Source organism: Chloroflexota bacterium, assembly GCA_018829775.1.
Taxonomy (GTDB): Bacteria; Chloroflexota; Dehalococcoidia; order Dehalococcoidales; family RBG-16-60-22; genus E44-bin89.
Genome location: JAHJTL010000026.1, coordinates 1 through 51,332, shown reverse-complemented (window position 1 = coordinate 51,332; position 51,332 = coordinate 1). Strand labels below are relative to the sequence as shown.

51 protein-coding genes are annotated in these 51,332 nt (G+C 50.9%); 24 read left to right on the top strand and 27 right to left on the bottom strand.

The features are described 5' to 3' along the window. Positions 1-44: 44 nt before the first annotated feature. Together KKD83_03170 and KKD83_03165 are read right to left on the bottom strand one after the other, a co-directional pair. Complete coding sequence (locus KKD83_03170; GenBank protein MBU2535153.1) at positions 45-1,124, bottom strand: 2-dehydropantoate 2-reductase; 1,080 nt, start codon at positions 1,122-1,124, stop codon at positions 45-47. 104 nt (positions 1,125-1,228) lie between these two features. After that, the gene (locus tag KKD83_03165) at positions 1,229-1,873 is read right to left on the bottom strand and encodes a flavodoxin family protein (GenBank protein ID MBU2535152.1); all 645 of its coding nucleotides are present in this window, start codon (positions 1,871-1,873) and stop codon (positions 1,229-1,231) included. A gap of 304 nt (positions 1,874-2,177) precedes the next feature. On the opposite strand from KKD83_03165, the gene KKD83_03160 reads away from it, so the two are divergent. From KKD83_03160 to KKD83_03135, 6 genes are all read left to right on the top strand, one after another. After that, positions 2,178-3,887 carry a thiamine pyrophosphate-binding protein gene (locus KKD83_03160; protein ID MBU2535151.1) on the top strand — a complete coding sequence of 570 codons (1,710 nt, stop codon included), beginning with the start codon at positions 2,178-2,180 and terminating at the stop codon, positions 3,885-3,887. Positions 3,888-3,971: 84 nt separating this feature from the next. Further along, positions 3,972-5,174 carry a CoA transferase gene (locus KKD83_03155; protein ID MBU2535150.1) on the top strand — a complete coding sequence of 401 codons (1,203 nt, stop codon included), beginning with the start codon at positions 3,972-3,974 and terminating at the stop codon, positions 5,172-5,174. A 277-nt stretch (positions 5,175-5,451) separates the two neighbouring features. Then, positions 5,452-5,874: a RidA family protein gene (locus tag KKD83_03150; GenBank protein MBU2535149.1), complete on the top strand. Its 423-nt coding sequence runs from the start codon at positions 5,452-5,454 to the stop codon at positions 5,872-5,874. Positions 5,875-5,931: 57 nt separating this feature from the next. After that, positions 5,932-6,696, top strand: coding sequence for an SDR family NAD(P)-dependent oxidoreductase (locus tag KKD83_03145; protein ID MBU2535148.1), 765 nt, complete (start codon positions 5,932-5,934; stop codon positions 6,694-6,696). 166 nt (positions 6,697-6,862) lie between these two features. Continuing rightward, a complete protein-coding gene (locus tag KKD83_03140; GenBank protein ID MBU2535147.1) occupies positions 6,863-7,831 on the top strand; it encodes a phosphoglycerate dehydrogenase in 969 nt (322 codons plus the stop codon). A gap of 139 nt (positions 7,832-7,970) precedes the next feature. Further along, positions 7,971-9,605: a thiamine pyrophosphate-requiring protein gene (locus tag KKD83_03135; protein ID MBU2535146.1), complete on the top strand. Its 1,635-nt coding sequence runs from the start codon at positions 7,971-7,973 to the stop codon at positions 9,603-9,605. A 20-nt stretch (positions 9,606-9,625) separates the two neighbouring features. Here KKD83_03135 and KKD83_03130 read toward each other — a convergent pair whose 3' ends face one another. From KKD83_03130 to KKD83_03105, 6 genes are all read right to left on the bottom strand, one after another. After that, positions 9,626-10,555: a hypothetical protein gene (locus tag KKD83_03130; GenBank protein MBU2535145.1), complete on the bottom strand. Its 930-nt coding sequence runs from the start codon at positions 10,553-10,555 to the stop codon at positions 9,626-9,628. Positions 10,556-10,574: 19 nt separating this feature from the next. After that, positions 10,575-10,982 (bottom strand): methylated-DNA--[protein]-cysteine S-methyltransferase, encoded by a 408-nt coding sequence (locus KKD83_03125; protein ID MBU2535144.1) that lies wholly within the window; start codon positions 10,980-10,982, stop codon positions 10,575-10,577. A gap of 164 nt (positions 10,983-11,146) precedes the next feature. Continuing rightward, positions 11,147-12,352, bottom strand: a complete 1,206-nt coding sequence (locus tag KKD83_03120; GenBank protein ID MBU2535143.1) for a hypothetical protein — start codon at positions 12,350-12,352, stop codon at positions 11,147-11,149. 17 nt (positions 12,353-12,369) lie between these two features. Further along, positions 12,370-13,017 (bottom strand): thymidylate synthase, encoded by a 648-nt coding sequence (locus KKD83_03115; GenBank protein ID MBU2535142.1) that lies wholly within the window; start codon positions 13,015-13,017, stop codon positions 12,370-12,372. A gap of 31 nt (positions 13,018-13,048) precedes the next feature. Next, on the bottom strand, positions 13,049-13,750 hold the full coding sequence (locus KKD83_03110; GenBank protein ID MBU2535141.1) for a hypothetical protein: 702 nt from the start codon (positions 13,748-13,750) through the stop codon (positions 13,049-13,051). Between the two features lie 9 nt (positions 13,751-13,759). Further along, on the bottom strand, positions 13,760-14,353 hold the full coding sequence (locus KKD83_03105) for a hypothetical protein (GenBank protein MBU2535140.1): 594 nt from the start codon (positions 14,351-14,353) through the stop codon (positions 13,760-13,762). A 160-nt stretch (positions 14,354-14,513) separates the two neighbouring features. Here KKD83_03105 and KKD83_03100 point away from each other — a divergent pair, with 160 nt between their 5' ends. Next, complete coding sequence (locus tag KKD83_03100; protein MBU2535139.1) at positions 14,514-14,963, top strand: VOC family protein; 450 nt, start codon at positions 14,514-14,516, stop codon at positions 14,961-14,963. A 12-nt stretch (positions 14,964-14,975) separates the two neighbouring features. Here the strand turns inward: KKD83_03100 and leuB are convergent, their stop codons facing one another. From leuB to tsaE, 17 genes are all read right to left on the bottom strand, one after another. Then, a complete protein-coding gene (gene leuB / locus KKD83_03095; protein MBU2535138.1) occupies positions 14,976-16,064 on the bottom strand; it encodes a 3-isopropylmalate dehydrogenase in 1,089 nt (362 codons plus the stop codon). Between the two features lies 1 nt (position 16,065). Further along, a complete protein-coding gene (gene leuD, locus KKD83_03090; GenBank protein MBU2535137.1) occupies positions 16,066-16,569 on the bottom strand; it encodes a 3-isopropylmalate dehydratase small subunit in 504 nt (167 codons plus the stop codon). Positions 16,570-16,597: 28 nt separating this feature from the next. Then, positions 16,598-17,377: a ParB/RepB/Spo0J family partition protein gene (locus tag KKD83_03085; protein MBU2535136.1), complete on the bottom strand. Its 780-nt coding sequence runs from the start codon at positions 17,375-17,377 to the stop codon at positions 16,598-16,600. A gap of 78 nt (positions 17,378-17,455) precedes the next feature. Then, positions 17,456-17,935 carry an MGMT family protein gene (locus KKD83_03080; protein ID MBU2535135.1) on the bottom strand — a complete coding sequence of 160 codons (480 nt, stop codon included), beginning with the start codon at positions 17,933-17,935 and terminating at the stop codon, positions 17,456-17,458. A 12-nt stretch (positions 17,936-17,947) separates the two neighbouring features. After that, the gene (locus KKD83_03075; GenBank protein MBU2535134.1) at positions 17,948-18,418 is read right to left on the bottom strand and encodes a pyridoxamine 5'-phosphate oxidase family protein; all 471 of its coding nucleotides are present in this window, start codon (positions 18,416-18,418) and stop codon (positions 17,948-17,950) included. Further along, a complete protein-coding gene (gene leuC / locus KKD83_03070; GenBank protein MBU2535133.1) occupies positions 18,415-19,671 on the bottom strand; it encodes a 3-isopropylmalate dehydratase large subunit in 1,257 nt (418 codons plus the stop codon). The genes KKD83_03075 and leuC overlap by 4 nt, the downstream gene beginning before the upstream one ends. A 53-nt stretch (positions 19,672-19,724) precedes the next feature. Further along, positions 19,725-20,126 (bottom strand): MgtC/SapB family protein, encoded by a 402-nt coding sequence (locus KKD83_03065; GenBank protein MBU2535132.1) that lies wholly within the window; start codon positions 20,124-20,126, stop codon positions 19,725-19,727. Positions 20,127-20,134: 8 nt separating this feature from the next. Next, positions 20,135-21,655: a 2-isopropylmalate synthase gene (locus KKD83_03060; protein ID MBU2535131.1), complete on the bottom strand. Its 1,521-nt coding sequence runs from the start codon at positions 21,653-21,655 to the stop codon at positions 20,135-20,137. A 51-nt stretch (positions 21,656-21,706) separates the two neighbouring features. Next, positions 21,707-22,699: a ketol-acid reductoisomerase gene (gene ilvC / locus KKD83_03055; protein ID MBU2535130.1), complete on the bottom strand. Its 993-nt coding sequence runs from the start codon at positions 22,697-22,699 to the stop codon at positions 21,707-21,709. 75 nt (positions 22,700-22,774) lie between these two features. Then, positions 22,775-23,314 carry an acetolactate synthase small subunit gene (gene ilvN, locus KKD83_03050; protein ID MBU2535129.1) on the bottom strand — a complete coding sequence of 180 codons (540 nt, stop codon included), beginning with the start codon at positions 23,312-23,314 and terminating at the stop codon, positions 22,775-22,777. A gap of 54 nt (positions 23,315-23,368) precedes the next feature. Beyond that, on the bottom strand, positions 23,369-23,644 hold the full coding sequence (gene ilvN / locus KKD83_03045) for an acetolactate synthase small subunit (protein ID MBU2535128.1): 276 nt from the start codon (positions 23,642-23,644) through the stop codon (positions 23,369-23,371). A gap of 19 nt (positions 23,645-23,663) precedes the next feature. Further along, complete coding sequence (ilvB, locus tag KKD83_03040) at positions 23,664-25,388, bottom strand: biosynthetic-type acetolactate synthase large subunit (protein ID MBU2535127.1); 1,725 nt, start codon at positions 25,386-25,388, stop codon at positions 23,664-23,666. A 13-nt stretch (positions 25,389-25,401) separates the two neighbouring features. Continuing rightward, on the bottom strand, positions 25,402-27,078 hold the full coding sequence (ilvD, locus tag KKD83_03035; GenBank protein ID MBU2535126.1) for a dihydroxy-acid dehydratase: 1,677 nt from the start codon (positions 27,076-27,078) through the stop codon (positions 25,402-25,404). Positions 27,079-27,220: 142 nt separating this feature from the next. Then, positions 27,221-27,892 carry a threonylcarbamoyl-AMP synthase gene (locus KKD83_03030; protein MBU2535125.1) on the bottom strand — a complete coding sequence of 224 codons (672 nt, stop codon included), beginning with the start codon at positions 27,890-27,892 and terminating at the stop codon, positions 27,221-27,223. Next, positions 27,882-28,901 carry a tRNA (adenosine(37)-N6)-threonylcarbamoyltransferase complex transferase subunit TsaD gene (gene tsaD / locus KKD83_03025; GenBank protein ID MBU2535124.1) on the bottom strand — a complete coding sequence of 340 codons (1,020 nt, stop codon included), beginning with the start codon at positions 28,899-28,901 and terminating at the stop codon, positions 27,882-27,884. Before tsaD ends, KKD83_03030 begins: the two co-directional genes overlap by 11 nt. Positions 28,902-28,912: 11 nt before the next feature. Further along, entirely contained in the window at positions 28,913-29,620 is a 708-nt protein-coding gene (gene tsaB / locus KKD83_03020; GenBank protein ID MBU2535123.1) for a tRNA (adenosine(37)-N6)-threonylcarbamoyltransferase complex dimerization subunit type 1 TsaB, read from the bottom strand. Beyond that, positions 29,620-30,072 (bottom strand): tRNA (adenosine(37)-N6)-threonylcarbamoyltransferase complex ATPase subunit type 1 TsaE, encoded by a 453-nt coding sequence (gene tsaE / locus KKD83_03015; GenBank protein MBU2535122.1) that lies wholly within the window; start codon positions 30,070-30,072, stop codon positions 29,620-29,622. The genes tsaB and tsaE overlap by 1 nt, the downstream gene beginning before the upstream one ends. A gap of 418 nt (positions 30,073-30,490) precedes the next feature. Here tsaE and KKD83_03010 point away from each other — a divergent pair, with 418 nt between their 5' ends. From KKD83_03010 to KKD83_02945, 14 genes are all read left to right on the top strand, one after another. Continuing rightward, the gene (locus KKD83_03010) at positions 30,491-31,648 is read left to right on the top strand and encodes an MFS transporter (protein MBU2535121.1); all 1,158 of its coding nucleotides are present in this window, start codon (positions 30,491-30,493) and stop codon (positions 31,646-31,648) included. A 170-nt stretch (positions 31,649-31,818) separates the two neighbouring features. Continuing rightward, positions 31,819-32,802 (top strand): MBL fold metallo-hydrolase, encoded by a 984-nt coding sequence (locus KKD83_03005; protein ID MBU2535120.1) that lies wholly within the window; start codon positions 31,819-31,821, stop codon positions 32,800-32,802. A gap of 122 nt (positions 32,803-32,924) precedes the next feature. Continuing rightward, positions 32,925-33,686, top strand: coding sequence for an SDR family oxidoreductase (locus KKD83_03000; GenBank protein MBU2535119.1), 762 nt, complete (start codon positions 32,925-32,927; stop codon positions 33,684-33,686). Between the two features lie 246 nt (positions 33,687-33,932). Next, a complete protein-coding gene (guaA, locus tag KKD83_02995) occupies positions 33,933-35,618 on the top strand; it encodes a glutamine-hydrolyzing GMP synthase (protein ID MBU2535118.1) in 1,686 nt (561 codons plus the stop codon). A gap of 29 nt (positions 35,619-35,647) precedes the next feature. Further along, entirely contained in the window at positions 35,648-36,922 is a 1,275-nt protein-coding gene (purD, locus tag KKD83_02990) for a phosphoribosylamine--glycine ligase (GenBank protein MBU2535117.1), read from the top strand. Position 36,923: 1 nt separating this feature from the next. Further along, positions 36,924-37,388, top strand: a complete 465-nt coding sequence (gene purE, locus KKD83_02985; protein MBU2535116.1) for a 5-(carboxyamino)imidazole ribonucleotide mutase — start codon at positions 36,924-36,926, stop codon at positions 37,386-37,388. After that, positions 37,385-38,704 carry an adenylosuccinate lyase gene (locus tag KKD83_02980; protein MBU2535115.1) on the top strand — a complete coding sequence of 440 codons (1,320 nt, stop codon included), beginning with the start codon at positions 37,385-37,387 and terminating at the stop codon, positions 38,702-38,704. Before purE ends, KKD83_02980 begins: the two co-directional genes overlap by 4 nt. Positions 38,705-38,760: 56 nt before the next feature. Next, positions 38,761-39,213, top strand: a complete 453-nt coding sequence (locus KKD83_02975) for a nuclear transport factor 2 family protein (protein ID MBU2535114.1) — start codon at positions 38,761-38,763, stop codon at positions 39,211-39,213. Between the two features lie 26 nt (positions 39,214-39,239). Continuing rightward, entirely contained in the window at positions 39,240-40,157 is a 918-nt protein-coding gene (locus KKD83_02970; protein MBU2535113.1) for a phosphoribosylaminoimidazolesuccinocarboxamide synthase, read from the top strand. A gap of 70 nt (positions 40,158-40,227) precedes the next feature. Next, on the top strand, positions 40,228-40,440 hold the full coding sequence (locus KKD83_02965; GenBank protein ID MBU2535112.1) for a twin-arginine translocase TatA/TatE family subunit: 213 nt from the start codon (positions 40,228-40,230) through the stop codon (positions 40,438-40,440). Between the two features lie 158 nt (positions 40,441-40,598). Further along, a complete protein-coding gene (gene fdnG, locus KKD83_02960) occupies positions 40,599-43,628 on the top strand; it encodes a formate dehydrogenase-N subunit alpha (protein ID MBU2535111.1) in 3,030 nt (1,009 codons plus the stop codon). Positions 43,629-43,658: 30 nt separating this feature from the next. Further along, positions 43,659-44,504 (top strand): 4Fe-4S dicluster domain-containing protein, encoded by an 846-nt coding sequence (locus KKD83_02955; protein MBU2535110.1) that lies wholly within the window; start codon positions 43,659-43,661, stop codon positions 44,502-44,504. Beyond that, positions 44,488-45,138, top strand: coding sequence for a formate dehydrogenase subunit gamma (locus tag KKD83_02950; protein ID MBU2535109.1), 651 nt, complete (start codon positions 44,488-44,490; stop codon positions 45,136-45,138). Before KKD83_02955 ends, KKD83_02950 begins: the two co-directional genes overlap by 17 nt. After that, complete coding sequence (locus KKD83_02945) at positions 45,139-46,038, top strand: formate dehydrogenase accessory protein FdhE (protein ID MBU2535108.1); 900 nt, start codon at positions 45,139-45,141, stop codon at positions 46,036-46,038. A gap of 108 nt (positions 46,039-46,146) precedes the next feature. Here KKD83_02945 and KKD83_02940 read toward each other — a convergent pair whose 3' ends face one another. Both KKD83_02940 and KKD83_02935 read right to left on the bottom strand, forming a co-directional pair. Beyond that, positions 46,147-46,458: a hypothetical protein gene (locus KKD83_02940; protein ID MBU2535107.1), complete on the bottom strand. Its 312-nt coding sequence runs from the start codon at positions 46,456-46,458 to the stop codon at positions 46,147-46,149. Between the two features lie 683 nt (positions 46,459-47,141). Continuing rightward, positions 47,142-48,014 (bottom strand): class I SAM-dependent methyltransferase, encoded by an 873-nt coding sequence (locus KKD83_02935; protein MBU2535106.1) that lies wholly within the window; start codon positions 48,012-48,014, stop codon positions 47,142-47,144. A 434-nt stretch (positions 48,015-48,448) separates the two neighbouring features. Here KKD83_02935 and hypF point away from each other — a divergent pair, with 434 nt between their 5' ends. From hypF to KKD83_02920, 3 genes are all read left to right on the top strand, one after another. Then, positions 48,449-50,752, top strand: a complete 2,304-nt coding sequence (gene hypF / locus KKD83_02930; GenBank protein MBU2535105.1) for a carbamoyltransferase HypF — start codon at positions 48,449-48,451, stop codon at positions 50,750-50,752. Positions 50,753-50,757: 5 nt separating this feature from the next. Further along, complete coding sequence (locus KKD83_02925; GenBank protein ID MBU2535104.1) at positions 50,758-50,985, top strand: HypC/HybG/HupF family hydrogenase formation chaperone; 228 nt, start codon at positions 50,758-50,760, stop codon at positions 50,983-50,985. Next, a partial coding sequence (locus KKD83_02920) for a hydrogenase formation protein HypD (GenBank protein ID MBU2535103.1) occupies positions 50,982-51,332 on the top strand: 351 nt, incomplete at its 3' end. The genes KKD83_02925 and KKD83_02920, both read left to right, overlap by 4 nt.

The window sequence follows — 51,332 nt, the reverse complement described above, 5'->3', positions numbered from 1 at the left end:
CTGGAAGCGGTGAAAACGGACTTGAGATAACCTGTGAGCCTGTCTTAAGTCAACAGGTAAGCCTTAAGTTGGTCAAGTGCAGATGGGTCTGGATTGGCTTCCCCGTTCTCCACTTTTTTCATTAAGTCCACGATAGCCTCGTTCATAGGAGTGGGAACTCCCACCTCTTTTCCCTTCTTAACGGCATAACCATTGAGAAAGTCCACCTCGGTTTGTCTTCCCTTTATCACATCCTGGAGAAGCGACGGACGAGCCGGTACACCTACCCTCCTAGTCTGTTCGGGGGTAAGAGATGTCTTCTGCAATGCTGCTGCTAATTTATCTTTCAATTTACTTATGGCATTCGTGTTGGTCGCTTCCGCAAATTCGTGCCCAGAAATTTCCCAAATTGGCTCTACGTCTACGCCGAGGGCATAGGCAACTCGCATTACTTCACAACCGGCAGTTACTCTGATTAAGTTGAGTGTGTTTCGCTGTTCATCATTCAATGAGGATATAGACGGGCCTACTAGTCCAGCGGTTGTATTCATCATGCAGTTAATAATCAATTTAGACCAGCGTGCACCCCATATATTGTTAGTTGCTTCGCTGGGACCGATGATTTTTAAGGAATCCGCAATTTCGGTGACCCTGGGAGTTATGATTCCTGACAGCTCGCCAACGATGAAGCAATGTGTGTTCAGTGGGGTAGTACGGACGATATGACCTGGTTCATATACGGCTGCGCCGATGATGGCTGGTACGCAGCCAACGGTTCGGTTGAAGCCTACAATACTTGCTACCAGTTCGTCATTCAATGAATTTTGAGCTGGCAGGATAAAACCGGTGGGTTTCAGGTACGGTTCTATCATGTAAGTTGACCACCGCGTGTCGTACGATTTAACCGATAGATATACTATATCGAACTGCTCTCGGACGCCGCTGATATCGCTCAGGTGAAGAGCCTTGGCTGGCACGGTGAACTCACCTTCAGTGTCCGTGAGTTTCAAGCCATCACTTCGAATCTTTTCTATGTGTGCCGCCCACTGGTCTATTAGTATGATATCGTGGCCCGCTCTTATTAAGTAAGCTCCTATAGTTCCCCCAATAGCCCCAACCCCCAATACTGCTATCTTTTTTTTCATAGCCCATCTCCTAAAAATAAATTTGTTCGACGAAAATCTTGCATTTGAATCGGTAGGAATATTATACCGCGAGAGATAAAATTGCAAATTGATAATATATCAAATCAATCGCTGTCACCGAGGTCTCTTAGTTTCCCGGCGGCAGCTGTCACTGCCTCCCTAGTGGCTGGGTCATCCTCCCATCTGCGGAAGAGCTCCGGCTCAATAACCAGGGAGTGGGCAGCCTCGCCTCTGACCTGGTACAGCCCCCCGATGCGGCACTCCTGATGTCGCCCGCAGCTAAGACAGGGAGGCGACTGCGAAATGTAGCGCACGATGTCCAGTATCTTGACGCCGAAACGTTGCAGGAACCATTGAAGATAGTCCACGCCGGCTTCTATATTATCATGCCCACAGACGACCAAGACGAAAGGCTTACTCTGGATGGCGCTATTGACATGACGATATCCGAAAAAGCGTTCCAGGAAGCTGAAACAATTGGCGTTGATGTTCCGGAAATAGACCGGACTGCCGATGACAACGGCATCAGCCTCCTTGATTTTCTGATAGTATGGCAGGAGGTCATCTTCAAAAAGACACACCTGGGGTTTGGCACAGAGCGGTACGCATCCTTTGCAACCTGAGTAGTTCAACTCGGAGAGCTTAACGAATTCATATTCGTGTCCGCTTCCGGCCATAATTGCCTCGACCATGCGGTCGGTATTACCCTCATGCCCGATGCCACCGGAGCTGAAGCCGATAACTTTCACGTTTCACCTCAAAAAAAATATAATCAAAACCAATTGTAGCAATATGAGCGCGACATGTACAATCCACAGGTAACAATCTATCTAAAGGGTCAACAAGGTGCTTGGATTAAAATGGCGAAGTGTTCTATACTAACTTCAAGACATTTGTTGACAATATTTCCGTAATAGATTATATTTTAGTGCCAAAATGTGAAAATAACCCAAAATATCACATTGGTTGAAGTGGTTGAAAGCCCCTAAGTTTGACATCAGTAATGGGGTTTTTTAAGATATTCAACGGCAGCAAATAATCAAGGAGGTAAAAATGGCAGAGATTAAGGTCGTGGGCACAGTAGCAAAGATTTTAAAAGAGGAGGGTGTAGACTGGTACGCCGGTGTTCACGGTGGACACGTCTGGCAGCTTCAGGTGGCCCTGGACAGGGCCGGCATAAAGTGCTATCACATGCGGCATGAGCAGTCAGGTGTCTACATGGCTGACGGATGGGCCAGAGCCAGTGGTAAAGTTGGAGTAGCCATAGGTACGGCTGGACCTGGCTTTGGCAATATGATATCGGCTATGTACCAAGCCTATCTAGCCCGGAGCCCGGTCATTTGTCTTCTCGGGCAGCATGCCACAGAAGAAGATGGTTGGGGCCCTTTCCAAGAGGCATATGCCGAGCCGTTATCCGGTCATTTCACCAAGTGGACCAGGCGGATAATTGACCCTTCTATGGCAGCTTACTTCACGCAGAAGGCCATCCGGGATGCTACAACCTATCCCTGTGGACCGGTGGGTCTTGAATTCCCAATAAACATCCAGGGACTGGTAGCCGGGGAGGAAGGTTCCTTACGAGGCTACTTGCCACATGGCCTCTGTGCCACTCCATCCCGACCAGCGGGCGACCCCCAAATGGTAGAAAAAGCAACGCGCATGTTACTTGAAGCAAAAAAACCGGTGATTATCGGTGGCGATGGTATTTACTGGTCTGATGCATCAGAGGAACTCAGGGAATTCGTTGAACTGCTTGATATTCCGGTACTGACGCGGAGAATGGGCAGGGGGGCCGTGCCTGAGGACCACCCCTTAGCCTTCGGCGCCGGCTTCCGAAGACCAATTCAGATGCAAGCGGATGTGATCGCCATCTTCGGCTTAAAAATGAATATGCTTGAGGGCTTTGGTATGCCACCACGTTTTCCAGTTGAGAATGTCAGGTATATCCAGGTATCTGAAGACCCTGAGGAACTTACAACCAGACTGTCCAGTGAGTTATCAATTTTTGGCAGTCCCAAGCCGGTCTTGCGGCAGATGATAGACTGCGCTAAAGACATGATGAAAAGTAAGCCGGACAGAAGCGAGTGGTTGAGCATAGTAAACAAGGTGAGAGAGGAAGACGAAGCTAAGGGAAAAGCGCTTATAGATGAGGTGCGCGATAACAAGCCTATTAATCCTCACTTCGTGGCGGCTGAGCTTTTCGATTTCCTGGATAAAGATGCCACTGTTATTCTAGACTCTTTTTGCATGGCCGGATTCGCCACTGACAAGATAAAGGCTTCCTTTGCCGGACAGATACTGGATGGCGCCACCTGGAGCGGTGTTGGCCACGGCGTGGGTATCGCCATGGGCGCTCAACTGGCCAGACCGGGGAAGCAGGTCGTCGACCTCCTAGGCGACGGCGGTATGGGTATTGCCGGCTTTGATATTGAGACTGCGGCTCGCTACAATATCCCGGCGTGTTACTTGCTTCTCAACAACAGCAGCTGGATGGGCTCCACAGCACAAAAGGAGATTCTGCCTGAGGACGTGAAGAATTGTGACTGGGGGATACTGCCCGATATCAGGTATGACAAAATATTCGCTGAGATGGGATGCCACGGTGAACTAGTTACCGAGCCACAGCATCTTAAGCCGGCACTGGAGAGAGCTTTTAATTCAGGGAAGACTTCTGTGATTAATGTCATTCCTGATAATACTGTTCTGGCACCTCAGCTTCAAGGCAGAATGGAGTACTACAGGAAACTTTTCGCTGGAGAATAGATGCCAGATTAGGCGTCTTTTGTGGAGCATGGGAGATTTGTTTGCCCATTAAGAGAAGAAACTGCATAAGGAGGTAACAGCAATATGGCGCGTCCATTAGAAGGAGTAAAGTGTGTATGTGTTATCATGTTTCAGCAGACACCAGTCGCGTTTAGCATGATGGCCGACCTGGGGGCCGAGGTAATTAAGATAGAACCACCGGAAGGTGAACTGGGTAGACAGCTTGGAGTGACACCCAAGTTCCCAATCAGCCCCTACTTTGAGACGAACAACCGCGGCTTCAAGTGTATAACACTGGACCTTAAGACAGAGAAGGCCAGAGAGATACTCTATAAGCTGGTGAAGGATGCCGATGTCTTCGCCCAAAACTTCCGTCCCGGCGTAGCCGAGCGTCTCGGCTGTGGCTACGAGGACCTGGTTAAGATAAACCCCGGTATCGTTTACCTCAGCGCCTCAGCCTACGGTCCAGACGGGCCCAATGCCAAGTTACCGGGAACTGACGGCATAGCCCAGGCGATGGGCGGCATTTGCTTTAGTTATGGCGAGGAAGGCAACCGCGTGACGACCGGGCAGATCGCTGTGGGGGACGAAACCGCAGCCTTTCATAATTTTCAAGCGGTAATGGTGGGCCTGTACCACAAGCTGAAGACCGGTGAGGGGCAGTTGATTGAGACTTCATTGCTTGGTAGCCAGATTCGCCTGATGGGCTTTTCTATGTCACGAGTTCTCATGACTGGTGAACAGATGCCACGTAGTCGAATGCGTTTCTTCACTGGCCAGGCACCGAACATGACTTGTACCTTCACTGACAAGAATGGCAAGCCCTTTATAATTCAGGTGCTTGGTGAAGAGCGCTGGCGGAAAGGCCTGGAGGCTACCGGTTTTGACAAGGAGCTGGACAGAATCGGTTGTGCCAGGTTAGGAGATATCGCGGCTTCTGCGGAGACCAAGAAGGCCTTCACAGATACTATGGATCGACTGTTTGCTACTGATACTAGGGAGCACTGGCTGAAGTTACTTCGTGGAGCCGATGTCATAAGCGCTCCGATTAACGATGTGGGTGAAGCCGCGGTCGACCCTGATGTCATCGCCAATCAATATATAATCGAGGTTGACCACCCCAGGGTTGGAAAAATAAAAGAGGTCGGTTTCCCCTGGAAGTTCCATAAGACCCCGGCCAAAGCCGGAATCGCACCCGAACTGGGTGAACACAACAATGAAGTGCTAAAGGGATTAGGCTATTCTGATGCGGATATAAAGCAGCTTAAAGAAGGGGGGATAATCTAAAACCTCGGGGCAATATCCGGAGAAACTCCGGTCTGCTCATATCATCTATTACCAGGACACCAAGGAACCCATCCGTAGAACAAGCATGGAGGAGCAGGAAACATGCCCCTCCTCCATGCTTTTCTTTGCTTTCTGTCATATTCACTGCAGCTAGCATATACTCTAAAGACGCAGGCCCTGAATGACATCGAATCTAAAATAGAGAGGGATTTGACAAATAAATATAACCAAGTAAAATCGTAATTACTCATTAATATATAAAGGAGGTCCTTGGTAAGTGGCAAAGAGAGAACAAATCGGTTGGGATGTATTTCCGGAAGAACACAAAGACGAATTAATGAAGAAGCATCTTTACTATGTTCCGGGAGTAGTCGTCAGCAACATAACAAAGCAAATATATGTTGCCGGGCAAAATGGACTTAGAAAAGATTCCGAAGGGCGGGTATTGAATGAAGGTGACCTTGAGGACCAGACGAGAGTAGCTTTGGAGAAAATGAAAACCATACTGGCTAATGCCGGAGCAACATTGGATGACGTTGTCCAGGTTACCGTTTTCCTCCGGGACGCGAGCCAACGTGATAAACATGCCGAAATCCGTGCCAAATACTTTAAAGAAAGACCGCCGGCAAGTACTCTCGTAGGCACAGACTTCATTTTTAAAGAAATGCTGGTAGAAATAAACGCCATAGCCGTTATTTAAGCCCATTACCAGACCTGAAGACAAAAGTTGATAAAAAAGGGAGGAGTAGAAATGAGCATTCTAGAGCAATTTAAACTGGATGGGAAGGTCGCACTGGTCACGGGCTGCAAGCATGGCCTTGGCAGAGCCATGACATTAGGGTTAGCTGAGGCTGGAGCCGATATCATTGGCGTAAGTGCCACCCTGGAAGAGTCCGGTAGCGATTTAGAGCAGGAGATAAGAGCTCTGGGGAAAAATTTTAAGGGCTATCGGTGCGACTTCTCAGACCGCAAGGCCCTGTATGACTTTATTGCGCGGGTAAAGTCGGAAAACAGTGTTATCGACATCCTGGTAAACAATGCCGGCACCATCATGCGCAAGCCGGCAGTCGAGCACCCTGACGAATACTGGGACAAAGTTATGGAGGTTAACCTTAACTCCCACTTCGTCCTGACCCGCGAGATAGGCAAGGACATGGTAGCCAGAGGCTCTGGCAAAGTAATCTTTACAGCATCAGCATTGACTTTCCAGGGAGGAATTCTGGTTCCCAGCTATGCCGCCAGCAAAGGTGGTATTGGTCAGCTAACCAAGGCGCTGGCTAATGAGTGGGCAGCGCATGGTGTCAACGTAAATGCCATTGCTCCGGGTTACATGGTAACCAGGATGGGAGAAGCACTTCACAAGGACCCCGTGCGCAGCAAGGCAATCCTCGACCGGATACCCGCGGGGTGCTGGGGAGAACCGGATGACCTAAAGGGAGTGGTCGTCTTTTTGGCGTCAGCAGCCAGTGGTTACGTGCACGGTGCCATTGTGAATGTGGACGGCGGTTGGCTCTCCAGATAGGGATTAAGGGAAAACAGTCACCGGTCGCGCCATGGCGGGAAACGGGGCTGGCCGGGCCTCAATGGCACCAGCTAAGCTGGTTCAAATCCGGCCCACGCTACCAGCCTAAGAGGTTGAAGCTATTGTAGCAGCTTTAATTTCGATATATTGAACAGGAGGTTTTCCTTTGATAAAAATCGTTGTGCCTGATGATGAGCCGCCAGTATTTGCCGGGACAGCCGAAGAAAACCGCCTCAAACAGCTGGGTGAAGTGTGTATCTATGACTCGCGGGCCTTAAGCGATGAAGAATTGTTAAATCGAATTGCCGATGCCGATATTGTAGTTAATATCCGCGCAACCAGCGTCTTCAGTCGAGATGTAATGAAGAATTGCCCGAAGTTAAAGTTAATATCCATATATGGGGTTGGGTTCGATAACGTAGATATACGCGCAGCATCGGACTTCAAGATAACCGTTACCAATACACCGGGTTACTCAGCCGTGGCAGTCAGTGAGATGTCATTAGCGTTAATGTTAGCTGTAGGTCGCAAAATAGCTCAGAATGACCGTACCCTTCGAGCCGGTGGATGGGCACGCGGCTATGCTTTGCAGCTTTCCGGCAAGACACTGGGAGTGATTGGTACCGGAAGTATTGGACAACGGATGATACAACTGGGGAAGTCCATCGGTATGAAGGTTATTGCCTGGACCTTTAACCCTTCACCAGAACGGTCTGCACAGCACGATGTTGAGTTTGTTGCCCTTGACGAGTTGATGCGTCAGTCGGATGTAGTATCAATTCATGTACTGGGCTCGCCGCAGACCAATAATCTTATCAGCAAACGCGAACTGATGCTGATGAAACCAGCAGCAATATTGATTAACACGGCACGTGGTTCCATAGTCAATGAACAGGACCTGGTAGAGGCGCTGACAAACGGTGTGATTGCCGGTGCCGGCCTGGATGTTTTCGCGCAGGAACCCCTGCCACCGGACCACCCACTGCGTAACCTGGATAATGCGGTCCTGTCACCGCACACCGCGGCTATGGTCCCGGAAGCCACACTGGCTGGCTTGGCCATGGCGGTTGACAATGTAATTCACTTTCTTCAGGGAAATGCCACCAATGTGGTCCAGCCTGCTCCCCAGCAATAACCGCCAGTATCGGCGGCGGTAATTCATCATTTTAGTAGCCGGGGTAGGATTCGACCCAACGACTGTGTGTGGCTGCAAATGCAATCTCTAATTCACTTGTGGTAAAATCGATAGAATATAAATCTGGAGGTGTTTTATCGTGAAAGTTAGTGATGCCATCGCGGAGATTCTCAAACTTGAGGGAGCTGAGTTTCTCAGTTGCTTCCCAACCACAGGCATCATAGATTCTTCGGCTAAAGCCGGGCTGCGACCTGTCGTTTGCCGACAGGAGCGTGTTGGCGTGGGCATCGCTGACGGTTACAGTCGCGTTACGAATGGGAAACGTCTCGGCGTCTTTGCCATGCAGTACGGCCCTGGAACAGAGAACGCCTTTTCAGGAGTGGCCACGGCTTATTCCGATTCAGTACCGGTGCTTATCCTCCCCTTGGGTCATCACCGGGAGCGGGCCTGGATAAAGCCTTATTTCAGTTCCATCCGTAGTTATGAGGCTATAACCAAGTGGATAGAGCAGGTTAACATAGCGGAACGAATACCTGAAGTCATGCGACGTGCCATCTCTCAACTGCGCACCGGCAAGCTAGGTCCGGTAATGCTGGAAATACCTGCCGATGTTGCCAATCAAGAAATAGAGCCCTTTGATTATCACCCGGTAAAGTCCTCACGGGCTGCTGGTGATCCAAATGATATAGATAAAGTTGCCCAAGTACTGGTGGATGCACGCTGTCCGGTTATCCATGCCGGTCAGGGGGTGCTCTACGCTGAAGCATGGAATGAGCTGGTAGAGCTGGCCGAGCTACTGCAGGCGCCAGTGATGACCACCCTGTTGGGCAAGAGTGCCTTCCCGGAAAACCATCCCCTCTCCCTGGGGACAGGTGCCCGTGTTATGACCAAACCGGTGCATCATTTTCTTGATAAGGCTGATGTAATCTTCGGCGTTGGTTGCAGTTTTTCCACTCATACTATGTCTACGAAAATACCTTCGGGAAAGGTAATTATTCAAGCCATCGCCGATGCTGGAGACATTAACAAATATTATTATACGGACTACCCCATCATCGGCGACGCCAAACTGGTGCTACAGCAGTTCATTGAGGTAATAAAAGAGCGACTTGGCAAACAAGGGCGCAAAGGTGATGGCAATGTCGCTCACGAAATAAAGAAGATAAAAGATGACTGGATGAAAGAATGGCTTGGCAAACTCACCTCAGACGAGGTGCCAATCAATCCCTACCGGGTCATATGGGAACTCATGCACACCATCGACCCGAAGGATGCCATCGTTACCCACGACGCCGGGAGTCCGCGCGACCAGTTGGTGCCATTTTATACAGCGACTGCTCCCCGCAGTTATCTCGGCTGGGGTAAATCACACGGACTGGGCACTGGTCTTGGACTTGCCATGGGTGCCAAGTTGGCCAAACCTGATAAAGTGGCCATCAACTTCATGGGCGATGCTGCCTTCGGTATGGTGGGACTCGATTTTGAAACTGCGGCGCGGAGTAGTATTCCGATTATCACCATCGTGCTGAACAACTCTACTATGGCGATTGAGACAGATCACATGCCCATCTCACACGAACGCTACCAGAGCCGGGACCTCGGCGGCAACTATGCTGATATGGGACGTGCCATGGGCGGTTATGGCGAAAGGGTGGAAAAGCCTGCCGATGTCGCACCGGCCATCCAGCGTGCCATCCGTGCCAATCAAGAGGAGAACCGCCCGGCACTGCTTGAGTTCATTACCGGCGAGGAGATAACTTTCCCCAGTTTTTAATTCGTATACTCACCTTCAAGCTACACCGACGGGAAAGCATACCCTGACCGCATGGCAGCGAACAGGTAAGCAGTAACATAGCTGCGATAGGGCGACCAGCGTGATGAATACTCCAGAGCCTCTTCCGGCTTCAATGGCTCACCTTTATTCAGTAACTGCCCGAGGACGCGGCAGAGAGCCAGGTCATCGTGGGGGAAGCCATCATCACGCCCCAGGGCACGGATAAGCAGCCACTGCGCCGTCCACAAGCCAACGCCACGAAGGCCGGTCAGCATTCGGATTACGTCTTCGTCAGAAAACGCGTGCAGGCCTTCTAGGTCAAGTTCCCCGGTGACAACTCCGGAGGAAATATCAATAATGTATTCTGACTTCCTGGCGCTGAACCCCAGAGCGCGCAGCCCATCTATCCCGGCGCTCACCAGAGCATCAGGTCGAGGGAAACTATGGTAAACGGTGCCCGCTACTTCCAGGGTTGGACCATAAATTTCGATGAGGTCTGTGCGCAGCTTGCGCGCCACATGGGCACTGATTTGCTGTCCCAGAATTGCCTGAATGAGCGCCTCATAAACCGATGCCGCATGGGGAATATGAAGGCCCCACAGCCCCCGAACAAGCGGCGCCAGCGCCCGGTCATTCATTGCCATCCGGTAGAATGGTTTTATATCCCGGTCAATACCCAGTATCCAACCTATTCGCTCACGTGCTCTGGCTATCATAGCACCGTCAAGAGTTGGGTCGAGGAGTTCTACCTCCAGTAGTGGCGAATCCACTGTGCCTGAAGCTCGAACACTGGCCAGACAAAGCCATTCCCCCAGGCCCAGCAATCGCTGATAGACTCCATCTTCAAAGACGTCCCCACCGTAACGACCCCGAAAGAAGGTGGCATAGGCAGCAGTGAGAGCGAAAGAATAGGGTGGCCTGGGCTGCAGAGAAATAGTGGCTCGTTCCATATCACTCTGCGAGGAGAAGTCAGTGTTTACCGAGGTGTTGGGCTTCCAGTTCGAGAAGCGCCTGCTTCCGGTGCAGTCCACCGCCATAGCCCACCAATCCGCCGTTGACCCCGATAACGCGATGGCAGGGCACGATAATCGCCACCGGATTGGTGCCAATGGCCTGTCCAACAGCACGACTGGCCTCGGGGCGTCCCAGTGCTCCGGCTATTTGGCCGTATGACCTGGTCTCTCCATAAGGTATATTCAAGAGTAAATTCCAGACTTGACGTTGGAACTCCGTGCCACGAAGGTCGACGGGAACGCTGAACTGATGCAAATCACCGGTGAAGAAGGCATTGAGCTCAGCGATTATTCCATCATTATGACCTTTAGCGTCTTTGACTTCGATGCCTCTTTTACGCCACCGCGCCGCCATTGATGTCATATGTGATTCAGTTTTGACGCAGACAGCGCCGCTAGTAGAACTGCCGATGATATACTTTCCAAGCGGACTTTTGTATTGGCTTAAGAAAAATGTTTCCACAGCAATGATTCCCGTATACTTAAGTGACACCAAAATACGAGCTTCACCAGTATACCATAAATGTTTTATTTCAGTCTTTCCAGCAGGTCCTTGCGGCTCGTCATAGATGACACCGTTTCCAGGAATTCCTTTAGTGAGTCACTCTGTTCTCTCAGCCTCTTCAACTCATCCCCGATGGGACTTATGGAGGTCGGCCGGTCGGCATAGGCACCATAAAAGGCAAAGTAAGCCTGGTTCAGCTTCCTTATCTGGTATCCCTTTGACGCGAGGTACTGTCGCTTCTCCTCCATAAATGCCTCAGCTTGCTCGATTTCACCCCGCGCCAGATAGCCATCCACCACCCTTCGTATCTCGCGCATCTCACGATCGAAATCAAACTCCGACTTTTTACTCTGCTCGCTGTCCGTGCTTTTCAAATCTGGATAGTAACTCTCCGCAACCATATCACCGATCTCTTTGCCAATCATACTGGCCACGGTTTCATTCAGGGTGGCAATTTCATAGTCGCGTTTTAAACCCAGCACGTCCAGCGCGTAACGAAACCCCATGGGTTTGAAGAACAGGTACTGATGCAGCCACTCCTCTGCCGCCGCGTCAACGGTAAATCGCAGACTTGCCTCGTTGGTCACAAATGCCGGGTAAGTCCCGCCAAAACCACCGAGTCCTACCACGATTGAAGACACGCCCAGTTTATCAACTTCTCCTTCAATTTGCTGTATTTCTGCCACCCCAACTTCCTGTCGGAGCACAATCTCCCGCATGGTTTCAATTCTGTCCCGGGGAGAGATGACCAGCAAATGAGGCGGTCTCTCCAGTTTGAAGTTCAAGGGCGGGAAATTTACTTTAAACTTTACGTACTTATCAATTGGATGATAGATATCCTGCCGAGTAAGTATCTCCTTTATCTGCCCGGCAATGACCTTTTCCGCAGCATTCACCAGAGAATCCCTTTTCTGCCGCAATTCACTCAGTTCAGCTTCAAGAGAAGCCAGGTCGCCCGTCTTGTTGCCCGCTTTTATCGCCTCTATCTCAGATGTCACGGTTTTAATCCGCTCTACCGTATCAAAGTAATCCTTTACCTGTTCCATTTCATCGCCAGTTGCCTTGTCCCGGCCACCAATTGCCCCCCTGACCCCCTCAGCAAAGGTACTGGCCTCCCACTGCGCGATGTGGAAACGATAAGGCCTGACAATCTGGTTTAACCGTTTGCTAAAATCCTTCGTGCCAGCACACCCGGCGCCGAGTAAACAAAATGAGATTAAAACTGCCATTACTGTGAGCTCTATCTTCAATCCATTCTCACCGCAATTTTAGCCAGTTCCCACGAATACTCGTAGAGGTGCAGGCCCTTGCTCATGGCGATTATCTCCCCGTCCTCAACCCCTACCTCACTGGCCATATATTCCTTCAGCAGCTGAATTGCCGCCAGGTTTGAAGGAAAACCGGCCCAGAGGTCCCAGGAACGGAAGTAGACCACGAAGTTGAGTTTGTTATGCCTGATTCGGGTGTCTATGGCCCTCAGGCAGGGAGGGTCGGAAAGAAAGATGGACTGGGCATCACCCACCGCCATAAAGGCCTGATTGGTGTTATAGCCATCTTCCTGGTACATCTTGATTACCTCGGCGATCTGTTTTTCCAGGTACTGGCCGTAGGTATACTGCTCTCCCTCTCTCCGGTGTGCCGCCATCAGGTATGGCAGGTATTCCTCTATATAATCCATCGTGCTTGGCGGCGGCACCCCCTGCGGCACATCGGGTACCAGCGGCCTTGTCCCAGGATATTGAATCTTAACGACGACGAAGTCAAGCTCCTTCCGGTTCTGACCGGCATAGCTTCCCCGCTCGATTTTATACTCGAAACCGTCGGTCAGCGTTTTACAGACACACTGGAACCAGGCTTCGGAGAGGTCGCGTGCTTCAATAAAGGCAATATTCATCCCGCAAGTCCTTTCGGCTGCATATTTCCAGCTACTTCTTTCTGAAGATGGCAAAAAATCTATCCTGGTACTCGGCAAAGAGGTTCCAGAGGTCGAGCTCCTTCTTCAGTTCATCCGGGTCGAATTCGCCCTTCATCACCCGACGGAACATCTCCTCGATTCTCACCCTAGCATCCATGGGTACGCCACTGGCATCCATGTCCAGCAGCCCTCTCGCCCCCATCTGTGCGATATGGTGCGGTAATGAACCTCTGGCCACTTCATAGATGAATTTGAGCAATGACACATCCCAGAGCTCGTCTTCACCCTTTATGATTGCCGCCAGGGGGTCACCATGCTTATCAATCTCAGCATTAAGCCTGTCGACCACGGTCCGCCAGTGCCCCGAGACAATGTTAAGCTCCTTGGGCTCATTTCGGTAGGTGTAAAAGAGGCCCGGGGCATCGGAACCATAGGTCTTGATGAGCGCATCAAGGTAACGGCGAGCTTCATGGCTGAACCCTTCCAGATGGGAGAGATAGTACGGGGTGACTATCTTCGGCCTTTCCGCAATAACCCTCCCTTCCCGTACCACCGTCTCATTAACCTCCCTGGTCAGCTCTGCGTATGCCGGCTCGGTAAGCAGGTAGTAGTGGATATTGGTCGTGCCGAAAGTAGCCAGTTTCTGTTTCGGTAGCCGTATCACCTCGGTGCGCCAGACGGCATATTCAATTCGGTCATCGTTAGCAGTCATCTGATTCCTCTACGGTATTGCCGACAGCTCCTGTTTGTATTCATCAAGCAGTTTTGTATATTGCATGTCCAGCTGTGCCAGCATATGGCGCCATTCCTCCTGGAACTGAGGCTGGCTTTCCACGTCGATTCTGACATTGGCCAGCGAACCCATCTGCTGCTTAACCGCCTGCTGTATCCTCGCTTCAACATCAACCTTCAACGACTCATACGCCTGTTTTCGCTGCTGTTCGCCCTGCTCCGCATAGTGGTCAAAAACACGCCTCATCTTGCTGAAAACGTTCTCCGCGCTCACCTTGTCATTCTTCAGTAGCTTTATCCCTTCCATCACCCGCTTGTTCTTCTTGCGCAAATAATCGTTTCTGGGCAGCTCTACGTTCCGTACCAGCACGTCCTGAGCCCCTCCGATAACGTACCCTTTCGCCTTTTCCTCGAACTTGCCCAGCTCGGATAGTAAATTCAGGTTTTGTTTTAAGTGCCGCGCGGCCAGTTTCTCCCCTTCCGGAACGTATTTCCACTTCATACGTTCCTCTTCCGTTACCTCCCCCAGTTTCTCCACCTTCTCCATGGCTATTTCCAGCGCGCTCTTTATTTCCTCTCCCATATTTGTTTCCCCCGCTTCGATTACAGTGAACTCAACTTGCCAAAGGTTTCCCTTTTTAAGTATTATACTAAATGCCCAGTAAAGCATAAAGCATAAGCGCACGCAGATGAACCAGCCTTATATAATAAGATAGCTGACATTTACAAAGGAGGTACGTATCATGCATCAGAACTGGAAATTCCATCACGTCTCGGTGGTGGTCGGGGACATGGAAAAGGCAATCAAGTTTTACGAAGCGCTGGGAATAGGGCCATTCCCTCCCCTGCTCGGACCGCAGGGTAAAGTAGCGCTGGCGGATAAAACCTTGCAGGGCAAACCGGCGGAATGGGAACTCGACTTAAGGCACGCCGAGGGCGGTGTGGGCGACCTGACTTTCGAGCTGATACAGCCGCTGGAGGGCGATACGCCGGTCAAGGAATTCCTGAAGGAAAAAGGAGAGGGCATCCAGCATATCGGCTTTTTCGTCGACGATATTGAGCAGGAAACGGCCAAAATGGCCGAGAAAGGGTTTAAGATTACCCAGAGCGCCGAAACCCCGACGGTGAAATGGGCTTACTACGGCACCGACGCTGTTGGCGGTTTCTCCATCGAGCTCATGCAGAAGAAATGAGGCAGCTTCTTATCACACTTTCCCGGCGATTAATTCGCCCATCTCTTTGGTACCGACCTGCGTCATGCCTTCGTCCATGATGTCGTAGGTGCGATAGCCATCATTCAATACGTCGATGACAGCCTTCTCGACCACCTGTGCTTCTCTGTCCAATCCACAGGAGTAACGAAGCATCATCGCCATGCTGAGTATGGTGGCGATGGGGTTGGCCATGTTCAGGCCGGCACGACGGGGGGCGCTGCCGTGAATCGGTTCATAAAGGCCAAGGGTTCTGACACCCTCCTGGGGCACGCCGGCCAGGCTGGCTGAAGGCAGCATCCCCATTGAGCCCGCCAGCATCGATGCTTCATCGGTCAGAATATCGCCAAACGTGTTCTCGGAGACGATGACGTCAAAATGCTTCGGGTTCTGTATCAGGCGCATGGAGGCAGCGTCCACCAGCATGTGCTCCAGTTCCACATCGGGGTATTTTGCCGAAAGACCCGTCGCCACCTGTCGCCACAGCCGTGAACATTCCAGCACATTGGCCTTGTCAACCGAGACCAGCTTTTTCTTTCTGCCGCGGGCAAGCTCAAAACCGACCCGAACAATACGCTCAATCTCCTGTTCCGAATAGGTCATGGTGTCCACTGCCCGCCAGCCTTTTGGCGTCTGCCAGCGTTTTTTCGGTCGGCCGAAGTATAGTCCGCCGGTAAGTTCACGGACAAAGATGAAATCAACTCCCTCAACCACCTCGGGTTTCAGGTTGGTGGCATTGACGAGCATTGGAAGATTCCTGACCGGACGCAGATTGGCGAAGAGCCCCAGCTTCCTGCGCAGCGCCAGCATACCATCTTCGGGACGAGCCTTGGCGTCTGGAACATCAAACCTGGGGTCACCGACCGCTCCCATCAATACGGCATCGCTTTTCCGGCTCATTTTCAACACATCCGGCGGCAGCGGTACACCGGTGGCATCAATCGCCACCCCACCGATAAGGCCGTTGTACAGTTCAAACGTGTGACCGAACTTCTTACCCGCCACCTGAAGTACATTGACCGCGGCCTCGGTTATTTCCGGGCCAATGCCGTCGCCGGGTAATACCACAATATTAAATTTCATGCTAAACCCTCCTGCTCGTCAAACGTTTTTTGGTATATTCAATCAGTCCGCCCGAGGATATAATCTCGGCCATGAAGTCGGGATAGGGATTGGCGGTAAAGGTCAGTTTTTTGGTTATGTTTTTTATCTCCCCCTTAGAGAGGTCTACTTCCAGGACATCGCCCGATTCGGTGTTGTCCACCGCCTCCTCACACTCGAGTAAAGGCAGGCCGATATTGATGGCATTGCGAAAGAAGATGCGGGCGAAGTTCTTGGCGATAACGCAGGAAATGCCGGCTGCCTTTATCGCCATAGGGGCATGCTCCCGCGAAGAGCCGCAGCCAAAGTTGGTGGTCGCCATGATGATGTCGCCCGGCTCCACCCTTTTTAGAAAATCCTCATCAATATCTTCCATGCAGTGCTTGGCCAGCTCCACCGGGTCATAGATATTGAGATAACGCGCCGGAATTATGACATCGGTATTCACATCGGCGCCGTACTTGTAAACTTTACCTTTTAGCATCAGGAAGCCTCCTCACCATTTTGATTCTCTGCTATATCTCCAACTCTTGAGTGCTGCCATCCTTCTTAAACTTCTCCACTGCACTTTTCACTAATCCTCGTAGCTCAGGCGGAATAAAGGTACACTTTTCAAGACCTCTACATAAACGCACATCCAAAGCCCCTTCCAATGCTTGGCCTTTTAGAACCTCTAGTTCACTTAAATTACCGCCACTCCTCTTAATCATTTCCAATTGTATTTGCTGTTTAAAGCCCCCAATTTTATTGAGAACCTCTTCCTGCTGTTCTACTGGAAAAGTCTCGGCTATTTTAGATAAAGTTGCTATACCTGCTGGGCCATCTGCTGTTGAGAGTCTTTCTTGAATAGATGGGGCAAGGTCAAGAATTTTTAGGTATCTTTTAATAGTTGCTACTGACACACCTGTTTCATTTGCTATCTTACTGTAGTCCTTATATTCCTCATAAATCTTTTCATAAGCTCTTGCTTTATCTATAGGGTTCATATCTGCCCTGTGTACATTTTCTATTAGAGAGATTATGGTACCATCTGTATCATCTGCAATATCTCTAATGATTGCTGGAATAGATTGCCACCCTAGATTTTGACAAGCAAGAAAGCGCCGCTGTCCAACAATTAAGTCGTAAGTGTCAGATTCGTTTCTTTTAACAGTTATTGGATTCAGCAATCCTTTTTCTTTTATGCTATTTGCTAGGTCAGATAAACTGCTATCTTCTGTTCCTGACTCCAAGTCTTTCCTCGTATTCAGTTCAGATATGCGAATTTCAGACAGTTTAATATCTTTTATTTCCATGCTAGTGCCCCGTAATAGAACTTCTCATAATTGAGTTCAGCATGATATTCCTTCTTAGTCATAAGCAAAGTGTCAATTCTAAATCTCCACTAGCGCCTTCTCAAAGTCCTTTATCACCGGCGGCTTCTTCCCCCTGCCCGGCTCAACGGTATGACCCTCGGACTGAAGATGGACAATCTGCGCCTCCACCCCACCCGGGTACTTCTCGTTCAGCTCTCCCTTGGATTTCAGCGTCCGCCAGTAGGGGGTAATCTTTTTCCCGCCTTCGCTGGCATCTTCCTCGGCGGCACGGGCGGCGATATTGCAGAAAATACCTGTGGTAATGGGACAACCGATGCTGGCACCGTGTTTTCGAGCCAGGGACTCACGAATCTGGTTAATCGTGATCAGCCTGCCTTTCGGCACACTTCTCATGATTTCATCGACTTCGATTGGGGCAGGGATGACACATGTCCCCGTTCCCCACCGCTTGCTCATCTTATCGTTAATTTCCACCACTCTGGGCAGGTCTTTGCTGTCACGCAGTTTCTCACGCCAGCTTTTCCGCATCTTGACCATCGCTCGTATTTCTCAGTACCCCGATTTCTTGCCGGCGATATGTTCAATATCGATTCTCACCACCGCGGCGCGGTCGGCCTTCTCAAATTCAATGTCCGGCTCCTTATCCCCGAACTGCCGCATAAGCGCCGTCAAACCACGGATTTTGTCTTCCTCATTTTCCAGAATATGCGCCCGGCCCACGCCGATAACGCTCCGGTACTTCGTTGACCAGCCGCAGGGTTTCTCGGCATTGATAACCTGAACATCAGCCTCTACTTCCACGCAGATCTGGTTGTTCTTTTTGATAAGGTCGATTTTGCGGCCTTCCGGCGCGCAGTGAAAATAAAAGGCGTTATCTTCGTAGCCGAAGCAGACCGGCACCACGTAAGGCTCGTTGCCATCCACGAAACCGAGCCGGCATACTCTTGCCTGCTTTATAATCTGCTCAAGCTCAGCGGCGTCGGTGATTTCCTTCTCTTTTTTCCGCATGGCCCGTTTCATTTAACAACCTCATCCGGATGGCTGATTCTGCCGGTTACGGCGCTGGCGGCGGCAACCGCCGGATTGGCGAGATATACCTCCGATTTGGGATGCCCCATTCGGCCAACGAAGTTGCGGTTGGTGGTGGATATACATCGCTCGCCTCCCGCCAGCACGCCGGTGTGCCCACCGAAGCACGGGCCACAGGTAGGCGTGCTTACCGCAGCATCGGCTTCAATAAATACCGCAATAAGCCCTTCGTTTAAAGCTTCAGCATATACCTGCTGGGACCCTGGAATAACTATGCATCGTACGCTGGGATGCACCTTCTTCCCTTTCAATATCTGAGCGGCAACCCTTAAATCATCAATTCTGCCATTGGTGCAGCTGCCGATAATTGCCTGGTCGATTTTTATGTCCCCCGCCTGAGTGACCGGCCTGGCATTGGCCGGCGAATGAGGAAATGCCACCTGCGGTTCCAGCCCCGTGACGTCATACTCAATGACCTTGGCATATTCAGCATCGGGGTCAGGCTCATACACGTTATATGGACCCTGTGCCCTGGATTTTATGTAAAGTTGTGTTTTATTGTCCACCCGGAAAAGTCCCGCCTTGCCCCCGGCTTCAATGGCCATATTGGCCATGGTGAACCGCCCGTCTATGGGCAGAGCATCGATTGCCTCTCCCGTGAACTCCATCGCCGAATAGAGTGCACCGTCAACACCAATGTCACCGATGGTGTGGAGGATGAGGTCCTTCCCCGACACCCATTTTCCCAGATTACCATGGTAGATAAATTTAATAGTCTGGGGGACTTTCATCCACAGGTCACCGGTCGCCATGGCCGCGGCCATATCGGTTGAGCCCACGCCGGTGGCAAAGGCACCCACCGCCCCGTAGGTGCAGGTATGTGAATCGCCGCCTATGACCACCTGACCGGGAAGCACAATGCCCTGCTCTGGCAGCAGAACATGCTCAATTCCCGCCTTACCGATTTCAAAGAACACCGCCTTCTGTTCGCCGCAAAACTCGCGCATCATCTTGGCGATTTCAGCGGAGGCGATGTCCCGGGTGGGCATGAAGTGGTCGAGCACCATCACGACTTTCTTCGGGTCGAAGACACGGCTCACGCCGATTTTCTGGAATTCCTTGATAGCAATCGGTGCCGTTATATCATTGCCGAGAATCACATCTACCTTGGCATTGACGAATTCTCCAGGACTCACCTTCTTCCGGTCCGTATGCGCCGCCAGTATCTTCTCAGCCAGATTCATCTCTATTCCCTTATTCCCTTCCTTCAGCCATTTTTGTGTGTTCCTAATGAAGTTTATCCTATCCAGCGAGGCATTATCAGTACGCCGAGAACAAGAGCCGTAGCTACCGCCGCAACAATATACAAACCGGTGCCAGCGGCAAGGCCTATCCCGGCTACCACCCAGATTGTAGCCGCCGTGGTCAGGCCGGCAACAATGCCTCCCTGACGGTGCAGGATAACGCCAGCTCCCAGAAAACCAACGCCGACCACCACGCCAGCAGCCACCCTGGCCGGGTCACTGGCAGCACCAAAACCATAAATGGAAAGTAGGGAGATAAGAGCGGCACCGACCGAGATGAGAATATGTGTTCTCAGCCCCGCCTGTTTTCCCGCCCTTTCCCGCTGGTACCCAATAATCGCTCCCAGAGCAGCGGCCAGCAGGAGACGCAGCACCATTTCCAGTTCGATAGGCATCTCAGCACCTACCCAGCTTTTTTCTTGCCGGCCAGCAAACGATTGAGGGCATTCATGTACGCCTTGGCACTCGCTACCATGATATCTGTGTCTGCCCCCCGACCGGTGTAGGTAACGCCATCACTCTCAATCCGGCACAGCACCTCACCGATGGCGTCAATGCCCTCGGTAATCGATTTGATACTGAATTCGGTGAGTGTGTTGGGCACTTTCACTATTTTATCGATTGCCTTAAAAGCAGCATCAACCGGCCCGCTGCCCAGTGCAGCATCAGATAACGCTTCTCCCCCAGAGCCGATTAGCACCACCGATGCCGTTGGAATGCCACGGTCGCCGCAGGATATCTGAATTCGATCAAGGTGATAGAGCTCTGAAACCGTGCGCTGCTCCTCGGCAACCAGCGATTCGACATCCCGGTCGGTTACTTCTTTCTTTTTATCCGCCAGCTCTTTGAAGGCGCGAAAGACGCGACTGAAGTCTTCATCTTCCAGACTGTAACCCAGTTCAGCCAGCCTCTCACGCAGGGCATGACGACCGCTTAACTTGCCCAGCACCAGGCTGCTCGCTGGTATGCCTACGGTTTTGGGGTCGATAATTTCAAAGGTGATGGGCATCTTGATAACCCCGTCCTGGTGTATCCCCGACTCATGCCGGAAGGCATTGGCGCCAACGATGGCTTTATTCGGCTGCACGGAAAAACCGGTCAGCTCGCTGACCATCCGGCTGGTTTTATAGATTTGCCTGGTATCAATACCGGTGCCGAGGTTGAATAGGTCACTGCGGGTCTTGATGGCCATCACGATTTCCTCAAGCGACGCATTACCCGCCCGCTCCCCGATGCCGTTGATAGTGCACTCCACCTGCCTGGCCCCGCGCCTGACGGCCTCCAGGCTATTTGCCACCGACAGACCAAGGTCATCGTGGCAGTGAACGCTGATAATTGTCTTATCGATACCCGGAACGTTGTGGAAGATGCCATCGATGAGCTTGCCGAACTCTTCCGGAATGGAATAGCCCATGGTATCAGTGATATTGAGCGTATTGGCGCCAGCCTCGATGGCCACCTGAAGTATCTGGTACAGATAGGCCGGCTCGGTCCGGCTGGCGTCCATCGGCGAGAACTCAATGTCGTCGGTGTAACTCTTCGCCCGGGCCACCATATCGCGCGTTAGCTGCAGAATTTCATCGCGGTCCTTTTTCAGCACGTGCATGAGGTGGATATCCGATGAAGATACGAATACGTGAATACGAGGATGGGCAGCACCCTTAATTGCTTCCCAGGCACGGTCAACGTCATTCGGATTCGCCCGTGCCAGGCCGCATATGATACTTCCACGCACCTCCTGAGCGATGAACTTCACCGACTCAAAATCGCCCGGTGAACTGATGGGGAAGCCAGCTTCGATGACATCCACACCGAGCTTCTCAAGCTGCCTGGCGATTTCCAGCTTCTCCTTAAGGTTCAGGCTGCCGCCGGCTGCCTGTTCACCATCGCGCAGTGTGGTGTCAAAGATAATTACTTTGTCCATCTCGCTCCCCCATTACCTAGTGCATTATTAAATTATCGGTAGTGTATCTCTCTACTTGGCAAGCCACGGCATCATCTTCCGCAGCTCGGCGCCGACTATCTCAATAGGATGCTCTCTGTCCTTGCGCGTGAGCGCGTTGAATACCGGCATACCAGCCTGGTTCTCCAGAATCCACTCCCGGGCGAAGGTGCCGTCCTGAATCTCGCCCAGGATCTCCCATAAATTCTCTCTCACCCCTTCATCAATTACCCTTGGCCCTCTGGTTATATCACCGTACCGAGCGGTATGGCTAACCGAGTCACGCATAAGGCTGATGCCGCCTTTGTAGATAAGGTCGACAATGAGCTTGAGTTCGTGGAGGCACTCGAAGTAAGCCAGCTCAGGCTGATAGCCAGCCTCCACCAGCGTCTCGAAGGTAGCTTTGAGGAGAGCCGTAACACCGCCACAGAGTATCGTTTGCTCGCCGAAGAGGTCGGTCTCGGTTTCCTCGGCGAAGGTTGTTTCCAGGACTCCGGCACGGGCACAACCGATGGCCGCTGAGTAGGCCAGCGCTTTATCCTTCGCCTGGCCGGAAGCATCCTGATGGACTGCTATCAGCGCGGGTACGCCTTGTCCCTGGGTAAAGAACTCGCGGAGCAAGATGCCCGGGCTCTTGGGCGCTATCATGGTTACATCGATGTCTGGCGATGGCACGACCTGGCTGTAATGGATGGTGAAGCCATGGGAAACCATAAGCATATTGCCCTTGGATAGTCCCGGTGCGATATGCTGATTGTAGATTCTCTGGTGCATGGTATCCGGGGCCAGCAGCATGACGATTTCCGCCGCTTTTGACGCTTCTGCCACCGAGGCTACCTTAACACCGTCAGCTTCAGCTCTCGCCTTGCTCTTACTGCCTTCCTGGAGTCCTACAATCGCTTCAAAGCCGCTATCCTTAAGGTTCAGTGACTGGCCGCGCCCCTGGTTGCCGTAGCCGATAACGGCGATTGTCTTACCTTTCAACAGTTCGAGATTAACGTCTTTTTCGTAGTACACCTTAGCCATGTCCCTTTTTACTTAACCTCCTTTATCATTTTCGCGCGCCTGTTATATCCGCGCCAATTCAGGCTAAAAACTTATTTACAATAAGTTATACCCTCCCTTTCTAGTTTTTGATGTTTTCTCTTCAACACGCAGCTGGCTGATGCTCCCCCTCAGCATGGCGATACGGCCGGTTCGTGCCACTTCCTTGACCCCAAAGCCACGCAGCAGCTTCAGCATAGAATCAACTTTATCCTCGTCTCCGGTGATCTCGACAGTCAGCGAATCAGAAGCCACATCGACAATATTAGCACGGAAGATATCGGCAATCTCAATTATTTCACTGCGGGTTGAGGAAGTCGCCTTTACCTTTATCAACGCAAGTTCTCTCACCGTGATATTGTCCGCCGTAACGTCAGCCACCTTGACCACGTTGACCACCTTGCTCAATTGCTTTCTTACCTGCTCCAGGATATTGGCCCCACCATTAACCACGATGGTCATGCGGGACAAGTTGGGCAACTCGCTGTGTCCCACGGCAATGCTTTCAATATTGAAGCCCCGCCTTCGAAACAGGCTGGCCATGCGGGTCAGTACCCCGGGCTTGTCCTCAACCAGCGCAACAAGAGTGTGCCTCATCTTTGATAAATACCGTCTCCGAATTTAGTCCCGTGAAGGGCTTTCTTCCTCGCCTCACGCCACGTCTTCGGTGGTGATATCCAGGACCTTTACCACATCGACTATTTTTTCCAGCTGCTTTCGAACCTGGCCCAAAATCACCGCCGAGCCAGAGACGACAATGGCAACCCTGGTCAGACCGGGTCGCCCGCTATCCTCAGTTTCAATGGTTTCCAGTACATTTACGCTGTGGATATTGAAACCACGTCTTCGGAAGACGTTTGACATCCGGTTCAAAACACCGGGTTTATCCTCTACCAGTGCCAGCAATATGTGTTTCGTCGGTGCCATTTTGCCACCTTCTCCGAGCTTAAATATTGCTCACTTTCAGTCTTTTAGAGTCGGAAATGGCCTTTACCGGTTGCTTGGGCTCCTCAATAATCTCGGCGACCGTTGCCCCGGGTGGCATCATCGGGTAAACGTTCTCTTCCGGCTCCACCATAAAATCGATAAGGAACGGCCCATCGTGCGCCATCGCCTGCTTAATTGCCGGGATTACTTCCTCCCGGCGCTTAACCCGTAACGCGGGCATATAGTACCCATCGGCAATTTTAACAAAGTCAGGGCAAGATATCGGCGTGGCTACGTACCGTCCTTTGTAGAACAGCTGTTGCCACTGCCGGACCATCCCCAGAAATCCGTTATTGATGATGGCTATCTTGACCGGTGCCCCTTCCTGAACAACGGTGCCCAGCTCCTGAATGGTCATCTGGAAACTGCCATCGCCATCAATGCACCACACCACGGTATCGGGACAGCCAATTTGAGCTCCCATGGCCGCAGGCAGGCCAAATCCCATGGCACCAAGACCGCCGGAAGAAATCAGCGTATTGGGCTTATTGAAAAAGTAGTGCTGCGCCGCCCACATCTGATGCTGTCCAACTCCAGTGACAACAATCGCTTCGCCTCTGGTTATTTCATATATCTGGCGGACCACGTACTGAGGCAAAAGCCCATCGTCATCCCTGATATCAATTGACGGGTGTTCTCTCCGCCAATCATCCAGCTGGTTGACCCAGTCAAGGTGGCCAACCGGTGTAATCTGCTTGTTCAGCGTCTGTAAGACCATCTTGACATCACCCACGATGGGTACGTCCACGCGGACGTTCTTGCCGATTTCCGCCGGGTCAATATCAATGTGTATGATATGGGCGTGAGGAGCAAACGCGCTTATCTTTCCCGTCACCCTGTCATCAAATCGCATACCAATGGCGATGAGCACATCAGCGCTCTCGATGGCATAATTGGCATAGACCATTCCGTGCATACCGACCATACCATAGCTGAGAGCATGCTCCTCCGGGAAGCAGCCAATGCCAAGTAAGGTAGTCATCACCGGTATCTGCGCCGTTTCCGCCAACTGTCTCAGCTCGCTGTACGCTTTTGAAATATTGACCCCTCTACCGGCAATGATAATGGGACGCTTGGCCTCGTTTATCATTTTGGCGGCCTTCTTGATTTGCGTGGGATGGCCCTGTAGCGTTGGCTTGTAGCCGGGCAAATCTATTTTATCCGGATAGCTGAAATCGGTCTGCTCTAGAAATACATCACGAGGTATATCGATCAATACGGGGCCGGGACGCCCGGTATGGGCCAGATGAAAGGCCTCCTTGATTATCGCTGCCAGATCATCTACGTCCATAACCAGATAGTTCTGTTTGGTAATGGGCAATGTTATACCGGTGATGTCTGTTTCCTGAAAGGCATCGCGGCCAATGAAGTCCCGTCGGACCTGGCCTGTTACCGCGATTATCGGGACTGAATCAAGAAAAGCATTGGCAATGCCGGTTACCAGGTTGGTCGCTCCGGGACCGGATGTAGCGAAGCATACTCCTACCTTTCCCGTTGCCCGGGCGTAGCCGTCAGCAGCGTGGGCGGCTCCCTGTTCATGGCGCACCAGAATATGCCGTAGCTGAGGATACTGCGGCAGCGTGTCATAGAGTGGAATAACCGCTCCCCCAGGAAAACCAAAAATAACATCCACCCCTTCTTTTATCAAGCTTTCACATAAAATCTGTGCACCTGTCAGCTTCATGGCAAGCCTCCCTCTAGCCTCCGAATACAGCTCCGGTACTCGCTGAGCAAACTTTCTCTGCATAATATTTGAGATAACCGGATTTCACCTTCGGTTCGAACGCCGGCAATTGTGCCAAACGGCGTTTCATTTCCTCATCCGTCAGTTCCACCGCCAGCTTGTAATTGGGAATATCGATAACAATAATGTCCCCATCTTTCAGCGCGGCTATCGGGCCCCGACTTGCCGCCTCGGGAGACACGTGACCGATGGCGGCACCACGGGAACCGCCGGAAAAGCGCCCATCGGTGATGAGAGCAACCTTGTTATCTGTTCCCAGACCACTCAGAAGAGAGGTGGGAGTGAGCATTTCCCTCATTCCCGGGCCGCCTTTCGGCCCTTCGTAGCGAATTACAATCACATCGCCCTCTTTTATTTTGTGGCCCATAATGGCCCTGGTTGCTTCTTCTTCCGAGTCAAATACCCTGGCCGGTCCGCGATGCGACAGCATTTCCGGGGCCACCGCCGACCTTCGCACCACAGCACCATCCGGAGCCAGGTTGCCAAAAAGTATCGCCAGCCCACCAGTCGAAGCAAACGCGTTATCGACCGGGTGAATTACATTGCTATCCAGTATCCTGCTGCCAGCGATGTTCTCGGCCATCGTCTTGCCCGTCACCGATTTCAGATTAAGTTTTAAAAGGCCTTTTATTTCATTCATCACCGCCGGTATGCCGCCGGCACGGTCCAGGTCCTCAATATGGTATTTGGTTTTCCCCTCTATATATGCCGGTGCCAGCTTGCAGAGACACGGTGTCTGCTGGCTTATCTCATTGACCAGCGTCAGCGGAAAGGCAACGCCCGCCTCGTGGGCAATGGCCATCAGGTGCAGCACCGAGTTGGTACTGGCGCCAAGCGCCATATCGACGGTCAGGGCATTGTAAATGGATTCCTTATTGATTAAATCACGGGGTCGAACGTTGTCCGCCAGCAATCTCATCACGGCGCGCCCGGCATCCCTTGCCAGACCCCGCCGCCTGGCATCAACCGCCGGGATAGTGCCATTGCCCGGCAGCCCTATTCCCAGTACTTCAATCAGGCAGTTCATGGTGTTGGCGGTAAACATGCCGGCACAACTCCCGCAGCCGGGACAGGCGACCTGCTCCATCCGTCCCAGTTCCTCTTCGCTCATCTTGCCACTGAGAACCTCGCCCACTCCTTCGAAGACCGAGATGAGGTCGATTTTTCGGCCATCGTCGCCAAACCGACTTGACAGCATGGGCCCGCCGCTAATAAAAATCGATGGAACATTCAACCTTGCTGCTGCCATGAGCATACCGGGAACTATCTTGTCGCAGTTCGAAATGAAAACGAGCGCATCGAAGGCATGTGCCTCAGCTACCGTTTCTGCTGAATCGGCAATAAGCTCCCGACTGGGCAGGCTGTATTTCATTCCCGGATGGTTCATACCGATGCCGTCACACACGGCGATGGTGTTGACCTCAAAGGGGACGCCGCCTCCTTCCCGTACGCCCGCTTTTACCGCCTGCGCAATATCACGCAGATGGATGTGCCCGGGAACAATCTCGCTGTAGCTGTTAATAATGCCGATAAACGGCTTGTCCATTTCGGAGCGATTGCAGCCCAGGGCGTACAGCAGAGAGCGGTGTGGCGCTCTTTCTATTCCTTTCTTGACGACATCACTCTTCACGTCCGGTTCTCCATTCTAGCTGGTCTAAAAAAAATGACGGCTACATACGCACGGACCAAATACACGTGAAAAACCGCAGTAGCCCGTATCACAAAATAGCATAGAATGAATTAAATTGTCAAACTGGCGAGTGTGTGGCTGGTCACTCCTGCCCTGAGCTGGAGTCCGGAAGCGACTGCAGTACCTGCCGTATCTCCAGCCAGCTGACCAGTCCCTGCCTCAGAAGCTGGGGTGGACTGACAGTCAAATCAACGATTGTGGAGAGCTCGTGTGATGGTATCGAACCCTGGTCCAGAATCAGGGCAACCTGTTCCGCCGCCTCCCCGAGCAGGTTGAGCACTTCCGTCACCGAGTATGGCGTCGGCTGTCCGCTGGCATTGGCGCTCGTCACTGTAATGGGCAGGTCGGTTATGGTAGCCAAGTCCAGTATCACCTTATTATCCGGGATTCTGATACCGACCGTATCGCGCCCGGCAACCAGCAGGGACGGGACGATTTCTCTCTTGGGCAGTACCAGCGTTAAAGCACCGGGCAGGAAACTGTGCGCCAGTCGCTCCGCCTCAGGACTGACGTGGGCATATCTTCCTGCCATTTCCAGTGAACTGACGGCCACGTGAATCGGGTTGGAGTAATCGCGTCCCTTGAGATTGAAGACCTTGACGATGGCTTTGGCATCAAGGGCATTAGCTGCCAGCGCGTACCCGGTATCGGTGGGGCACACTATCACAGCGCCTTTGCGGATAAGACGCGCCGCTTTCTTCAATAACCGTACCGATGGTTTCCCGGGATTGACCTCTTCAATCTCAACCCGCATATTGCACCTCAAGGGGCACATTGGGAATTACATCAAGGGACAGGTCATCTGCCTGATTCAGCATCAGTCTGGCATGGCCGGCCGCCGCAATCATGGCTGCATTATCCGTGCACAATGAGAGGGCTGGGAAATATACCTTGATGCCCTCCCTGTTACAGATATTCGTAAACACTTCTCTCAATCGCCGATTGGCCGAAACCCCTCCGGTAACGCTGACAGCGGATACTTCACGCTGCTTGGCGGCACGCATCGTCTTTGCCACCAGCACATCCACCACGGCTTCCTGAAAGCTGGCAGCAATATCTTCCAGTGGCAGTGCTTCATCACGGGCAAGCTGGTGCTTGAAGGCGTTGATGACGGCCGTTTTCAGGCCGCTGAAGCTGAAATAATATGTCTTGGCCTTTAGCAACGGCCTTGGAAAAGCAAAGGCTTTTCTGTTTCCTTCTGCAGCCAGGCGGTCTATAATCGGGCCTCCGGGAAAACCGAGGTCGAGAAACTTGGCAATCTTGTCAAAAGCTTCACCGGCGGCGTCATCAACCGTGCCGCCAAGCAGCTCATACTGGCAGTAGTCCCGAATGTATACCAGCAAGGTATGGCCGCCGGACACCGTCAAACAGACATGGGGGAACGGTATTTCAGGATTGCTCAGCAGATTGGCGAAGATATGCCCTTCGATGTGATGCACCCCGATAAGAGGAACTTGCAACGCGTAGCTGAGCGTCTTTGCCGCCGCCGCCCCGACCACTAAAGAGCCGACCAGTCCCTGTTTCGCCGTTACCGCCACCGCCTCCACGTCACGCAAGGTTTTTTCCCCGGCGTCAAGCGCCTCATTGATAACATAGCCGATAAGCTCGGTATGGCGCCGCGCCGCAATCTCGGGGACAACGCCCCCATATTTACTATGCAGGTCCAGCTGATTGGCAATGATATTTGACAGCAGCGTCCTGCCATCAGCCACCAGCGCCGCCGATGTTTCATCGCAGGAAGTCTCAATACCCAATACCAGCATCTTGGTTACCCTTACGGCGCCGCCTGAACACGCCTTCTATATTTATTGACAAAAGCCCGTGCTGTCGATTCTTTCAGGTACAGTGGTGCCAGCGCCAGTGTATCATCATGCTCCCCGTTTTCGAGGCGAGCCGCCGCCAGCAATGCCACGCTAACCCCACTGGGAACGCTTTCCAGCGCTTCAATGGCATTCGATTTCATTAGCTGGCTTAAAGCACTCCGGTATTTCTGTGCGCCGGTAGCCACCAGCACCGTGGGCTCTCTTATCAACTCGGCCAGGCCGGGAATGTCGCCAACGTAGTACTCACTTACCTGATTGATTTCGTTATTGCCACTGCGGTAGAATGCCGCATATATTGCCCCTCCGGCACCGGCGTCAACAATGGGGCAAATAAGCGTACGGCTATCGCGGGCGTGGTAGGCAAGCACTTCAAGTGTGGAAATACCCTTAATCGACTTGCCTGTGCAGTAGGCGAGCATCTTGCCCACCGTCACCCCTATTCTTATACCCGTCCAGGAGCCCGGCCCCAGACCAACGCCGAATCCTTCAATATCTTCAAGGCTGAGTTTGGCTTCCCTGAGCACGCTATCGACATTGAGCATTATTTGAGACAACGACGCTTTCCTGGTCTCGAAAACGGAATCGGCCAGAACGCGCTCACCTTCGGCCACACCGATGGCGTTGGCATAACCCGAGGTATCAAGACCGAGTACCAGCATCAGCCTTCGAGCTCCCTGAGAAGAGCGCTCGACCTCTCCCCAAAACCGGTGAATTCCAGCCTGCGCCTCTGTGGAGAAAGCACCTCGAATTGCACCTGCAGATAGTCTTCAGGCAGGAGAGGAAGCACCTTTTCCGCCCATTCCAGCACAATGACACTCGTCTCCGCCTGTGCCAGATAATCGAGCATTCCAATTTCAAACCCGACTTCTATATTATCAATACGATACAGGTCAACGTGATAGACGTGAAGCCTCCCCCTATACTCATTGACAAAAGCAAAGGTGGGACTGGTGACCTCCTTTTCCGAAACACCCAGTCCGGTGCAGAACCCCCGGGTGAAAAGCGTCTTGCCGCAGCCAAGCTCCCCAATCAGAGCAATAACACCTCCCGTGGCTATCTTTTCACCCAACCGCTTACCAAAGCGAAGCGTAGCGGCCGGGCCATTGCTCAAAAAAACGTGCGTCTTTTTAGCGGTTTTTGAAGCTGCCATTGTTTAAAAGCGGTTTGTTATTCCCCTTGATGATAGTATATCATAATGTTAACTTGTCGTCAGTGATTGATATTCTGCCGTCAGTTTTCGAAACAAAAGGATTCCAGTGTTCATTGTCAGTGGGGAGGTCTTGCTCTTCCAGATAGATAATTTTTGAGTAGTTGCCAAATTTGAATGACCGAAAATACGCTGTGACACGCTAACATTGCCACCTTGTGAACACCATATTCAACCTGGACTCGACTTGACATCCACTACCACTTTGGTACATTTATCTGAGGATATTATATACTGAAATCTGAGTACTTCTGGAGCAGGTTCACCCTTGCTTGACAAGCATAGAATAGAGCCCTATCTGAAACCTTATCGGTGGGTCATCTTGACCCTTGTATGGCTTCTATATGTTGCTTTCGGCCTAGTCAATCGCTCGATATCTCCTCTCGTCACACCAATCCTCGATGACCTTAACATGTCTTACAGTCAGATGGGCATTATCCTGGGTTCCTGGCAACTGACCTATATAGTTGTTGCTATAATAGCTGGCACCATTATTGATAAATGGGGCATGCGGAAATCTCTTTTCATCGGTACCGTCATCATTGGCTTATCGGCAGCTTTACGCTATTTCCCCAATGGATTTGGCAGTTTTTTACCCGTTGTAGCTATCTTCGGCATTGGTGGTCCCCTAATATCTATAGGTGCACCTAAAACGATTGCTAGTTGGTTCAGGGGAAAAGGTCGTGGGACAGCAGTCGGTATCTATACAACTGGGCCCTGGATTGGAGGCCTGTTCGCTCTGGCTGCGACAAATAGTTTTGTCATGCCTATAACGGGATATAGCTGGAGACTTACCTTTGTTTACTATGGCTTCCTGGCCTTAATCATAGCATTGCTGTGGTGGTTCCTGGCCAGAGATATCAAACCAACCGAGGCTACAGAAAGTGAAAGTATCGGCAAAGTCTTCAGTAGGCTCATCAAAATACGGAACGTCCGTCTTATTCTGATAATGGGACTTTTATCATTCGCTATTATGCATGGCTTTACTAACTGGCTTCCCAAGATTATGGAAAGCGGCGGTATGTCGCCAACAACGGCTGGATTTATGGCTTCTATACCCGTCATTGCCGGGATTCCAGCAGTTTTGATTATTCCCAGGCTGGTTCCACCACACCTAAGGGGACGGCTTCTAGCCCTCCTATCTTTGGTAGTAGCTGTAACACTTTTAGTGTCGGTGAATACATTGGACTTCCCCCTATTTGTGGGATTAGCATTGTTCGGTATTGCCGGTACGTCCCTGTTTCCCATTGTGATACTCATATTGATGGAAACCCCAGAAGTAGGCGAAAGGCATATGGGACTAGCGGGGGGCATATTCTTTTGTGTTGCTGAGGTTGGAGGATTTACAGGGCCGCTATTAATGGGAACCCTCGCTGATTTGACCGGGACTTTCCTCGCCGGAGCAGTTTTTCTTGCAGGTTTGAGCCTAATCATTTTTATGATGACATTATTACTAAAAGCACCGTCTGAATCTAACTAATAAAAGGTAAAAACTAACCTTTTTAATCCTTGGATTTAGACCCTGGAGAAGCAGTAAAATAGTGGTTACAAGATGACGAATTGCTGGATTACTTACCTACATTTAAATGTAGTATGACATGATTGCTAGACAATAGCCACGAATGAGTCGTAGGATTAAGAGAGAAAGCGATGATCGAGCAAGTTCTACCAAACATATATCGTATAGAAATTCCTCTTCCCCGAAGCCCGCTAAAGGCTCTCAATTCTTACCTCGTTAAAGGCGAGGGGCGTCACTTGCTCATTGATACCGGGCAGAACCGGGAAGAATGCAAGAGAGAAATGTTGGCCAGTCTGGAAGAATTGGGGGTAGATTTAACCCATACTGATTTCTTTATAACTCATTTGCACGTAGACCACTTGGGGCTGGTAGCTGACTTAATAACTGATACATCAAGAGTTTACTTTAATCAGAAAGAAGCACACATAGTCAATGCTGATAAATCTGAAGAGGGAAAACGCTGGCAAGACCGTTACGCTTTCTATACGTCAAACGGCTTTCCCAAAGCTGAACTTGAGGAAGCAATAAAGAACCATCCATTTCATCGTTATGGCTTAAAGCAACGCATCGCTTTCATCGTTTTGAGGGAAGGTGATGTTCTTGAAATCGGAGATTACTCATTTAGCTGCATTGAAACCCCGGGGCACTCTCCAGGCCATATGTGTCTTTACGAGCATAATAATAAAGTGTTGCTTTCCGGAGACCATATTCTTTTTGACATCACTCCCAACATAACGTACTGGCCCGAGATGGGAAATTCACTTAACGAGTATTTAGCCAGCTTGGACAAAGTATATAACCTGGAAGCTGATATTGTATTACCAGGTCACCGAAAAGCAGGGAGTAACCTGAGAAAAAGGATAATAGAACTTCGAGCCCATCATCAAGCCAGGTTAAATGAGGTTCTCTCTGCTCTTGAAAGTGAAAAGAAAACAGCCTTTCAAATAGCACCGTATGTAACCTGGAATTTGAAGTGCCGTTCATGGGATGATTTCCCAGCCGCCCAGAAATGGTTTGCCGTTGGAGAAACGATGGCCCATCTCAAATACCTCGAAAAGAAAGGCGCCGTAAGGAGCGCTTATGAAAACAATAAGATTTTATACTCGCTCACCTGATAACTATGATAAGGAAGCAAATGATTAAATGGAAATCCTTGAAAGGATTAAGGTATATTGGAGCAAAAGATTTAGAAAGCCAATTCACGCCATCAGTTTAATTAGATAAGGAGGATTTAGAAATGAAAACTTTCGATTTATCTGAAAAAGTCGCCTTAATTATAGGTGGTAGTCAAGGGATTGGCTTTGCAATAGCTAAAGGACTGGCGGCTGCCGGAGCTACCATCATTATTGCAAACCGTAATATTGAGAATGGACAGAGAGCGGCCAAATCTTTAAAGAAAGACGGATTTCAAGCTGTAGCTATTCCCACTGACATCACTAATAGATCTTCAGTAGAATCCTTAATTTCACAAGTCATAAATGACTTTAAACGAATAGATATCCTGGTCAACAGCGCAGGCGCTATGGTAAGAAAACCAGTAGAGAATATCACCGAAGAGGATTGGGAATATGTTATAAATACCAATCTAAAAGGACTTTTCTTTTGCTGCCAGATCGCTGGCAGGGAAATGATTCGACAGAAAAAAGGAAGAATAATCAATATTTCTTCTTTGCGGTCTCAAAAAATGGCACCAAACCGATCTGTCTATGCCATATCAAAGGGAGGGGTTTCCAATTTAACTCGAGTTTTCGCTTATGAATGGGGAAAACACAACATAACGGTCAATGCCATAGCCCCTGGCACCGTCATCACAGAATTTAACCGCAAACACTTCGAAGAGCATCCAGATGATTTAGCTGAGATAGTCAAGTCTATACCTAAAGGAAGGCCAGGCTATCCATCAGATTGTGTAAGCGCCGCCTTATTTTTAGCATCAGATGAGTCTGATTTTGTTACTGGCCAGATATTATTCGCAGACGGAGGCACATCCATCTGTTAAAAAGTATTAAAATGACTTAAAGGAAAGGGCTTAAATATTTTAAATTAAAGTTGAACCCGATTTTTTAAGTCCATTTTGTTATTAGCTAAGTATTTCAGTGATTGTCCTGACAATGCCAAAACTCGTTGCCATGACAACATAATTCAAACAATTACCTCGTCAATACAAGAATTCAGTTCCCAAAAGAATAGACAATCGCCCATATTGTCAAATGGTTCACTTTATGGTAATCTGTGTTCTATAATTATGGTGAAGAGGAAGGCAAAACCAGCTGCAGACAGGGGTCTCCGCATCGCAACCACCGGCGACATTGAAGTCTCCACTTACCTCGAAATTGCCACAAAGATAGGCGGAGAACAACCGTCGGTGACCGAGGAAGCGGTCTCCGGAGCGGAACGCGAAGCAATCATTGTTATCGATTTTGGCTCCCAGTATAGTTTGCTTATCGCACGTCGCGTGCGCGAGTGCCAGGTTTACTGCGAACTGGTACCCCATGACGCCCCCTGGGAAAAGATAGCCCCGCTCAATCCCCGGGGCTTCATTCTTTCCGGCGGACCAAGGAGCGTTTACGAGCCAAATGCCCCGCTGGCCCCATCTTATATCTACGAAAGCCATTTGCCGGTGCTTGGTATCTGCTACGGTATGGGAGTTATCGCCAGGCAACTCGGCGGTGTGGTAGCCCCGGGAACAAAGCGCGAGTACGGCCACGCCGTCCTCCATTTGAGCAACCCCGAGTCGCCACTGTTTGCCGATTTACCCGAGTCCACACCGGTCTGGATGAGCCACGGTGACAAAATTGAAGAGATGCCGCCCGGTTTCAATGCCATCGCCTACACGGAGAACTCCCCCGTTGCTGTCATGGGCAATGGGGACGGCATTTTCGGACTCCAGTTCCACCCTGAGGTCGCTCACACCCCGGAGGGGAAAACTATATTGCGCAATTTTGTGTACCACGTATGTGGCTGCAAGGGCAACTGGACAATGGGCAGCTTCATCAATGAGAGCATCGCTCGAATCAAGGATAGTGTGGGCGATGGCAAGGTCATCTGCGCCCTCTCCGGCGGCGTCGACTCGGCAGTGGTCGCCACGCTTATTTACCGTGCCATTGGGGACCAGCTTACCTGCATCTTTGTCAATAACGGGTTGCTGCGCCGCGAGGAAGTGGAGAGAACGCTCAAGGTATTCCAGCAAAACCTGGGCATGAATATTCGCTACGTTGACGCGACCGACCGGTTCCTCGCCCGCCTGAAAGGCGTTATCGACCCGGAAGTGAAACGCAAGGTCATTGGCGAGGAGTTTATCCACGTCTTTGAAGAAGAAGCGGATAAGGCGGGCAAGGTTGATTTCCTTGCACAGGGAACGCTGTATCCGGACGTTATTGAGAGCATATCCTCGGTGAGCAGCATATCCGCTAAAATAAAGACCCATCACAATGTTGGCGGTCTGCCGGCCAGAATGACCCTAAAACTCCTTGAGCCGCTGCGATATCTCTTCAAGGATGAGGTGCGCCAGGTGGGGCTGGAGCTGGGCCTTCCCGAAGAAATGGTCTGGCGGCAGCCCTTCCCCGGCCCCGGACTGGCCATACGCATCATCGGGGAGGTAACCTGGGAAAAACTTGAGATTTTACGCAGCGCCGACTTCATCGTCATGAATGAGATTAAGAAGGCGAAGCTTTACCACCAACTCTGGCAGAGTTTCGCCATCCTCCCCGGCGTTCACAGTGTGGGCGTGATGGGCGACTACCGGACATACGGCCACGTGATTGCCATACGCGCGGTAACCAGTGAAGACGCCATGACTGCAGACTGGGCACGCATGCCCTATGATGTCATGGCACGTATCTCAAATCGCATTGTCAACGAAGTGCCCGAGGTTAACCGCGTCGTTTTGGATATAACCTCCAAACCACCCTCAACCATAGAGTGGGAGTAAACCTTAACTAAAATAAAGAGGTAAGTTAAATTAAAATACTCGTTGTCGGGAGTGGGGCACGGGAGCACACACTGGTCTTGAAGCTGGCGCAGAGCCCGAAAGTAAATGAGCTGTTTGCCGCGCCGGGAAACGCCGGTACGGCACAGCAGGCCCATAACCTACCCATAAGCCCCACCGACATCGAAGCGCTGCTCAAGGCAGTCAAGGAAAATAATGTCGACCTGATTGTTGTCGGTCCGGAGGCACCGCTGGCAGCGGGCATCGTGGATGTTTTTAATAAGGAAGGCCTGTCTATCTTTGGACCGAGTCAGAACGCCGCCCAGATTGAGGCCAGCAAGGTATTCGCCAAAGAGCTGATGCAGAAATACAACATTCCCTGCGCCCGCAGCGCCAGCTTCTCCGACTACGCTCAGGCCAAAGAATACGTTAAACGGCAGACACTGCCGGTTGTTATTAAGGCTGATGGGCTGGCGGCGGGGAAGGGCGTCGTCGTTGCCGAATCCACCGGGCAGGCCCTTGATGCTCTGGCCAGCTTTATGGAATCGAAAACACTGGGCACGGCGGGAGAGCAGATAGTGGTGGAGGAGTATCTTTCCGGCAGGGAGATGAGCGCGTTCGCCTTCACCGATGGCACCGCCGTCGTTCCCATGGTGCCTGCCTGTGATTATAAACGTATCTTTGACGGCGACCGTGGGCCCAATACCGGCGGTATGGGCAGCTACAGTCCGCCATATTTTCTCAATTCACAACTCGAAACGTCGGTCAGGGAAACCATCATGGAACCGACGGTAAAAGCTCTGCGCAGGGAAAACCGGCTTTATAAAGGTGTGCTTTACAGTGGTTTGATGATTACCAATAACGGCCCAAAAGTGTTAGAATTTAATGCCCGGTTCGGTGACCCGGAAACGCAGGTGGTGCTGCCCAGGCTACGCACCGACCTGGTAGATATTTTTGTAGCCGTCGTGGATAATAGACTTGACCAGGTGCAGGTACAGTGGAGCGAGGAAGCTTGCGTTGGCGTGGTGATGGCCTCTGCCGGGTATCCGGGGAGCTATCAGACCGGGTTTCCAATTTCCGGGCTGAACGAGGTCGACAGAGATGTCATGGTTTTCCACGCCGGCACCAAAGCAGGGTCAGCCCCAGGTGAGGTGGTAACCAGCGGCGGCAGAGTCCTGACCGTATCGGCCACCGGAAAGGACCTCACTGAAGCAAGGGAGAAAGTATATAATAATATGGCACGTATCCATTTTGAAGGGTGCCACTACCGCAGGGATATTGCGGAAATAAAAGATAAGGGAGCTTAATATGCCGTTGGTTGGCGTGGTTATGGGTTCCAAGTCGGATACGGAAGCACTGAAACCAGCTCTGGAGATACTGGAACAGCTTGGTATTGACTACGAGGTCAATGTCATTTCCGCCCACCGCGCCCCGGAAAAGGCCCGGCAATACGGGATGACGGCCCGTGAGCGCGGCATTGAGGTCATCATCGCCGCCGCAGGGGGCGCCGCCCACCTTCCCGGTGTTCTGGCCAGCTGGTCTATCCTGCCGGTTATCGGGGTGCCGCTCGTCTCCGGGGAACTGAAAGGCGTTGATGCCCTCTACTCAATTGTCCAGATGCCGGCAGGGATACCGGTCGCCTGCGTGGCCATCGGCACCGCCGGAGCCAAGAACGCCGCCTATCTGGCCGCCGAAATTCTGGGTATCAAACATGAAAGCATTGGCAAAGCTTATGAGCAATGTCGACGCGACCTGCAAGGAGAAAGCAAATGATTGAGCGCTATTCTCGCCCCCAGATGAAGCGGGTGTGGTCGGAAGATAACAAGTTCAACAAGTGGCTTGATGTGGAAATTGCCGTCTGCGATGCCTGGGCGGAGATAGGCGTCGTGCCCCGCGAGGCCATCCCGAAAATCAAGCTGGCCAAGTGCAACCTCAGGCGCATGGAAGAGATACTCAAGGAAACCCGCCACGATATGACGGCATTCCTCGGCTCGGTAGCAGAGAGCCTGGGCGAGGAATCGCGCTTCATCCATCTCGGGCTTACCTCGTCGGACGTCATGGACACGGCGCTCAGCTTGCAACTGGTGGAGGCTACCGAACTGCTCACTGTAGACGTTAAAGAGTTTATTACGGTACTGGCACAGAAAGCCATGGAGCACAAATATACCCCGATGATCGGACGCACACATGGCGTTCACGCCGAGCCAATTACCTTTGGTTTAAAGCTGGCAGTATGGGTTGAAGAGATGAGGCGCAACCTGCAGCGCCTTGGCGAGGCTAAAAAGGCCATCGCCGTGGGCAAGATATCCGGTGCCGTCGGCACCTATGCCACCGTCCCGCCAGAGGTAGAACAGCGGGCCTGCCGGAAACTGGGTCTGCTCCCCGCGCCGGTATCCAGCCAGATATTACAGCGCGACCGCCATGCCCAGTTTATGACCACGCTGGCCATCATCGCCAGCTCACTGGAAAAGTTCGCCGTCGAGATTAGAGGGCTCCAGAAGACAGAAGTCGGAGAAGTGGGAGAACCTTTCGGCACCGGCCAGACTGGTTCCTCGGCCATGCCCCACAAGCGCAACCCTGAACTCTGTGAGCGAATCAGCGGTCTGGCCCGATTGGTAAGGGGCTATGCCCTTACTGCAATGGAAAATATCGCGCTCTGGCATGAGCGTGATATAAGCCATTCCTCCACGGAACGCGTTATACTTCCCGATTCCTGCCTGCTGGTTGATTACTGCCTGTCCCTCTTTACCTCAATAATCAAGGGGATGCAGGTCTTTCCACAGCGAATGAAAAAGAACATGGAACTCACCAAAGGCCTTGTCTTTTCCCAGCGGGTGATGCTGGCACTTATCGACAAAGGCTTCTCCCGGCAGAAAGCATATGAGCTGGTGCAGCGCAATGCCATGAAATCCTGGAAAGGGAATAAGGACTTCCGCAGCCTGTTAAAAGCCGACCCGGAAGTCGCTGAAATCCTGCCCCAGCCGGAACTCGAGTCGTTGTTTGATTACCAGTACTACCTGAGACACGTAGACGAAATCTTTGAGCGATTGGGATTGACCAAAGCGCAGTGGAAAGACGCCATATCATAATCGACAAATTTAACGCCGAGAGTCGTGTAACGTATATCTACCGAGGTTGAGGTACTATGGAAGGGAAGCAATCGACTGACGAGATTCGCAGAGTGGCAATGGCACTGGACAACGCGATAGAAAACAAAAGGCTGGACGCGGTCCTGTCATGCTTTGCCGACGACTGTGAAATCGAGTTGCTGCGCCACAGCCTCTATGGAAAGGCCGGCGTAGAAAAGTGGTTCGACTGGCTGTTCAAAAACATCCGTCAGATCAAAGTTCAACCCGTTATAATTATGGCTGAGGGAAATATCCTGTTTGAGGAATTCATCATTCGGGCACGGCTGCACAGCGGGCCGGAGGTAAAGTCCAAGCAGTCTGAAGTCCTTGTTTTTGAGAACGATAAAATAAAATGCCTGCGCCTCTACTTCGACAGGCTCGATTTTGCTGATACGGTGGCCAAAGACCCGGTAAGCAAAGCCGTAGTGAGCCGCATCCTCAAGAAATCCGTGGAAGGCTTAACCGACTAAACATTAAGGATACCGGAGTTTAAGATATGGGAAATGATTTATCAGTGATAAGAGGGACAGACCTCCCTCTACCGTTATTCATCAAAGGCAAAGTGCGTGATACCTATGACCTGGGGAATCACCTCCTCATCATCGCCACCGACCGCATCTCCGCCTTTGATTTCGTATTGCCCAGCGCCATTCCCTGTAAAGGTCTCGTCCTGAACCAGCTGTCTGTTTTCTGGTTCAGGCATACATCAGAAATCGTACCCAACCATCTGGTGGAGACGGTTCAGGATGTCCATTGTCTTGACACCTATATCGCTGCCGAAAATCGCTTCCCCTGCCCTGCCTATCTGGTCGGGCGCTCCATGGTGGTTAAAAAAGTAAAGCGCATCCCGGTTGAATGCGTCGTGCGCGGCTACCTCGCCGGTTCCGGCTGGGCTGAATACCAGGAACAGGGCAAGGTGGCCGGTTTCACGCTGCCAAAGAGGCTCCGGGAGAGCCAGAAGCTGCCTGAGCCACTGTTCACCCCAACGACCAAAGCAGAATCCGGGCATGACCTGCCCATCACCATGGATGAGGTCGAAAAGGAGGTCGGTGAAAAAAGAGCCCTCGAAATAAAAGAGAAAAGCCTGGCCATTTATAATTACGCACAGGAGTACGCCGCCAAACGGGGTATAATCATCGCCGATACGAAGATGGAATTCGGGCTGGATGGAGACCGGCTCATTCTGATTGATGAACTGCTAACACCGGATTCATCACGCATCTGGGAGTCCGGTCTATATCAGGTCGGTCAGGCGCAGCCCAGCTACGATAAACAACCGCTTCGCGACTGGCTGGTGGAATCGGGGTGGAACAAGGAACCGCCCGCCCCACCGCTGCCACCCGATGTTGTTAACGCAACGTCCCGCAGGTATATCCAGGCATACGAGAGGATTACCGGCCAGGCACTAAAATAATTACTCACATAGTATTGAACAAAGTATAAAATCTCGGGCAAAGAGGAAATAGAGCCGGGAAGGAGATACCATGCCATTTCGATTGGGTCCATGGGAAATCGCCCTAATCGTGGTAGTCATTCTCATCGTTTTCGGTGTGGGCAAGTTGCCACAAATTGGCGGAGCTATGGGGAAGGGTATACGTAACTTCAGGAAAGGACAGCGCGGTGAAGGTTTTGAAGAAGAGGAGGAAGAAAAAGAACTGCCAAAACCAAGAAAAACCGCCCGGAAATCATCGAAGTAATAATTCGATTTATCCTGCAAAAATAATGTTGACAAATAACTCGAATATAATTTATACTTACGCAAGTGTAATTCACGTCCAATACAGGTAACATTTCCCGCTTAATCTGGGTAATATTTTGCGCTTAATATAGGATATATTCCAATAAGGAGGTATTTATGGAGCTTAATAGGAGAGATTTTCTCAAAACATCTGGTACCGCCATAGGCGGCATTTTTATTTTCGGGGCACTTAACCCTGATTTTGCTCAAGCGGTAACTCACAAAGTTATTCCCCTGAAAAAGAGAATAGGTGAAAAGAGCACCATCTGTCCATACGATGCCTCTGGTTGCGGATTTCTTGTGGCGGCACAGAACGGCAAAGTGGTCAACATTGAAGGCGACCCTGACCATCCCATCAACCGAGGTGGAGGCTGTGCCAAAGGCGCCTCCATGCGACAACTTTCCGCGGATAATCCCTGGCGTCTGAGCAAAGTCCTGTACCGGCGTTCCGGTGGGACCGATTGGGAGGAAACATCCTGGGATTGGGCGCTAACGGAGATAGCGCGGCGCATTAAAGACACCAGAGATGCCAGTTTTATCGGGCAAAACAGCAAGGGCGACCTGGTAAACCGCACCGAAGCCATTGCCAATCTTGGAGGTTCCGCTCTAGATAACGAGGAATGTTACCTCCTGGTGAAATTGGCACGGGCACTTGGTCTGGTGTATATTGAACACCACGCCCGTATATGACATTCCCCCACTGTCGCCAGTTTGGCGGAGACGTTCGGCCGAGGGGCCATGACCAACCACTGGAATGACATCGCGAACTCCGATGCCATAATGGCCATCGGTTCCAATCCTGCAGAAAACCACCCGGCAGCATTTGGCCATATCACGGAAGCCAAAGAAAAGGGTGCCAAGCTCATCAGCATCGACCCCAGGTTCACCAGAACCTCGGCCAAAGCTGATATCTACTCTCCATTGCGGTCAGGCACTGACATTGCCTTTATCGACGGCATGATAAAGTGGGTGCTGGATGATATTGACAGTAATCCCGGTAATTACAACATGACCTACATCACGGAATATACCAATGCCGCTTACCTCATCAACCCTGACTACAAGGGACCTGCTGAGCTGGATGGCCTGTTCTCTGGCTATGCCGGGGGCCACAATGAAACCGATGGTGGTAAGAGAAAATACGATAAATCCAGCTGGCAGTTCCAGCTTGACGAAAAGGGTATCCCCAAGAGGGACATGAGCCTCAAAGACCCCAACTGCGTTTTCCAGCTCATGAAGAAGCACTTCGCTCGCTATACCCCGGAGATGGTATCCCATATAACCGGTGCCCCCGTTGACACCTTCCTGCAGGTCTGCCAGACATATGCTGCCAGCGGCCAGGTAGGGAAAGCAGGCACCATTCTCTACGCCATGGGAACCACCCAGCACACCTACGGCGCACAGAATATCCGCTCTTACTGTATCCTCCAGCTTTTACTCGGCAATATCGGAATTGCCGGTGGCGGCATTAACGCCATGCGAGGCGAGTCCAACGTTCAGGGCTCTACCGACCACTGTCTACTGTTCCATATTCTGCCTGGCTACCTGAAAACGCCGCTGAACACTGATACCTCCCTGGACAAGTACCTGGAACGTGTTACTCCCAAGAGCAACGACCCCAAGAGCGCCAACTGGTGGCAGAATACGCCTAAATATATGGTCAGCCTGCTCAAGACCTGGTACGGTGATGCCGCCTCTGCAGGTAATCAATTTGGCTATCACTACCTGCCAAAGATTGAAGGCGGCGTCGACTACTCCCACATCTCACTGTTTGAGGCCATGTACTCCGGCATAATCAAAGGATTGATGTGCTGGGGCCAGAACCCTGCTGTGGGCGGACCTAACGCCAATCTGGAACGGCAGGCGATGGATAAACTCGACTGGCTGGTGGTTACCGATCTCTGGGAGACCGAGACAGCCAATTTCTGGAAACGCCCGGGGGCAAACCCGGCCGATATTAAGACTGAAGTCTTCCTCCTCCCCGCCCTTAATTCCTTTGAGAAAGAGGGCAGCGTTACCAATAGCGGCCGCTGGAGCCAGTGGCGTTATAAAGCCGCTGATGGTCCGGGTGCCGCCCAGGATGACCTCTGGATGTTAGACCGGCTGGCCCGAAAGCTCAGGGAACTCTACGTCAATGAGGGCGGCCCCAATGCCGAAGCGATAACTCAACTCATGTGGAACTACGGACACGAGCACCCTGACGTGCACGCGGTAGCCAAGGAGATAAATGGCTACGACTTAACTGCCGGTCAGCTGCTGCCTAGCTTCGGTAAGCTGAAGGATGATGGCACCACCACATCCGGAAACTGGCTCTACTGTGGCAGCTATACCGAGGACGGCAATATGGCTGCCCGCCGCGATTCAACTCCCGGCCCATTCAATATCGGGCTCTATCCAAAATGGTCCTGGTGCTGGCCGGTTAACCGGCGTATCATTTACAACCGGGCCTCCGTTGACCTCAATGGTGAGCCGTGGGACAAGGAGCACCCGGTTATCTGGTGGCAGGATGGCAAATGGGTCGGTGATGTACCCGATGGTGGCTGGCCGCCGATGGCCGTTGACCCGGAAAAGACCAAGTATCCCTTCATCATGAAGCCAGAGGGACATGCCCGCTTCTTCGGTCCCGGAATGGCCGAAGGACCTCTCCCCGAGCACTACGAGCCGTGGGAAGCTCCAATACAGAACCCCATGTCAAAGCAGCAGAACAACCCGGCGTTCAAAATATGGAGACCAGAGGAACAGGGAACCCCGGATAAGTATCCAATAGTATGCAGCACCTACCGTGTCTCTGAACACTGGCAGGGCGGGCAGATGACCAGAAACAATCCGTGGTTGATCGAAATGCAGCCTGAACCATTCGTCGAGATGAGTGAGGAACTGGCTGTGGAGAAAGGGATAGCCAACGGTGAGAAAGTTATCGTGGAATCAACCCGAGGCCAGGTCAGTGTAAAAGCCATGATAACCAAACGCTTCAAGCCCTTCCAGTTGAACGGGAAGAAGGTGCACCAGGTAGGCATACCCTGGCACTGGGGCTTCACCGGACTCTCCACGGGAGACAGTGCCAACATTCTCACACCGCATGTGGGTGATGCGAATACAATGATTCCCGAGTATAAAGCTTTCCTGGTTAACGTCCGCAAGGCATAGATGGTGAATGCTGAATAGTTGGAGGTAACGATGGCTGAAAAAGCAATATTATATGACGCAACACGGTGCACAGCTTGCCGGGGCTGTCAGGCCGCCTGCAAGCAATGGAACGAGAACGATGAATTTATTCCCACCGTGGAAAACGGTGTACAGTCGGTAAACCGCGGGAGCTACGAGAACCCTCCCGACCTCTCTCCGACCACCTGGCTCAAGATGGAGTTCCGCGAAATCGACCCCGGTGGAATGGTGAGATGGCTTTTCACTCGACGCTCCTGCATGCACTGTACCGAAGCGGGTTGCGTTAAGGTGTGCCCCAGCGGCGCTTTATACCATCATGAGCTCGGCTTTGTCGCTTATAATAAAGATATCTGCACCGGCTGTGGCTACTGTATTGATGCCTGCCCCTTCCAGGTGCCGCGTTCCGAGCGCAACCTGATTTCCGGCATCGCAAAAATGGATAAGTGCACTCTCTGCACCACCCCTGGTCTGGACCGCATTGCCGAGGGCTGGGAACCGGCCTGCGTGAAGACCTGCCCGCCAAATGCGTTGCAATACGGCGACCGTAGCCAGCTCGTCGCGGAGGGTAAAAAACGCGTCGAAGCGTTAAGGGCTAAAGGGTGGACCAATGCCAACCTCTATGGTGAAAAAGAATTAGGCGGACTGCACGTGATGTATGTCCTTGATGACCATCCCGCCGTTTATGGACTGCCAGTAAATCCGCAGATTTCCGCTGCTACCATCGCCTGGCAGGATGTAATGCAACCGATTGGCTGGGTAGCGGGCGGGTTAACCATCCTGGGACTGGGCATGAATTACTTTGTCGCCCGGGCCAATGCAAACAAGGAGAAGGAGAAGAAAGATGCCGCAAGAAGTTGAGAAGTACAGAAAACCAACGCGCGTACTGCACTGGGTACATGCTGGTGCTTTTGTCGCTTTGTTTCTTACCGGGCTTGTGCTGTTTGTCCCTGGCCTGGGTGTTATTGCGCAGGATAGCTGGAGCCGTGTGATACATCGCATTGCCGCAGCTATATTTATCATAGCGCCACTTATTTACATCCCCATGAACTGGAAATCAACGAAGGAAGGGGTAAAGTCAGCCTTTTCCTGGGCAAGCAGTGACATGGGCTGGCTAAAAGCGGCACCGCGGTTTTATTTCCTTGGGGACAAGAGTACCATGCCACCCCAAGGCCATATGAACACCGGCCAAAAAATGTGGTGGTTCTTAGTTATAATCTTCGGGACTGCTTTTGTCATAACCGGTCTTATCATGTGGTTTGGTAAGACAACGCTGGCACCGTCTGTTTTACTGTGGACGGTTTTTCTACACGACATCGCTTTCATTGTCACCGGGGTAATGCTGTTTGTCCACATCTACCTTGGTGTGCTACATCCGCTGATGACCGAGTCCTGGAGCGCTATGGCGAGGGGCAAAATATCATCTGAGTATGCCAAGACACATCATGCCAAGTGGTATGAAGAGGTCACCAAAGGGAAAGAGGTGGAAAGCTAGTTGCCTACACAGACTGATGTAATTATCAGCTTTTTGGAGGAGAAGGAAAGAAAAGAAGGGATACTCCCGAAACTCTTAGAGTTCTACCGTAAATTACTACAAGTTCAATCTCAAGTTGAAAAAAAGCTGACTTCGCGACTTGAACCGAGTTTGAGCCGCGATGCCACTAGTAAGCGGACCAATGATGGAGTTCCCCTTATCTCTTTTGATGAGCTCGCTCTCGATTGGCAGTTACTGGTTACTACTTTCGATGAGATCAAGATTATTTTCGCCAGCTATGCAGCGATATTCAAATCCAATTACGAGGGATTGGCAGAACTAGAAGCGGATGTTCTTCTTACAAGGCCAGTACTCAAGCAATGGTTCGAAAAACAAAAGCTGCCCTCAAGGATTTCAGCTAAGGACGCAGACAATAAACTCATAAATTCGATTATCCACGCAACTATAAAACCCTTCCTGGTGAGTCATGCCAAAACCCTGAGAGATTCCATTGACCATGAGCGATGGCGCCGCAGTTATTGTCCGATATGCGGAGGAAGTGCGGACTTCGCTTTTCTGGATACCGAACGCGGCTCAAGGTGGCTTTTATGTTCTCGTTGTGATACTGAATGGCCCTTTCAACGCCTTCAATGTCCCTATTGTGATACCCAGGACCAGAATGACCTGTCGTACTTTGTAGACGATTCAGGTCTATACCGGCTTTACACTTGCGAGCGATGCAAACATTACCTTAAAACAATAGACCTGCGACAAACCGAAGGCCAGGTTATATTACCACTTGAACGTTTCCATACCTTGGATATGGACCGCCAGGCGGTCGAAATGGGCTACAAACCTTACGATAAAACCACCAGAGTTCCCAAATCCACATATAAAGACAAACATACTAGGCAGAAGTAATAATTAGTTCCATCTTGTGCCTTGTGTCCCTAATCGGGGCCATGAAATCTTTAGCGACCAGAAGCTTCATTTAAGATTGGAAAGACATTAATCTAGTTTGTTGCGAAACTATTGGTTGATGAGCAGTTTGGAAGTGCTATCCTTGAGTTCTAAATATTTGCGATAAATACTCTCTGCTTTAAGAGTATCGTGTTTTTGCATTAACTGTCGCCCAACCAAAAAGCCTTCATTAAACCCTGCTCTGTAAGTATGTGAATAATATTTCAACTTGCTAAATATTTCATCCCTTTCCATTTGTTCACTAGCCAAGCCCATTACGTTTTCCAACTCTATTTCTGTGTCAATCTGCTCAGTCGCCAGTTTTATATTAAGCTGCTCAAATTCTTGTATAAGATCTCGGTCAACATTTTTATTCTCCATTTTGCTTCTCCTTCACTTCGTTTTCACATGCCAGAGGATATGTCAGGTGATCAATTAATATTCGATAATAACTGCCTGAATTCCCATTGCTCATAATAGTCAAAAGGCGTGATAATCATTTTGTTTACGCTAAAGACCATAATGCTCATCGATCATCATTGAACCCATTCTATTATTTTGAAGTTACGAAAAGATTAAAATCAGCGTGGAAATAATTACAGATTGATTACAAATTGATTACAAGTTGTTAAGTAAAAAACATTTCACCAGATTATTTCATAAATTCTCTGGCAACCTAAGCCACAGAATGAACACATTGCCTAATAGAGCATATTTGATTACTCATAGCACTATGTAGGGCTTAACCTAGCGCATTCATACACTCGTTCCACGCACAAACCTGCAGGCTATTTCGCTCCATAAGTATTCTAGTTTTGGAATATATTTTTGGTATTTCATATTGGCAAACTTGTATCAAGGGACTAACCTCAAAGTAAAAATCAAGTGTTAGCATACATCAAATTATTAACTATGAAATGAATACGCTTCATGGCAGAATTGATTAGTTATGCTAAGAGAAAACATTTTAAAAGTACTACTTTCCAGACAATAGTGTATGATGATTATGTTCTAGTGATAGATATTGGTTGCAGTATTTTGTCTATTTGATAATAAATAGCGTCTTATTTCACAGCTGCCAGAACTGCCCGCTCAATTTCAAACACTGTTAAATCACGGCCTTTGGGTTTAATATAGCGCTCAAGATACTCTTCATGACCAACATCTTCAATTAGAGATAGGGAATATTTTGACAAATACTCATGCATCTCGGCAGGATCAAAACCACAAAACCAGAGTGGATTCTTCTTTTTAAGAGTGAATTTATACAGGCTATTTAAACCGTCGGGGATATGGCTGCCATTAATAAAACTTTTTAGAATGTAGGTAAAAACAATTCTACTGCCAGTGGAAGCCTGGGCAACATATTTTATGGTATTATCAATTGCTTCTTTAGAAATATACTGTGTTACACCTTCCCATATAAAAAGAGTTTTAGAAGATAAAGTATATCCTGCTTTCTTCAACTCCTCACCAAGATCTTGACTGTTAAAATCAATAGGAACCAGAGAAACATTGGAAGGAAGTTCTCCGACTTTTTTGTCGATGTATGATCTTTTGACTTTCTGTGATTCAGGAAAATCTAATTCAAAGTATTTTATATTTTCAATGCCAGAAATACGAAAAGCACGGGTATCCATACCGGCTCCCAGGTTAACAACTGTTCCAACTCCTTCCTTAATGGCGTTGTTTAATACATCATCTATATAGCGTGTGCGGCAAATAAGTCCCCCAATTACTCCGGGTGTTAATCTTTCTCTTATCTTTATCAAAAAGTTCAATATTTTAGGAGAACGCATTAAAATCACGAGAAATTTATAAAAGGGTGATAGAAATTTCTCAGAATAGGGGTCTTCAAAAAGCCGTTTATCTTCTGGCAATAAATTTTCCTGCGCCCGCATTATAGCAGGACCATAACCGGTAGAACTTTGTTTCATAATACTACCTTATATTGCAGTAGTATAAATTATACGGGGGAAAGTCTCCATGTCAATTGATAAATCTTCCTTTATTGCTTCATGGTTTCACGCCTCGTCTTCAGGCGTGAAATTCAGCGGACCTTTTTAGCACTATTACTTTGCATCCTCTCTCCTGTAGGTTCTACGATATTACCAACCACGATTGAACTGAACTGTTATTAATATTCAATTGACAACAGTGATATAATCCCGCGTAGGGACTAGAAGGGGAGTGATGTAAAATGGAACCTATTTACAGCCGCGAGTTTCGCAACAGGCTATAAATCCACCCTTTTACAGCTATATGCTATAATTGTAGTGGATTGATATGTCCCATCGCAGCTTTGGCACTATCACAGAATCGGTATTGCTGTTAGTCTTTCCGGGGCATCTATGAGGAGCTCTCCACCAAAATGAACTCCACAGAGCGTTTGTATATTGAAGTGCGCGGTATAGTGCAGGGCGTCGGTTTCCGACCTTATGTTTACCGATTGGCCAAAAATTGTCACCTCAATGGCTGGGTACGAAATACCTCAGGAAACGTGGCTATTGAAATAGAGGGGCCTGAGGAAAACGTCAGCCAGTTTCTGGCCCTCTTGAAAGAAAGGGCTCCCTCCGCCGCCAGTGTTCAGGATGTTACCACCGAAAAACTGCCGGTTAAAGGCGATATCGATTTTGAGATAAGAAAAAGCCAGCCCGAGCCGGGGAAATATCAGCCTATCTCTCCTGACCTGGCCACCTGCCCGGAATGCCTTGAAGAGGTTTTCGACCCGGTAAACCGCCGCTACCTCTATCCGTTTACCAACTGTACCAACTGCGGTCCCCGCTTTACCATCATCAGGGACATTCCCTATGACCGCCCGCTGACCACTATGAACCGTTTTACCATGTGTCCTGAGTGTCAGGCAGAATACGATGACCCGCTTGACCGCCGCTTCCACGCCCAGCCCAACGCCTGTCCCAAATGCGGCCCCAGCCTGCAGCTCACCGATGCCAATGGAACTCCAGTACCCGGCAAGGACCCGCTACATAAAGCTGCCGAGCTCCTCCACCAGGGGTATATCATCGCCGTCAAGGGCCTTGGCGGTTTCCAGCTTGCCTGCGATGCCACGAGCCAGGAGGTCGTGGCACGCCTCAGAGAACGCAAAAAGCGACCCGGCAAACCGTTTGCCTTGATGATGGCGTCTATTGAAGAGATCAAGCGGCATTGCTATGTATCACCAGAGGAAGCCAAATTGCTCCTCTCGCCAAATGCGCCCATCGTCCTTCTCAGGTGGCGAAAAAACGCCTCAAATGTAACCGCGTCGGCAGCGGAAAATAACAAATATCTCGGTGTCATGTTGCCCTATACACCACTGCACCATATCCTCCTCCACCATGCGGCACGACCGCTGGTTATGACCAGCGGCAACCTGAGCGAGGAGCCAATCTGCCAAGACAATGATGAAGCCCTGCATCGACTTCACGGCATCGCCGATTACTTTCTGCTGCACAATCGCGATATCCGTGCCCGCTACGATGACAGCGTTTATCTGGTGGAGAGAGATAAGGCGCGCGCCATCAGGCGCGCCCGCGGCTACGCGCCTGCGCCCATTCATCTTCCTTTTAAAGCCAGTCAGGTACTGGCCTGCGGTGCCGAGGAGAAAAACACCTTCTGCCTGACCAGGGATGAATACGCCTTTCTGAGCCAGCACATCGGTGATATGGATAATGAAGAGACGGTGGAGCATTTTGAGAACACTATTGACCTCTACCGGCAACTTTTCCGCGTAAAGCCCGAAATCATTGCCTATGACCTGCACCCGGAGTACCTCTCCACCAAGTATGCTCTGAAGTACGCTACGGAGAAGGGATTGAAAACTATCGGCGTGCAGCACCATCATGCCCATATCGTCGGCTGCCTGGTGGAAAACGGATTTGACGGACAAGTCATCGGCGTCGCCTTTGACGGCGTCGGCTACGGTACCGACGGCAACCTCTGGGGCGGCGAGTTTCTGGTCTGCGATTGGGGCAATTTTGAGAGGGTAGCCCACCTTGAATATGTCCCGATGCCGGGAGGGGCTGCTGCCATTCACAAGCCATATCGCATGGCGCTCGGTTACATTTATGCCCTTCTCGGTCCGGAAACGCCACTGGATAGCCTCCCCATTATGAGTGAATTATCCGCTCATGAAGTAGATATCGTCAAAACCCAGCTGGAACGGAGGCTTAACTCACCGCTGACCTCGGGGGCGGGGCGGCTTTTCGACGCCGTGTCAGCGCTGGCTGGGGTCCGGGGGCAGGTTGACTACGAAGCTCAAGCAGCCATCGAGTTGGAAATGATAGCCCCCGATGATGTGATTCGGTTTGAACCGTACCCATTTACCATAGAAGATGATAAGCCCGCAGTAATTAAATTGCCCGAGCTCGTTTCCGCCGTAGTGAATGACGTGCGAAGCGGAATTGAGCCCGGTGTGGTCTCCGCCAGATTCCACCTGACCGTGGCACGTATCATACTGGAGACCTGTCGGTTGATTTCCCAAAAATCTAGCTTAATAACGGTGGCCTTGAGCGGTGGCGTTTTTCAAAATCGCCTGCTGCTTAACCTGGCAGTTGATGCGCTGGAAAGAGAAGGTTTTAACGTTCTCACTCATGGCCTGGTACCGTGCAACGACGGCGGTATTTCCCTCGGACAAGCGGTAATAGCCAATTATCAGATAAATAACGGTAAGGAGTAATTTACGTGTGTCTGGCCATACCGGTACGAATTAAATCGATAAACGGAATCGAGGCCGAGGTTGAAATCGGCGGCATCACCCGAAAAACAAGCCTGATGCTCACCCCTGAGGCCAAGGTGGGTGACTATGTGCTCCTCCACGCCGGCTATGCCATCAACATCCTTGACCAGGCCGAAGCGGAGGAGACGCTGGCCATATTTGCCGAAATGAGCGAACTCCTGGAGAAGGAATGAAGTTAGTCAGTGAATTTCGCCAGTCTGAGCTGGCCGCAGGCTTAGTCCGCAGCATCCACCGTCACGCTGCCAAAGAAGCACGTTTTATGGAATTCTGCGGCGGGCATACCGTGTCCATCATGAAGTCCGGTCTCCGCCAGTTGCTGCCTCCGGTGCTCACCCTTACCTCGGGGCCGGGCTGCCCGGTGTGCGTTACCGACAATGCCGACCTTGATAAAGCCATCGCCATCGCTTCGCTGCCCGATGTCATTGTTGCCTCCTTCGGCGATATGGTGAGGGTGCCCGGAAGCCATTCCAGCCTTCAGGATGCAAAAGCGGCGGGAGCGGACGTGCGCATTGTCTACTCG

What these genes read in the sequence shown, in the direction of transcription:
- KKD83_03170 (MBU2535153.1), bottom strand. Translation starts at nt 1,124, where the DNA reads ATGAAAAAAAAGATAGCAGTATTGGGGGTTGGGGCTATTGGGGGAACT.
- KKD83_03160 (MBU2535151.1), top strand. Translation starts at nt 2,178, where the DNA reads ATGGCAGAGATTAAGGTCGTGGGCACAGTAGCAAAGATTTTAAAAGAG.
- KKD83_03155 (MBU2535150.1), top strand. Translation starts at nt 3,972, where the DNA reads ATGGCGCGTCCATTAGAAGGAGTAAAGTGTGTATGTGTTATCATGTTT.
- KKD83_03130 (MBU2535145.1), bottom strand. Translation starts at nt 10,555, where the DNA reads ATGGAACGAGCCACTATTTCTCTGCAGCCCAGGCCACCCTATTCTTTC.
- KKD83_03125 (MBU2535144.1), bottom strand. Translation starts at nt 10,982, where the DNA reads ATGACATCAATGGCGGCGCGGTGGCGTAAAAGAGGCATCGAAGTCAAA.
- KKD83_03120 (MBU2535143.1), bottom strand. Translation starts at nt 12,352, where the DNA reads ATGGCAGTTTTAATCTCATTTTGTTTACTCGGCGCCGGGTGTGCTGGC.
- KKD83_03115 (MBU2535142.1), bottom strand. Translation starts at nt 13,017, where the DNA reads ATGAATATTGCCTTTATTGAAGCACGCGACCTCTCCGAAGCCTGGTTC.
- KKD83_03110 (MBU2535141.1), bottom strand. Translation starts at nt 13,750, where the DNA reads ATGACTGCTAACGATGACCGAATTGAATATGCCGTCTGGCGCACCGAG.
- KKD83_03105 (MBU2535140.1), bottom strand. Translation starts at nt 14,353, where the DNA reads ATGGGAGAGGAAATAAAGAGCGCGCTGGAAATAGCCATGGAGAAGGTG.
- KKD83_03100 (MBU2535139.1), top strand. Translation starts at nt 14,514, where the DNA reads ATGCATCAGAACTGGAAATTCCATCACGTCTCGGTGGTGGTCGGGGAC.
- leuB (MBU2535138.1), bottom strand. Translation starts at nt 16,064, where the DNA reads ATGAAATTTAATATTGTGGTATTACCCGGCGACGGCATTGGCCCGGAA.
- KKD83_03085 (MBU2535136.1), bottom strand. Translation starts at nt 17,377, where the DNA reads ATGGAAATAAAAGATATTAAACTGTCTGAAATTCGCATATCTGAACTG.
- KKD83_03080 (MBU2535135.1), bottom strand. Translation starts at nt 17,935, where the DNA reads ATGGTCAAGATGCGGAAAAGCTGGCGTGAGAAACTGCGTGACAGCAAA.
- KKD83_03075 (MBU2535134.1), bottom strand. Translation starts at nt 18,418, where the DNA reads ATGAAACGGGCCATGCGGAAAAAAGAGAAGGAAATCACCGACGCCGCT.
- leuC (MBU2535133.1), bottom strand. Translation starts at nt 19,671, where the DNA reads ATGAATCTGGCTGAGAAGATACTGGCGGCGCATACGGACCGGAAGAAG.
- KKD83_03065 (MBU2535132.1), bottom strand. Translation starts at nt 20,126, where the DNA reads ATGCCTATCGAACTGGAAATGGTGCTGCGTCTCCTGCTGGCCGCTGCT.
- KKD83_03060 (MBU2535131.1), bottom strand. Translation starts at nt 21,655, where the DNA reads ATGGACAAAGTAATTATCTTTGACACCACACTGCGCGATGGTGAACAG.
- ilvC (MBU2535130.1), bottom strand. Translation starts at nt 22,699, where the DNA reads ATGGCTAAGGTGTACTACGAAAAAGACGTTAATCTCGAACTGTTGAAA.
- ilvN (MBU2535129.1), bottom strand. Translation starts at nt 23,314, where the DNA reads ATGAGGCACACTCTTGTTGCGCTGGTTGAGGACAAGCCCGGGGTACTG.
- ilvN (MBU2535128.1), bottom strand. Translation starts at nt 23,644, where the DNA reads ATGGCACCGACGAAACACATATTGCTGGCACTGGTAGAGGATAAACCC.
- ilvB (MBU2535127.1), bottom strand. Translation starts at nt 25,388, where the DNA reads ATGAAGCTGACAGGTGCACAGATTTTATGTGAAAGCTTGATAAAAGAA.
- KKD83_03030 (MBU2535125.1), bottom strand. Translation starts at nt 27,892, where the DNA reads ATGCGGGTTGAGATTGAAGAGGTCAATCCCGGGAAACCATCGGTACGG.
- tsaD (MBU2535124.1), bottom strand. Translation starts at nt 28,901, where the DNA reads ATGCTGGTATTGGGTATTGAGACTTCCTGCGATGAAACATCGGCGGCG.
- tsaB (MBU2535123.1), bottom strand. Translation starts at nt 29,620, where the DNA reads ATGCTGGTACTCGGTCTTGATACCTCGGGTTATGCCAACGCCATCGGT.
- KKD83_03005 (MBU2535120.1), top strand. Translation starts at nt 31,819, where the DNA reads ATGATCGAGCAAGTTCTACCAAACATATATCGTATAGAAATTCCTCTT.
- KKD83_03000 (MBU2535119.1), top strand. Translation starts at nt 32,925, where the DNA reads ATGAAAACTTTCGATTTATCTGAAAAAGTCGCCTTAATTATAGGTGGT.
- guaA (MBU2535118.1), top strand. Translation starts at nt 33,933, where the DNA reads ATGGTGAAGAGGAAGGCAAAACCAGCTGCAGACAGGGGTCTCCGCATC.
- purE (MBU2535116.1), top strand. Translation starts at nt 36,924, where the DNA reads ATGCCGTTGGTTGGCGTGGTTATGGGTTCCAAGTCGGATACGGAAGCA.
- KKD83_02980 (MBU2535115.1), top strand. Translation starts at nt 37,385, where the DNA reads ATGATTGAGCGCTATTCTCGCCCCCAGATGAAGCGGGTGTGGTCGGAA.
- KKD83_02975 (MBU2535114.1), top strand. Translation starts at nt 38,761, where the DNA reads ATGGAAGGGAAGCAATCGACTGACGAGATTCGCAGAGTGGCAATGGCA.
- KKD83_02970 (MBU2535113.1), top strand. Translation starts at nt 39,240, where the DNA reads ATGGGAAATGATTTATCAGTGATAAGAGGGACAGACCTCCCTCTACCG.
- KKD83_02965 (MBU2535112.1), top strand. Translation starts at nt 40,228, where the DNA reads ATGCCATTTCGATTGGGTCCATGGGAAATCGCCCTAATCGTGGTAGTC.
- KKD83_02955 (MBU2535110.1), top strand. Translation starts at nt 43,659, where the DNA reads ATGGCTGAAAAAGCAATATTATATGACGCAACACGGTGCACAGCTTGC.
- KKD83_02950 (MBU2535109.1), top strand. Translation starts at nt 44,488, where the DNA reads ATGCCGCAAGAAGTTGAGAAGTACAGAAAACCAACGCGCGTACTGCAC.
- KKD83_02940 (MBU2535107.1), bottom strand. Translation starts at nt 46,458, where the DNA reads ATGGAGAATAAAAATGTTGACCGAGATCTTATACAAGAATTTGAGCAG.
- KKD83_02935 (MBU2535106.1), bottom strand. Translation starts at nt 48,014, where the DNA reads ATGAAACAAAGTTCTACCGGTTATGGTCCTGCTATAATGCGGGCGCAG.
- hypF (MBU2535105.1), top strand. Translation starts at nt 48,449, where the DNA reads ATGAACTCCACAGAGCGTTTGTATATTGAAGTGCGCGGTATAGTGCAG.